Genomic DNA, 54,304 nt, shown 5'->3' on the forward strand with positions numbered 1-54,304 from the left:
TCATCGAAGCGTGCGGCGTAGGCTTCCAGCGGGCCCGGAGCGGGCGGACACGGCACACGGCGGGTCATCACAGCTCCCAGGCGGCAAGGCGACGTTCCTCTGCTACCGGCCTACTACCACCCTGACCCGCCGTCAACAAACCACCGCTAGTCCAGCTCCCGTTCGCAGCGACCGCTGCGGCACAGCAGACCCGGCAACAGGTTGAAAAGGGCTCAGTTACTGGACCTCAAACGATCGCTCGGCGCCTGTCTGCGCCCTGCTCGTTACCGGTAGTCCTCGGGATGGGACTGCATCCATGTGTTGATCTTGTCGCGGGTGCCCGTGAGGAGACTCTGGTGCTTCTTCAGGTTGGTGAACGAGAAGTCACCGCCGAGCGTGGTCTGCATCTGCGTAATCCACGCGATCGGCTTGGCGAAGTGGCTCTTGCCGTCCGGGCGCGCCTTCATGGCATTATCCAGGTCGTCCAGGTTGCGCAGCAGTCGGCCGAGGAAGTAGTCGCAGTTCCCGGGCGTGCCGCAGTTGTCGTTGTAGGTCGCTTGGAGTACCGCGAAGGCGTCCCGCACCTCCATCGGTGCGGCCCCCGGCGACGCGTCCGTCGTCGGGTAGACAATCGACGCGGAGGCACTGGGCTGCGCCGGGACCGTACCGGCTGTCGCCGGGGACGCGGCCACAGTCACCGGTGTACCAGACGCAGGCGTGGAAGCGCCCGAGGCGCTCGAACACGCGGCCAGGACAGGCGCGATCAGCAGAGCCGCAGTCGCGCAGCGTATGGAAGAGCGGTTGGGCATCAGACTGGCCTCGTTCGTAGCGGTCGAATCTGGATCTTCATCTCTACCGGTTGCGACAGCCTCCCGTCCACCCTGCCACCGAGGCGGGCTGGGGCCTGCCAAGACCAGTTGTGCCGATGCAGCAACCGCCATTCCGCCGCGATCGAGCAGGTGACATGGAACTTGCGCGCGATAACCTCCTGGACCCGGGCCAGGGCCCACCGCTGGTCTTCCCAGCCGTGCGCCGCCGACCCCCCTGTTCCACCACGGCCCCCCAACGACCCCAACCAGCAGTACGACAACCGTACGCGTGGCCACTACGGTCACGGGCCGGAAACCGCCCAACCCTCGCTTCGCCACCTGTCCGCGCTCATTTCGTCGGTGGAGCGAACAACCCTGGGGCGCGGGAGCCGACGGCAGCGCCTGGCGTGCGTAGCCCCGGTGGGGAGCGGCTCCGCGGCCGCGAGGAGTTGGAGGGCACGCTCGACGGTTCGACACCTTGCCGCCATCGTCGGCAGCAGCTGCCCGCAGGCGCACGGATGACGGGCCGTTCCGTTCGGTGTCCCGTACGCGGAGAGGGGGCACCGAACGGAACTACGCCGTCCGGGAGGTGGGCGCCGCTCAGGTGGTGAGCAGCGAGAGGTTCACCGTGTTGGCCATGGCCTGCATGCCCGCGCTGTTGGGGTGCAGATGGTCGCCGCTGTCGTAGGTGGGGAGCAGTTGCGCCGGGTTGGCCGGATCGCGGAGCGCCGCGTCGAAGTCGATCACCGCGTCGAAGGCGCCGCTGGTGCGGATCCAGTCGTTTACCTGGGCACGGATGGCGGCCTTGGCGGTGGTCTGCGTGGAGTTCGGCAGGAGGGTCCCACCGATGATCCGGACACCGGCCTGGTGCGCCTGGTTGATCATGGTCTGGTAGTCGGCGATGATCTGGTCGGCGGTGACGCTGGTGGTGTTGATGTCGTTGATGCCCTCCAGCAGGATGACGTCCTTCACGCCCGACTGGGTCAGGACGTCGTGGGAGAACCGGGTGACGGCCGCCAGGCCCTGCTGCGGGGACGGGCTGTCGGTGACCACCCGGTTGCCGCCGATGCCCGCATCGGCCACGCCGAGGCGCTGGCCGCCGGACTCGGCCTGCAGCCGCCGGGCGAGGTAGTCGGGCCAGCGCTGGTTGGCGTTGTCGGTGGCGCTGGAGCCGTCGGTGATGGAGTCGCCGATGGCCACGACGGTTCCCTTGGCCGTGGGTGACACGACGTCGAGTCCGGCGACGTAGAACCAGTGGTTCGTGGTGGCGGTGAAGTTCGTCGCGGCCTCCTCGGCGGCGTGGTTGCTGGTGCCCGCGGCGGACAGGTAGGAGGTTTGGTGGGCGTCGTAGTGGTAGGTGGAGGCGCCGGTGGTACCCGGGAGATAGACGCTCACCAGCAGGTTCTGCTCCGCGACGACCGGCATCGGGATGACGTCGCTGGTCAGTTCCTGCCCGGCGGGGATGGTCGGCGTGGCCAATCGGCCGAAGGTGACGGTGTGGGTGGTGCCTGCGACCGCGGTGGCGCCGCTTGCCTGGACCGCCACCGTGACGGCGCCGACCGAGAGGGCGGTCGTGCTGCGCAGGTTGGACAGCCGGATGCGCAGCCCCGCGCCGGAGGTGTTGTTGTGGACGACCATCCGGATGGTCTGCTCGTTGAAGCTCTGGCCGCCGCTGACCATGGCCGGGCCCCAGGTTGCCGAGCGCAGGCGCTCGGTCAGGCTCCACTGCTGGTTGGTCGAGTTCTTGCAGGTCCACTGGATGATCGATGCGTCATCCGCCGTCGAGCCGCCATAGACGTCCAGGCACAGGCTGCTGCGCGCGGAGACGATTTGCGAACCGCTGACAGTCCAGCTTTGGTTGCTGGCGCCGGTGCAGGGCCACTGGATGATCGCGGCCCCCGCGGTCACGGAGCCGCTCTGGACGTCCAGGCACTTGCCGCTGTTGATGTTGACCAGCGAGAAGGTGCCGTCGCCGTGGTCGACCGCCTCCCACAGCTGGTCGGGGCCGCCGGAGGCGGTCTTCTGCACGACCGTCGCGCCGTTGGCCAGGGAGTGCCCCAGCACTGCGGCGTTCTTGCCGCTGTTGGCCGCCGTCAGGGTGTAGACGTGACCGCCCTGCGGCGCGCCCGCGGCCGAGGCGTCTCCCGCCGGGACGAGGGCGAGTCCGACAGCGGCCATACAGATGGCGGATGCCGTGGCCGTGAGTCTGGCGGACAGTCTTCGGGAGGTGTGCATGTGCGGCCCTTCTTTGCTGGGTGGGAGTGCGGCTCTTCGGCGTGGGGACGTGCGCGTCTTCTTCGTGGAGACGTGCGGGTCGAGCGGGCTGGGGCGCTCAGGAAGTGACGCTCCGCAGCATGAACTGCTGGTTGAGCCGGCCCGCCAGGTGAACTGAACCCCCTGAGTGAGGCGCCCGGCACAAGCGTTACGGCGCTTGGCAGCAGGGGTTCCGTTCGATACCGGGCCCCGGGCGCGACGGCGAAGCCCGCAGTGAGGACCGCCATGCCGACGAGCGCCCCGCCGACGGGTGATCGACTCTGGCAAGGTCTTCTCCTGGCGGATCGCAGGACAGCACACGCTGCCATGACAGGCCTTGAACACCGCGTGTGTTCAGCTGAGCAACATCGGATGTATTAACAGGCACCAGTCCCCGATCTGTCTAGGGCCTCGACGAAAGTCGCCACACCAGCCCGATATCACAGCTGACAGACGCGTTTGAGTGCAGAGCTGAGTGACTCGATTCCTGGGATCTATTTGCCTTGAAGAGGGCGGCTGGGCTCTGCGGATGCCGACCCCGGCCGTGCCACCGAGATCCCGCACCTCGGCAGAAGAGGGCGTTCGGCCGCCGACCGCGCACAAGGCATCGACGACTTGCGCCTGCTCTTCGGGTGGATGCTGGTCGACGACCGTGCCTACGACCGAGCCTGGCAGGGCCAGGACGTCCTCGTGTTAGCGACCTGGCCCGAGGCGGATCGCCGTGGTCACCGGTCGGCTGGCCCCGGGCGGCATCGACTTCCTGCTGGTGAATCTGGTCCTGGAGCCGAGCGTCGGGCCTTCTCACATCGGTCGAAGGACGCCTTCGGGGTCGGCGACTGCCGCCTCGGCATCGTCCTCCAAGTTCAAGTCCAAGTCCAAGTCCGAGTTCGCGAGCGACCGATTCGCGTGCACGCCGTGTACCGCAGCGGGCGTGGTACGGAACTCGGGGGTCCGCGGGGAGTCGATCAGCTCCTGGTAGTACATGGGGTCAAGATCCTCGTCCTCGATGGGGAGGTTGAGGGCGGTGGCCCACTGGCCGCTCTTGTAGGCGGTGCCGGTGCCCTCGTCCTCGTAGAGCGAGATTGCCGCTGTTGCCGGGCGCGATGTTCATCGCCGCGTTGGTCAGCGGGTTCTGGTCGTCATTGGTGACGTTGCCGGCCCGGGTGGCGAGGATGCCGTCGGATTTGATGGGCCAGACCGCGGCCACCGACTCCGTCACGGTCAACGGCACGGCGGCCCTACGGCTTGAGGCGGTGGAAGCTTCAGGTCTCGGCTGAGGGGTCTTGAACAGGCGAGGGCCTTCCGGTTCGGTGTGGATCACGACGTCTACACCCAACGGAAAGGCCCTCATGCCCCAGCCTTCTTCGTCTTCGGTGAAGATCACCCGTGGTCGGCTGGGACGGCTGGGGTCATCTGTTCGGGCTTCGCCGGCAGCGGCTTGCAGTCGGCGATGGGGTCGTGCGGGCCGCCGAGGGGGGTGGTTGCGGTGGGCGCCGCGCTTGGCTACCGGCAGTTCTCCGACCTGTCATGGCCGCGGCGATGCCGCGTCCAGTAGGGCGCGTCCAGCCTTGGTGAGCTCGTGCGTGGCCGTGCGACCGGCCCGGCTGCTGTCGATCAACCCGGCGTCTCGCAGGATTGCCAGGTGTTCGCTGGCCGTCGGGGCGGTGACGCTCACCAGCCTGGCCACCACGGTCGTCTGCAGCGGAGTGGCGAGCGCGGCCAGGATCCTTGACCGAGTCACCCCCAGAAGACGGTCAAGCGATCTCGGAGTGGGAGGTGCCGTCCAGAGGTACCGCCCAGATGCCGGGTAATAGATCGCCGGAATCCAGTGGTCCGAGGTGGTGCACTGGATCCGGTCGGTGATGAACAGTGACGGTACGAGAATGAGTCCTTCAGGGCAGTCGACGTCTATGTCGACGCTCTTCTCCACGGTGATGGTCTCGCCTTCGCACGCAGCGGAAGGGTGCAGGCGCGGAAGGACTGCGCGCAGCCCCTCGCGGTTGACCTGGATGGCCCGATCCAGCATCTCGGCACGCAACGCCTGCCGCATGGACGGCCATTCTGGTTCTACGACTGCCTTCCAGAGACGGCGCAGCGCATCGGCGGCCTCGGACCTGGCTCGGTCGGGGTCTTCGAGCAGTCGGCGGCGCACCTCTGCCCCGCGCCCCGTCGTCGCGTCAACCAGCTCGGCGTACGTCTGGTCCGCCGGCGCGGCGAGGAGGGCGTCCAGGCCTTCCTCGAAGGTTGGCTCACTGGACATCGGCGACGGGTCGAGGAAGTCGGGTCGATACGCGCTATCGGCCATGAAGACGGTGAGCGCCCCCAGGTCGGGGAGCGAGAGACGGTGGTGGCGACGGCGAAGCCACGGGTGGAACATCGGGTGACGCTGCGGTTCGGTCAAGAGCTGGGCAAGGCTGACCACTTCGTGGATCGGCGACATCGCCCACCGCACGCTCGCAGCGCCAACACCCAAGTGATAGCGGATCATCGCACCATTGTTAGGCCACCGCCGAAGTGAGCGCGAGCAAGGCGGCGAAGCCCCGAGACTCGGCTCATGACCGACACGGAGTCGACTGCCCGGTTTTCCAAGGAACCCGAGCGAGTCCCACAGACGCGGACGATCCGGCTGGGCGCCGGCGGATCGACCATCGAAGTCCTCGCCGACCCGGCGAAGACCAGCGGGATCATGAGCATCTACCGGTGGCGCATGTCGCCGTCCAGCCGGGGACCTGCCCCGCACTTTCACACGACGTTCAGCGAGACCTTCATCGTTGAAGAAGGTGAAGTCGACTACTTCGATGGGCGGGCCTGGCGAACGCTGCGGCCCGGCGACACTGCGCATGCCGCGGTGGGAGACGTCCACGCCCTCCGGAAGGAGCGCGTGGAACCTGCCACCCTCCTGATGGCACTCTTGCCGGGTGTACCGCGAGAGGAGTACTTCGCACAGCTCGCCACTGTGAACGAGCGTGACCTGAGCCGGCTGCACGAAGCCCACGACAACCATTTCGTCGACGAGCACGGGCGGTGAGGGCACAGGCAACGGCAGGCGCCCCGCCCCCGGCCCGCCCCCCTCTACCTGGAATGCGCTCGTAGCACTGCTCCCGCGCGTGATCGCCACCGCCGAGCCGGGCCCGGAAACCGACTTAGTCCGCAGGGGCCCTCAAGGTGTCGGTGATCCGTGCCTACGACCCGGAGCAGCCCGGCGAGGCATTCGCCGCGTTCGATTCAGACACCCTCGGTGAGATCGCGCTCACCCTCGCCTGATCCACGCCTTTCCCAACGGCTTCCCAGCAAAGGATCTACTGTGCCCAGCATCGCCATCGTCGGAGCCGGCCCCGGTATGGGCCTCGCCATCGCCCGTACCTTCGGCTCCCACGGCTTCGACGTCGCGCTCATCGCCCGCAACCGCGACAAGCTCAACGACCTGGCTGGCCGGCTCGACGCCGAAGGCATCACCGCCGCCGTGTTCCCCGCAGACGTACTCGACCACCACGCACTCACCCAGGCGCTCAAGGACGCCGCCAGCCGCTTCGGCGCTATCGACGTTTTGGAGTACTCCCCAGGCGGGAGCCTCGGATCCACGGCGCTCACCGCTCCGTCCGAGGCCAACCCGTCCGATGTGCAGTGGGCGATGGACTTCCTGCTCTACGGGGCCATCGCCGCCACACGGGTCGTGCTGCCCGCAATGCGCGAGGCCGGCGCGGGCACCCTGCTCTACACCAACGGCGCCGGCTCGGTCGACCCCACCCCGATGCTCGGCAACCTCAACGCCGCCCAGGCCGCGCTGCGCAACTGGGTACTCGGCCTGCACAAGGAACTGGCCGACACCGGCGTCCAGGCCGCACACGTCGTCATCGGCGTGTCGATCGGCACGGACGGCCCGCCCGGAGTATCGGCGGCCTCGGCCGAGGAGGTCGCCCCCCTCTACTGGGACCTGCACACCCAGCGCGACGAAGTCGAGCGCGTCTTCACCGTGTGACACCGTCCCGGCCCTTTTCGTCCCACCATCGTTGATCCCTGATCCGCCAGTACGGCGGTAGCCGGCCTCGGTGCCGTGGGACAACCGATCGCGAGAACACCGTGGGACCGGCCGGGGCATCCGGAACGGGGTCCGGGCGCCCAGACGGTCCCGACCGCCCCTGCCACTACACCACGTACAGCACCACATCCAGTAGGGCGGCCGAACCGAGCCTGGAAGCGGTGTGGGCCGGCAACCAGAGCCGACACAGGTCCCTCACGCCCAACCCCAACGGGTAGGCAAGCCGACGGAGCCGATGACGCATGGTGATCTGGCCGATGATGAGTGGGAGTTGGTCGAGCCGCTCCATCCGATCGGGGAGCGGGCCGTTGTCCGGGGCGGTCGCGGCACTGCTTCGACGGGATGATGTGGCGTTTCCATGTCTACCTGCCGGACGCCCCATCAAGGCGGTCATCCCCGAGAAAACCGACCAGGCCGCCCACCGCAAACGAACGGGCTCACGCAGTGGCCGACCGATCACCCCCGACGCCACCCTCTACAAGGACCGCAACACGGTCGAGCGGTGCATCAAGAAACTCAAGACGTGGCGAGGCCCGGCCACCCGATCGGACAAGCCCCCCACAGCTGCCTCGCCGGACTCCACCTCAGCGGCGCCATCCTCTGGCTCGGCAGCCTCCGCCCACCACATGATCCGAACACAGAACAGGCGACAAATGACGATCAACATACGCAGGTCCCGTCCGGAGGATCACGCGGCGATCCTGTCCCTGATGGACAAGGCCCGCGGAGCGGGGCTCGGCGACGAGGAACGGGCGCGCAGAGGCTTTGTGCAAGGCAACCTGACGGACGAACTCCTCCACCGCTTCCACAATGGCCCAGGCATCTTCGTCGCCGACGCTGCGGGGGAACTTGCCGGGTTTCGCGATCACGAGCGAGCCGGGCTGGCTTCCGCCACAACACCCGGCTGCGGCGGCCGTCGCGGCCGTCACCAAGGCCGCGGACGGACGCGACCTGGGCAGGATCTCCCTTTACGGCCCCGTCGCGGTCGACGAACGTTTCCAAGGGCGTGGCGTGCTGACTCGGTTGCTCACAGCACTCAGCCGTGCCCTTGCGGAAGACTTCGACCTCGCCGTTGCGTTCGTCGAAACGGCCAACCAACGCTCCCTGGCCGTGCACCGTCACTACGAGATGGCCGAGGCCGCCCACTTCGAGGCGGGCGGACGCACATACGTGGCCTTCACCTTCTCGCCCGCGGCTTTCGCACAAGGACAGTCCTGACGCAGGATCTGTCCATCCCCCGAGGCCGCCGGGCGCGCGGGACGAACGGTGCCCGCCCATCCCGCGCTGCGAGTGAGGAACGCGGCGAGGTCGGCGGCCGCCTCCGGGTCGGCGTTCGCGAGCCGGAGGCGCGAACGCCGGCTGGTCCACGCGGGCGCCGGGCTGCAGGCGAGCGAGCGCGGCGAGCAGCGCGGCGTGGGTGAGCACCGGGCGCGGCAGGAGACCGGCGGCGGCCCACCGGGCCGCCGGGTCCGCGTAGCGCCCGCGGCATGCTGCCAGGGTGTGCGCGAACCACCCGTCGATGTCGGCCTGGATGTAGTGGCCGGCGCGCTGGAGGTGATTGCTCGTCAGAAGACGCGCAGCGGGCACAGACCCGCTGGCAGCCGGTTGGCGTCGGGCTGCACGGCCGCGCCGATCAGCGCGGTGAAGCCCGTGGCCTCCGGCCGGCCGGCGAGATGGGCAGTCCAGCCCGCCAGGTCCCGCCAGGTCCGCGAGTCGGCCACCGCAATGTCATAGACGCCCGCCCGCGCCCGCGGGGCACAGGCGTAGTGCTGCACACGCCACCGTGCCGGGTCCGGCTGGTATACGGCCTCACCCACAGGCACCGCCGCAAGCAGGCCCTCCTCGAACGGGGTGGGCTGGCCGGCGGCGGCTTCCCGGGCCCGGCGGGCCTCGCGGGCCTCACGTCCCGCGCGCACTGTCGCCCGGGCGGCGACGCCGTCAACCTAGCTGGAGCTCGGCGACTTCGGTGTCCAGCAGCAGGACCCGGGCCGGGCAGGAGAGCTGAAAGACCGACACGGTGCCGGCCGGGTGGGGGATGTGTGCGATGCCGCCGTGCGAGGGGCCACCGGAGGGGCGCGCCATCGTGGCGTGGAGCGAAGCCGTTGGAGCTTGCCCTTCAGACCAACTCGATGCCTCGGGCCCGTCCGTTAACCCACGGCGGCCGCGCTGTCGATCCAGGAGACGATTGCGGCGATGGTGGCGTCGTCGAGTTCGCGCGCGAGGGTGTGCACGGCGGAGCGGTCCCTCGGCTGCGGGGGCACCCCGGCCGAGATGAGTGCGCTGTGGAGTTCGACCCAGCGCGCGTCGGCGGAGGTCAGGAGACGGGCCGGCGGGGCGAGGTAGTAGTCGCCGTCGACCGACGGGTGCGGGGCATAGAGGAGGTTCATGGTGGGTCCCTCTCGGATCTCGGACGGTACAGACCGGACTTGTCGTGCAGGACAGTCCCCGGCGACGTGCCGGTTGCGTCCCGTGGCCGGCTTCACCCGTCCGGCCGTCCCGAGAACCGCTGGCCCCTCCACCACCCACGTGTGGCGCGCGGTGGTCGCGACGCCTCCCGCCGGATCCCTGGCAGTGCCGATCGCCAAGGAGCGTTGACCCCTTGGGCGCGAACTCGATGGCAGCACCGCCTGGGAATGTGTGAACGTCTTTCTCCCAGACGCCGATCGAGAAGGCTGTGATGACCCCACACGACCAAGCTCTCAAAAACCTCAGCCACATCGCGCACGCGAGGGCATTCGGTAGGCACGTCGGGTCGGACCAGCTCATCCAGGCTGGACTGGACGCCTTGATCGCCGGGGTTGAGAGTCCCTCCCTCGCCATCCTTGCCGGTCTCCTCCGGAAGGAAGAGCCCGAGGCTCCGGCACTCTTCGACCAGGTGCTTGACGAGTTGGGACTGCACGTCCACCCGCCCGCTGACCCTCGGGCCGCGAAGTGGGCGATGGCCTTTTGGGTCGCCGGTCAGATCGCCGACGGATCCCTGGATCCCGCCGTCGGCACCCACCACATCAGGGCAGACATCGCCTACGACCTCGACTATCCCCAAGAGCTGGAACCGCTCGTCCACTGCGCGCAAAACCTGGACAGCTTGGAGGAGAGCTGGGGAGTCTCCGTCGAGCAACTCCACAGGGAAGCCATCGAGGCAGCGAAGCAGTTCGTGAGCACGGGGCCGGCAGCAGAGGTGGGGGAATGAGCGGACGCCTCGCCTCGCCTTGCCGACACCGTCACGGAGCTGGCCAGGCGTACCGGCACGACGATCGACCACACGAGCGACCAGCACGAGCGGTGGGCGGTGTACCAGTCGGCGTTCGAGCGGAGCGACTGCTCCGACCTGCTCTTTGCCGCCGTGGCTGGAGGCCCCGACGAGCGCCCTGGGACGGCCGCGCTGATCCCCCCGCACCCACGTGCAGGCCGACGCGTCCGGACACGGAGCGTTAGGCGTCAAGCAACCACCTGTCTGTTGATGCGACACCGTCCGAGCTTCCGGAGCCTGCGGGTTTCACAGGTGGTGACGCTGCGCCGCCAGCACCCAGGTGGCCTGGCGCTAGGACGAACCAAGGACGGCCGAAGGACTGGTGAATTTACCTTCGACTCGCCCCCCAGCCGTGGTCGTCTGCGCCTTGCAGCTCAGCCACGGCAGGATCCAAAAACGGCCGGCGTCACCTGACACCCTCGCCGGCCGGTACACCAGCAGCCCACACCAGAGTAGGGAACCACCCTCATGCGCCTTCGCGCCCTCGGCAGCAAAGCCACCTATGCCGCAACCGCCTTCGTCCTCGCCGCCAGTCTGGGGATCCTCGGCGGCGGCACCGCCGACGCGGTACCCGCCCAGGGCTGCGGTGCGACCACCAAGCCGATCCTCGCGAGCACCCCGACGCCGATCCACCACGACAGCATGTGGGACGGCACCGGCACGGTGGGGCAGCTTTACCTCGGCTACTTCGCTGACTGCCGCGGCGTGTACGCCGAGATCCACTGGAACAACGTCAAGGACATCGCCCAGCAGAACTACCTGGAGGTCAAGGGCCGGGTCTACCTGACCGACCAGACCGACAGGTCCTTCGGTTACGTGAGCTTCGACCACCGGGCCACCGGCCAATATGACACCTCCCAGATCGTCACGATCGACAAGGATCCCTCGGGAGCGCCCTACCCGGCCCCGAAGGGCTTCTGGCCGTCCGTGCAGCTCTCCATGGTGATCCACGAGGACGCGGGAGCCAGTTACACCACCTGCGGCCCGCGTGTGGAGAACGGCAACGGACACGACTTCTCCACCGGCAACCCGCACAACGGCTTCGACGTCCCCTGCTGAGCGCGACCCCTCAGCGCCCCTGTCGCTCGCACACCCCGTCCCGCTCTCGCCCCACACCGTGTGGTGGGGGCGAGAGCAGCGCCGTGAAGTACTCCGCCCCGTACCGGGGGCAGGAGTCAGGGACCGCCCTGCTCCCTTCTCCTCCACAGCTTCACGACACCTGAGACCAACCAGCGCCGTCGCGGACGACACCCCCTGCCGCCCGAAGCCGAGGCACCCACGGTGGCCGCCTGCGCACCGTCCGCAGAGTCTGCCGCTGGCTCAGGCAGGCAGGCGGACACACGGGCGACTTCGGTGCCGCAGCCGGGGTGGTGGAGGTCAGGAGGTGGGCTGGAACGTCCACAGCAGGTTGGTGCTGTTCACCCAGGTCCACTGCTTGGTCACGGACCCGGAGGGGACCTGGCCGCCGCCGTCGAGGACCAGTCCCGTGGTGCGGTTGGCGATCGAGTACTGGCCGTTGCCGCGGTCGGTGATCTGCCACTGCTGGTGGGGGCCGCCGTTCCAGGCCGCTTGCTGGGCCGGAGCGCCGTTGGTGGTCGAGCCCCAGCCGTCGGCGACCATGCCGTTGGTTCGGTTGACCAGGCGGTAGTAGCCGTTGCCGAGGTCGACGGCCTGCCACTGGAGGTTGGTGCTGTCGACCGGTGTCCATTGCTTGAGGTTCGAGCCGCTGGCGACGTTGCCGCCGCTGTCCAGGGCCAGACCGTCCGTGACGTTGATCAGCCGGAAGTACGAGGCCGGGTTGAACGTGACCTTCAGGGAGGCGATGGCGTCGTTGTTGCCGGTCGCGCGCAGGTCGGGGTTGTCGGCGGTGAACGTCCAGGCCGTGCCGGTGAAGTTGTCGCCGGAGTAGCCCGTCACCTGGTAGCCCTGGGGCACCATCAGGGAGGAGATGGCCGCGGGCCCGACCCCCGCGGCCGACAGTTGGGAGGAGGTGTAGCCGCCCAGCGGGAGGACCGCGCTGGCTGCGGAGTAACCCGTGTCCTGGAACACCGTCACCCGTGCCCCGCCGGTAGACGTGGGGACGCCGCTGACCTCGACGCAGACCACGGAGTCACTGGTGTCCGGTGCGGTGGCCGGCACGGTGACGTTGATCTGACCGCCGCTGACGGTATAGCCGAGCGAGGCCGAGGGGTTGTTCATCAGGTAGACGCGGCTGATCGTGTTGGTGATCGCCGGTATCTGCAGTACGCCGTTGGCGGGCCAGGTGAAGACGTGGGCGTACAGCTTGCCGTCCTTCTTGGTGGCTCTGCCCCAGGTGGGGTCCGTGGCGAAGGGGCTTGCCGTGGCTCCGTGGACGCTGTCGCCGTACGTCGACATCCAGGAGGCCAGGCCGCGCAGAATGTTCACGGATCCGGCGGTCACCGAGCCGTCGCCCTTGGGGCCGATGTTCAGCAGGAGGTTGCCGTCTCGGGAGACGCACGTGACGAGTTCCTGGACGAAGTCACTGACGGGCCGGTAGGAGTTCTCCGCGCCCGAGTTGTAGCCCCAGGCGCCGTTCATGGTGTCGCACCGCTCCCATTGCCGGTCCAGTGGCGCGCTGGGGACGCCGAACTCCGCGACTGCGTAGTCGCCCAGGCCGAGGTCCCGCTTGACTCGTTCGTTGACCACCAGGCCGGGCTTGCGGGCGATCAACCAGTTGTAGAGGTCGATACCGTCCGACTTGAGCCACCAGTCCTGCAGCGTGGGGCTGGAGGGCTCGCCGAACCAGTCGCCGTCGAACCACAGGAGCGCCGGGTCGTAGCGGTCCAGCAACTCCTGCAGTTGGGCCTTCATGTCGGCGATGTAGCCGGTGCGGGCGGCCTGCGAGGCCATCGTGGTGAGACCTCCGCGGTCGGTCTGGGAGGGGTGGTTCCAGTCCAGGATCGAGTAGTAGAGCCCGAACTTGACGCCCCGCGCCTCGCACTCGGTCTTGAGCGAGCCCAGCAGGTCGCCCTGGACTCCGGCGTAGTCGTGCAGGTTGTACAGCTTGGTGCCGGTGGTGTCGGTGAAGCTGGGGACGTTGGAGTCCCACATGGCGAAGCCCTCATGGTGCTTGGCGGTGATCACCAGGTATTTCATGCCGGCGTCCGCGGCCAGTTGGGCGATGGTGGCGGCGTTGAACGCGGTGGGGTTGAAGTGGGCGGACACCTGGGTCTGGTAGTTGGCCTTGGACCAGTTCTCGGTGGTGAAGGCCCATTCACCGTGGCCGAGGTAGGAGTACGACCCGAAGTGGATGAACATCCCGAACCGCGCCTGGTACCACCAGTCCATCTTGGACGGAACGGGGTACGCCTCAGCGGTGGCGGGCAGCAGGGCCAGCGGCAGCCCGAAGGCCACAGAGCCGCCTGCGAGCGCGACAGCCTTGACCAGGGACCGCCTGCTCAGGGGGGCGGAAGACATGGTGTGGCTCCTCGAGTGGGGGCGAGTCGATACGGGGGGCGTGAAGGTCGTCAACCCGTGGACGTCTCGGACGCGTTGCGTTCCAGGCTCAACGCCACACGGGTACATCGGATGAATTTATAGACGCTGCACGGTGGCGCGTCCAGGGGTTGTGCAGACTTTGGTCTATGACGCTGCTCAAGTCCCCATGAAGCATGACCAAACCAGCTGTGAACTGTGAATGCGAGCTGCCGGTCCCCGGCATAGCTCGGATCTATGAGCCTAGTGCAACGGAGGCGAGCAGCCAGCGGTGGGCGGGCAGACCTTCAGTCGAACGTGTCACCCATGCCCTGAGCACAAACCGTCAAGGGATTCCTGAGACCTCACACCGGCACCCGGCGTGGATTCGGGTCGATCCGGGAGCTGGTCACGCCGGACGGGTTCGGGGATGCCTGATGGAGTTCGTCGTCAGTCTTTCCCCGGCTGCCCTCCTACCCTGTTGGAGGCGGGAGTTCGCGGGCGTAAGTGTGCCAATAGGCGGCGATTGCACTGGTTTGCTTGACCAGTTCGGCTGGGTGCGGCGCGCTGGGCCAAAATTGCAGCAGGTAGCGGTCCAGGGAGGGTTCGCCTGTGCACCGCGTGTCGTGGTCTTGTCCGGCTTGCATTCCGGTGCCGCTATAGCGGACGCGGTAGTCGTCGACGGTCAGGTCCAGGTCCCAGACCCGTTCGCCGGCCCACTGCGACACCACGGTCCGCTCCGTCAGCGGACGGAAGGGGACTTCCACGACCTCCTCCCAGGACAGGTCCACAGGCGGCGGCCCGTCCAGACGGTCGTAGATCTCGGCGGAGAATCCCACGGAGCCGGTGTGGAGTCCGGTGAGCAGGAACAGGAAGCCCGGCTCCGCGCCGCCGCACAGCCCGACTTGCTGGCCCGCGAACGCCTCCTGGAGGTCGCCGTACGCTTCCGCGTCGCTCTCCACATAGAGCTGCCCGTAGTGCACGAACACCTCTCCGCTGACCGGCGTCCTCATCCCTGCCCCCTCGTGTTGCGGCCCGTGTCCTTCGCTGGCCCTCCCCTTCATCCTGCCGGGACCCACTGACACACCACTTCGCAAACGGAGCTCAGACGATCCTCGTAGGGCCGGCCCTGCTGCGGGCAGTGGTCGAGCTGGCCGGGCATCCGGGTGAGACGTGGTCTCACGTGGTGGTGGCCATCGGGATGGGGCTCCATTACGTCGTCACGCTCGTGAGGAAGGTTTGGACCTCGGCGGCGAGGTTTCCCATCTCTCGCCGCCCGGCGTGCACGGTGGTGGTCTCGAAGTGCCCTCCTGGAACGGGGGCCGATCGTGAATGCCGCAGGTCAAATGGACGTGGCCGCCCCACTGGTGTTCCGCCGAGATTGTGAGGTCGTAGTCCAGTGAGGGGCAGGTGCGTGCTCCCTGCCAACCCCGGAAGTGCTCGGCCAGTGTGGAGAGGAACCTGTCCAGGCCGTCGCCTGCCCAAGTCCGTACCGGGGTCTCGACATAGTGGTTCCGGGGAGCTGCGCTGGACGGGTCTGAACGGGTCTGAACGGCTTCGGGGCATGTCGGGCGAGGAGTCACCCTGTACGGGTGACGCACACGGCGGCTTCGGCTGTGAGACTGGGGGAGGTGCCCGGGGACCAGTGCCGGGGTGCCTCGTGAGGAGGTTGCGACATGACCACGCGCCCGGAGAACTCATCGGAGCAGCAGTGGCTGTCCCCCCAGCAGCGGGCGGCCCGTGGAAAGGCGGCTCGAACGCGCACGCCCCGGTCAGGCCACGGTGAGTTCGAGCCGTCCGCGCTCCGGACGAGTCCCGTGGCCACCATCGAGAAGCAGTCGGCGACACGGGTCCCGGAGCTGGTACCGATCCGCTACGGGCGGATGTCGGAGTCGCCGTTCCGCTTCTACCGTGGCGCAGCCGCGATCATGGCCGGGGACCTGGCGACCACCGCCGACTCGGGAATCCGTGTCCAACTGTGCGGGGACGCGCACATGCTCAATTTCCGGCTGTTGGCCTCGCCGGAGCGCAACCTGGTCTTCGACATCAACGACTTCGACGAGACGCTGCCCGGGCCGTGGGAATGGGACGTCAAGCGGCTGGCGACCAGTCTGGTCATCGCGGCCCGGGAGAACGGCTTCACCGATGAGGAGCGCGGCACGATCGTCAGGACCGCCGTTCGCTCCTACCGCGAGCGGATGCGCCACTTCGCCGGCATGCGCACCCTCGATGTGTGGTACGCCAAGGCCGACGCCCAACAGCTGGAAGCGCTGGCGGCCACGCGTCTGAACCGGCGGGAACGCAAGAGGATGGCCCGAACGATGGCCAAGGCCCGCACCAGGGACAGCCTCCAGGCGTTCGAAAAGCTCACCGAGATGGTCGACGGGCAGCGGCGCATCACGTCCACCCCACCCGCCGTCGTGCGGATCGCCGACCTCATGCCCGGTCTCGGCCGGGACCAGGTGGAGGAGTTGATCCGCACCGTGGTGGCGCGGTACGGGCGCACCCTTCAGAGCGACCGCCAGCACCTGTTGCGGCAGTACAACATGGTCGACATGGCGCGCAAGGTGGTGGGCGTCGGCAGCGTGGGGACCCGCTGCTGGATCGTCCTGCTCGTCGGCCGGGATGGCCGGGACCCGCTGTTCCTGCAGGCCAAGGAGGCCGACGAGTCGGTGCTCGCCCCCTACGCCGGTGCCAGCGAATACGCCACGCAGGGAGAGCGTGTCGTCGCCGGCCAGCGGCTGATGCAGGCGGCCAGCGACATCTTCCTCGGCTGGGAGCACGTGCACGCGCCCGAGGGTGCGGAACGCGACTTCTACATCCGGCAACTGCGCGATTGGAAGGGCATCGCGGAACCGGCGCTGATGGCGCCGCACAACATGGCGGCCTTCGGCGAGGTCTGCGGCGCAACGCTCGCGCGGGCTCACGCACGATCGGGTGACAGGATCGCCATCGCCGCCTACCTTGGCCGCGGCGATGTCTTCGACCGGGCCGTGGCCCGTTTCGCCGAGAGCTACGCCGATCTGAACGAACGCGACCACCAGGCGCTGCTGGACTCGGTCAAGGCCGGCCGGGTCAGCGCCGAGGCAGCGTAGCGGCGGGGACGGGAAGCGGCGCGGAGGCGTGCCCGCGGCTCCGTCGGCGCGGATCGGCGCCCGGGAGCGAGGGCGGAGCCTCAGTGCTTCCCGGGCGGGGTCGTGCCCGACGCGATGCGGCTGATGCCGATGTTCACCGCTCCGACGATCAGCTTCGCGACCAGTCCCACCAGGACCAGGTCACCGATCATCTGGAACATGACCAGGACCCTGGAGGTTTCGGTCGTGGGGGCGATGTCCCCGAACCCGACCGTGGCGAACACCGTGACCGTGAAGTAGAGCGCGTCCGTGCGGCCGAGGGACTCGGGGAAGGCATCCGGCTGACCCGCGCTCAGCAGGTAGTACGCTCCCGCGAACATCAGCAGGAACACCGGCACCACCACGGCCAGCGCCTCGATCGCGCGCAGCTGCGGCTGTACGGAGTGGGTGATCGAGTGGACCTGCCAGGAGACTGCCGCGGCGAACACCACGAAACCGAGCACGAACCATACGGCGTGCGATCCGTCGAGAGGCTGGTCGAGGGGGAGCGTGTAGTAGAGCACCAGCAGAATCGCGGGGGTGACCACGGACCGGGCCAGCGTGGCGAGCAGCAGCCGGCGGCGCCTCCGGGGTTCCAGATCCGCGAGCGAGGGCGCTGAGTCGGCGCTCATGGCGGAGGCCCTCCGTTGGTGCGGTGTCGGTCCGGCGACAGTCCTCCCCTCGAACGCCGTCGGCGATCAGGGGCTCCGGAGCCGCCTGGCGGATCAGGCGACTTGCCACCGTTATACGGCCGGCGCCGTACCCCAGCGGGTCCGGCGCGCAGGGCGGAGATCACCTGCCGCCGATCGGCGGCAGGTGACACCTCGTGGTCACACCAGCTTCAGCTGGCGCGCGCGCCGTACCGCGTCCCGCCGGCGGTTCACGCACAGCTTTCTGTTGGCACTCTTGAGATGGGACTTCACGGTGTTCACCGAGACGTGGAGTTCGGTGGCGATCTCCGCGTTGGACTGCATCTGGGCGGCCTGGCGCAGCACGTCACATTCCCTTCCGCTGAGCGGTTCCAGGAGGGCGGGCAGCAGCGGTTGCGGCGTTCGGGCGGAGGACGGCTCGACGCATGCCCGGCGCGGCGACAACTCTCGGGTGACGGCGCGTGCGGGCGGCGGTGGAGAGTCCTCGTCGGCGTCGCACAACGGGGCGATGTCCTGCGGGCGGGTCTGCTGCAGCGCCTGGCAGAGCAGGCGGCGGGCGTCGTCCCCGCCGTGGCGCCGGGCCGCGGCCTGCGCGCGCACCAGACGCGCCTGCGAGCGGGTCATCGCGGGGTTGAGTGGAGCGAGCGGCACCCGGACGAGGATGTCCACGGCGCGGCCGCGTTGCCCGGCGGCGATCAGGGCCCGGGCCAGCGCGACGTCGCGCTCGGCTCCGCCGCCCGGCTGTCCCACCAGGACCGCCACGGCTGCCGACAGGTCCCGGCGTGCCAGGCACACCGCCGATTCGGCGACGGCCAGCCTCGCGGTGATCCCGTCGGCTCGCTGTGCCGGGCGCCCGGATCCGGCGGTGCGCGCCACGGTCGGTGCTGCCTGCTCGGTGTCGGCGCAGGCTGGTTCCAGCCGTGAGCCGAGGACGGCTCGGAACTCCGGGGTGCGGCCCGGCAGCGACGGGACGGGCCCGGGGCGCGGAGGCCCGCCGGCGGTGCCACCGGTCGCAACTGCGCCGAGGACGTCGCCGGTGGGAGCAGTGCAGAGTGTGCCGAGGAAGGCGCGGCAGAACGTCTTCCTGGTGGCGGTCGGTCCCTCCTCCGCCAGGCACACGTCGGCCCGTCGCAGTGCGGTGGCGCAGCCGTCGCCGTCCCCGCCGGCCAGGCACAATGCGGCCGTGACCAGGGCCGGTGCCGTGCCGGGGAGATCCGTCGGCATGGTGGCGAAGGCGCCGCGCAGACGGGGCGCGGCCGGCCCGGTGAGCAGCGAACCGATGGCGAGGTCGTCGATGATGATCTCCGCGGCGTATGCCCAGTCCCCGGCCCTGGCGGCCTGCTCGGCGGCATCCGCGCACTGCCCGTCGGCAGCGAGCCAGTGGGCGGCGCGACGGTGCAGTTCGGGTTCGACCCCGGGCATGCGTTGCCGCAGATGGGCGCGCAGCACCTCGGCGAACAGGGGGTGCAGCCGGTACCAGCGGGTCGTGCCGAGGGGTTCGACGAAGGCGTTGGCCCGCTCCAGGCTCGCCAGGATCCATTCGGCGTCGTCGCGGCCGGTGAGCGTGTTCGCCAGGTCTGGCGTGACGCGGGCAAGGACGCTGACGCGCAGCAGAAGGTCCCGGGAGGCTTCCGGCTGGGCGTCGAGTACCTCGGTCAGGAGGTAGTCGGCGATGGAGGTGCGGTCCGTGGCGAACTGCTGGATGAAGGCCGCGGGGTCGTCGCTGCGCTGCATGGCCAGGGCGCTCAGCCGCAAGCCCGCGGCCCAGCCCGCCGTACGCTCCAGGAGTGCCTGGAGGTCCGCCGGTGCCGGATGCAGACCGTGCCGGTTGAGGAGTACGGATGCCGCCGGGGCGTCGAAGACCAGGTCGCTGTTGCGGATCTCTGAGATCTCTCCCGCGGCTCGGTACCGATGGAGGGGCAGAGGCGGGTCGTATCTGGTGGTCAGGACGACCCTGAGGCGCGGTGCGGCGTGACGGAGCACGAAGTGCATCTGGTCTGCGGCTTCGCGCCGCGCCTTGATGGCATCGAACTGGTCGAGCACGAGCGTGACCGGCGCGGACAGATCGGCCAGCGCCGCGGCGAGGCGGGCCACCATGGCGTGGTCGGCGGTCTCGGACACCGGTGCGACCAGGTCGTCCGGCAGCGGGATGGGGTGTCTGCGGAGCGCTTCCAGGACGTAGGACCAGAAGGTCCCCGAGGTGTCGGTGGGCTCGATGGTGAGCCAGACGACCTTGTCCCGCCGCGCCTGCTCGGTGGCCCACTGCGAGGCCAGCACGGTCTTGCCGGCGCCGGCAGGGCCCACGATGAGGGTGAGTGGGCTACGGCTGCCGGCGGTGATCCGGTCCAGCAGCCGCTCGCGCCGCACAAGGAATCGCGGAAGCCGCGGGGGAAGGAAGCGGGCAGCGAAGAGGGGATCATGCGGCCGGGAGGAGCCGCCGGGGCCGGAGGGCTGATCGACACCCTCGCCGTACTCCTCGGGGACGGCAGGGCTGTCGAGCGCCGCGCTCGCTCGGCTTTTTGCAACCATGGCACTCACCAGTGGTCGGGGGGATGCTCCAGGGCGCCACGTTTCGGAGCCCCGGCTCTCCCTGCTTTCCCCCCTCCCGGCCAGCTTCGTGGGCCGGGCTCGGGTACGGCTACGTCCGTTCGGTCCCGTACGCGGGGCCGAACGGCCTTCAGGCCCTGCGACGCAATGGCGCCCACTGCCCGTGAGGCCTCTTCGTCAGTCACCCGTAGCGGGTGTCGCGCTCCCGCCGCAACCACGTCACTGTGGGCGGTGAGGGAAATTCAAGGGGGCGCATCATGCGCTACGAGTTTCGGATAGCCGGCCGTTTGTCCGACGCGACGGCAGGATCTTTCCCCGAGCTGCACCAGCAGTCCATCGCCTCCCAAACGCTGCTGTTCGGCCCGGTGGCCGACGGCGCACACCTGTACGCGCTACTGCTCCGTTTCGAGGACCTGGGGCTGCGCATCGTCGAGATGCGCCGCTTGCCGGAATGGCCCTGAAACGCTCTCGCGCCCGCGGATCGGAAATACTCGGGTATTTCTCTCCGACGATGATTTCCACCCGATTCGGGTGAGGCGCGGAGCGGTATCACGGCAGACGCTGAGGATGCATGGACCGACAGGAGGAGAATCATGTATTTGGCCTACGACTACCCCGTTCTCGGCATTTTCTGGACAGTGCTGTTCGTCACCGTCGCGGTGATGTGGTTCATCCTGCTGGTCCGGGTCATCGCCGACATCTTCCGCAATCACGCCATGGGAGGGCTGGCCAAGACGGGATGGCTGCTCTGCGTACTGATCCTGCCGTTCCTCGGCGTCTTCATGTACATCCTCGCCCACGGCGACAGGATGAGCGCACGTGATGCCGAACGGGATGCGGAGCTGCGACGGACGACGACGGGTTCCACCACCGCGACGACCTCCGCGGATATCGACGATCTGGCGAAGCTGGCCGACCTCAAGGCGCACGGGGACATCACGGAAGCTGACTACGCACGGGCCAAGGAGAAGATCCTGCACTGAACGCACACGGTACGCACCCAGGGAGCGGCGGGCCCACGAAGGGCCCGCTGCTCCCTGGGTACCCCGTGGTTCACGGCTGCTTGTCCGTGAGCCGGTCGGCGGGCAGTTTGCGGGTGAAGGCGAGGCTGGCGAGGGTGATGCCGCCTGCGGCGAGGATCGCGGCTTTGAGCGCGTCGAGCTGGGCCTGGGTGTAGGAGTCCACGACGGCGTCCACTTCGCCGGGCGGCAGTCCTGCCTTCTGCGCGCCGGTGCGTACCTCGTCGGCGCTGACGAAGCTGACACCGGCTTCCATCCGGGTGCCGGCCTCCTCGCGGGTCGCGGCCGAGATCTTCGGGTTGTCCTCGATCTCGGTGGTGAAGGCGGTCACCAGGGCGCTAATGAGGATGGAGCCGATGAGGGCGGTGCCCAGGGACGAGCCGAGGTTCTGGGCGGTGTACTGCAACCCGCCGACCTCACTGCGTTCGCTGTCGCCGACGCTGGACTGGACGACGTTGCCGAGCTGTGAGGCGAGCAGTCCCATCCCGAGCCCGAGGACCGCCATGGCGAAACCGAAGGACAGATCGTCGATGTGCGGCTCGATCGTGCCGAGCAGCCACACGATCGCGCCGAGCAGCACGAGCAGTGCGATCCGCACGACGGTGCGGGGGCTCATGAAGCGGCCGAGGAACGGGCCGCTCATCGCGGACAGCAGCATCGTGATGGAGACGGGCAGGAGCCGCAGCCCGGTCTCGAAAGCGTCGAGCCCCTGCACGACCTGGAGGTAGAGGGGGATGACGAAGAACAGTCCGAGCAGGATGAGGTTCTGGCTGAGCAGCATCGTCAGGCCGGACCGCAGCGACGGGATGCCGAACAACGAGAACCGGATCAGTGGCGCCGGGTCGCGCTCGCGGGTGCCACGGCGTTCCCAGAGCTTGTTCTCCCAGGCGCGCAGGAAACCCAGCAGCACGCCGCCCAAGGCGATCACGAAGACCGTCGGGGAGAAGCCGAGGATGGTGAAGGGAGGGTTGTTGGGACGCAGCCACCCCCAGGAACTGCTCTGCAGGACACCGAGGACGATCAAGGCCAGACCGGCCACGGACAGCGCGGTGCCCACGATGTCGAGGCGTTCCCGCTTCTCGGCGCGCGGCGGGTCCTCGGCGATCCAGTGCAGCAGGGCCAGCATGGCGACGACGAGGACGACCTCGCCGGCGAACACCAGCCGCCAGGTCGCGTACGTGGTCAGCCAGCCGCCCAGCAACGGGCCGACGGCGATGCCCGCGCCGGCCAGGCCGCCGATGACGCCGTAGGCCACGGCCCGGTCACGGCCCTGGTAGGCGCTGCCGACCAGGGCGGCGAGGGCGGGCAGCACCAGGGCGGCGCCCAGCCCCTCGATGATCGACCAGCCCAAAGTGAGCACCCACAGGACCGGTGCGAGAGCGGTGAGTCCCGAGCCGACGCCGTAGATGGTCAGGCCGATGCCGAACATGCGGCGGCGGCCGAGCATGTCGCCGAGTTTGCCCCCGGTGATCATGAACGCCGCCATCACCAGGGTGTACAGGGTGATGACGCCCTGGATCGCGGTGACCTCGGTGTCGAAGTCCTTCACCAGCTGGCTGATCGACACGTTCATCACCGAGGTGTCGAGCACCATCAGGAACTGTGCCGAGCCCAGTACCATCAGGGGCCGCCACCGTCCCACTGCGCACCTCCACCGCATCTCGTCTCGCCCTGGTTGACCCCTCTGTCCGCGTGTTGGAGCGAAATGTCCGAAGGGGTTCTCATGGTGGCCTGTCCGGCGAGAGTTCGTGGACTCGCCGCGCCGGGCAGCGGAGTCCTCGCGCGTCGTTGAGCGCACGTCTTCATCACCGGCCGCCGCCAGGACGCCCTGGACGAGGCCGTGAAGCAGATCGGCCGCAACGTCACCGGCGTCCAGGGCGACGCCGCCGACCTGGACGACCTGGACCGCCTGTACGACACCGTCAAGCGGGAGAAGGGCAGCCTCGACGTGCTGTGGGCCAGTGCCGGCGGGGGCGAGCCCGCCCCGCTCGGCGAGATCACCGAGGCCCAGTTCGACACCTGGTTCGGGCTCAACGCCCGCGGCACCCTGTTCACCGTCCAGAAGGCCCTCCCGCTCTTCAACGACGGCGGCTCCATCCTCATGACCGGCTCCAATGCCTCCCTCGGCGCCTTCCCCGGCTGGAGCGTCTACGCGGGCAGCAAGGCCGTCCAGCAGGCATGGGCCCGCATCTGGCTCAACGAGCTCAAGGAACGCCGCCTCCGCGTCAACGTCCTGACCCCCGGCCAGGTCGCCACCGCCAAGCAGGAAGAACTCTTCGACGAGGCCACCAGGCGCCAGTTCGAGTCCCTCATCCCCCGCGGCCAGATGGGCCGCCCCGACGAGATCGCCACCGCCGCCCTCTTCCTCGCCTCCGACGACTCCAGCTACGTCAACGGCATGGAACTCGTCGCCGACGGCGGCACCACGGCTATCTGAACCGGACAGCACACAACCAGGGCAGGACATCTCATGAGCAGCATCAGCATCATCGGCACCGGGAACATGGCCCGCACCATCGGCGCGCGGGCAATAGCGGGCGGCAACACCGTCGAGGTCATGGGCCGCGATCAGTCCAAGGCCGCCGACCTGGCCAAAGATCTCGGCGACGGCGCCACGACCGGAGAATGGGGCACCGCCCCGGCCGGGGACATCGTCATCGTGGCCCTGTTGTACAACGGTGTCGTGCCGGCCGTCGCCCACTACGGTGACACTCTCGCGAACGAGGCCATCGTCGACATCAGCAATCCCTTCAACTCCACGTTCGACGGGCTGGCGCACCGCGAGGAGACCTCGATCGCGCAGGAAGTCGCCAAAGCGGCCCCGGCCAGCGCCAGCGTGGTGAAGGCGTTCAACACCGTCTTCCGCTATGTCCTGGAGAAGGGTCGGCCCGACGCCTTCATCGCTGCCGACAATGCGCAGGCCAAGGCAAGTGTGGAGGCGTTCATCGAGAGCCTCGGGCTGCGCCCGCTGGAAGGAGCGGGCGTGCTCACGGTAGGCCTCGCCAACCACGGGGTGGGGAACTTGGACTTCGCCGTCAGCGTCACCGAACTTCCCGTCTGAGCAAACGGTTGACGGGTCACCTAAGGCGGTCAGCGACGGCGACCCGAACATGATGGTGAGGCTCGGTCATCAGGAGGAGGCAGCGCGCCCCCTGCGGCGGGGCAGCCGATGCCGACCGGGTTCCCGGCGCGGGAGACGATCAGCAGACCGAGGAGGACGTGAGGTCGGACGCCAGCGGGTGTGTGGGGGCTCCGATGCGGGATTGCGTGGGCAGCGTGCGTACGACGCCCGTGCGGTCGGTGAGCTGCCGGCGCAGCAGACTATCGCCGTCTGACTACCTGTTGACGCAGGTCATCGCTTATTCAGCTTGCGGCGATCACGGCCTGAATCAGTCCGGGGAATCGGCGGTCCAAGTCCTCCTTACGGAGGCGCATGTACAGACCGTTCCCGGCGTCGCGCTGATACACCAGCCCTGCCTCACGCAGTACTCGCCAGTGACGTGTTCGGCTCGACTTGCCTACTGGCAGGTCGAAGGAAGCGCACAGCCGCTCTTCATCTGGCCGTTCGGCCAGTTCAGCCACGACTCGTCGCCGGTTCGCGTCAGCCAGCGCCAAAAGGATGGGCCCCACCTCCAAATCGTCAGCGCGAGGGTGCACCAACTCGCTGTCCACCATCACTTCACCCCTCGACAAGGTACGCGCCAGTGCGTACCTTGTCGGAGGTACGCAACAAGGCGTACCTTACCGCCCCTGGGGGAGTCGTGTCTGTACCCGCGTCGCCGCGTCGCCGCGTGCTGTTGCGCATCCGCATGTCCTTGCGCAGGCTCCTGCTTATCGAGCACTCGCCCTTCATGACTCTCTGACCCAGTTCAGGGCACCCGCCCCTCGCGCGCGGAGGAGTGAAGAGAGCAACGCCTCCATAAGAAACGTTGTCTTATCCGGCGAGCAGTGGTCGTTGATCGAACCGGTGATCACGGCATGGAAGGACCGGCATCGCTCGATCAGCGGTCGCCAGGGTGCCTATGCGATGCGGGAGATCGTGAACGCCATCCTCTACCAGGGCCGGACGGCTGCCAGTGGGCCTACCTCCCGCACGACCTGCCGCCGAACAGCGCGACGCACTACTCCGACCCAGATCGGGCGAACGTGTATGGAGTCAGTCCGCGACAGCTCGCGGGGAGGATCGCGAACTATGACGTCGCGAGACATGTGAACGGGTAGGCAGGGCCGCCTGGCGCGAGGCGATCACTCTGTCGGGTGTGTCTCGGTGATGGCGAGGCGGGTGGAGGATTCGTCGACGATGTTCTTCTCGTCGGCGAACGCGGCGATGAGGGACTGCAGAGCGATGTTGTTGACCGAGGGGGGCAGGCCGCGGCTGGTGAGGTGGATCAGGTCGACGGCGTCGTCGGAGAACAGCGGGTCCGACCGGCTGGCGATCGTCAGGTGTTGCTTCATGTAGCCGGCCGGCACCTCCTTCGTCATGGTGGGCATCTGGTAGCTGATCGCGATCCGCTGGCCCAGGGCTGCCAGGACGCCGGGGCGAGGCTGGCCGTTGAGGCGTTGAGGGCGTAGATCAGGCGGTTGCTGGCGACGGCTGCGATGCGCTGCAACGCCTCCTCTTTGTGGCGGGCCGCGGTGTGGGCCCCGGCCGCGCGCTCTGCCTCGCATTCGGTGTACCGGGAGAGCGCGATGAGCGTCTGGGCGCGGTTCGAACGCAGGACGAGGGTTTGCGGGTGTTCGGCGCCGAAGACGGTGGTGAAGGTGGGTAGTAGCTCGTCGTACGTGGAGATGGCCTCGTTATGGCGGCCTTGAGCGTTCGTCGCCGCCGCGGTGATCGCCAGAGGCTGGGTCGCGTCCTCACGCCTCCACGAGCGGGTCGAGGCTATGGCGCGAGCTTCCGCCGCCCGCCGCTCCTTCGGCAGTCCGGCCGCGGCGATCGTTCACGCCGCAGTTCACGGCAGATGGCCCCCACCTGCCAAGTCGCGCCGCCATAGCCGTTTCCGGAGTCTCGGGAGTCTTCGGAGTCGCCGACCGCGTGCTTCGGCGTGCGTGCGGCGGCAGTGAGAAGCGGCCGAGGGCGGTTGTCGGTGCCGGGCCCTACGCTGCGGCCACGGAACAGGAACTCGAACGGAGGGCAGTGACGTGGGCGGCGACGGGTGGAGCCAGACAGGTCCCTATCAGCAGGATCTCGCGACGGCGTTCCGGCAGGCGCAGGAGGAGGAACTGGCCCGGCACAGCCACGGCTTTGACGGCCTGACCATGGACGAGCTGTGGCAGGACGAGGAGTGGCGGGAGTACATCATGACCGGGGGTACGGCAACCGTGCTGGATCAGATCAGCGTGGTGGGCGCCACCCACAGCCAGTGGGGCCCGTTTATGCGGCCGTTGACCGATGCGGAGGTCCGGTCCTGATGCCCCGGCGGCCGGCCCACGGAGGCGCAGTGGCGTGATGCCCTGAGGACCGGTCGGCTGGACTACCCGAAGCGTGCCTGTGGGAACTGCACCGTGCTGTACCACGACGGGCAGCCCGCTCATATCGGCTACTGGGGCGTCACCGCGGACTGACGGGCATCGCCGGTTTCCCGGTGATCGCGGTGGCGTTGGCGACGGCTGTCGTGAAGGGGCTGCGGGGGAGCCCCCACAAGGCCCGGGCCCGCCCCCTCGCGGTGCGTCACGTCGTCTACCCACGCATGCCGAGAGCCGTCGAGTTCCCCCCGCCGCTGCGGGCCTGAACTTGCCCGCCCGGGGGGCGTTGTCGCGGCACATCCCCTCAGCGGGCACCGGCCCTGAGCAGCCGGCCCTTCGGCTGGCAACCCGAACTCTCCCGCCGGGCCGACCCCACGCTCAAGGATGTTCACCAAGTGACCGAAAGCCTCGGGTGCGGTGGGGTGAGCGTCGACGTCCTTTCCCCGCGGTTCGACCACGGGGAAGGGACGCCAGGACGCGGTGGGAAGGCGGTCAGCCCGTGCCGGACGGCAACTGGGCGAGCACGTCCGGAGTGTGGCTCAGCTGACGTTGAGCGCGTTGTCGTCCAGGAGGAAGGAGGTGGTGCCGCCGTTGGCGTCGGTCTCGGTGCCGGTGAACTTCACTTTGATCGTCTGGCCGGCGTAAGCGGAGACGTCGAAGGAGTGCTGGGTGTAGCCGGAGTTGTGGTTGAGGTTGGAGTAGGTGGCGAGCGTGGTGAGGAAGCTGCCGCTGCCGGTGAGCAGTTGGACCTTGAGGGTGTCCGGGGTTGCGGTGGTGGTGTTCTCGGTGGTGTCGGTGTGGAGCCAGAAGGACAGGTTCGCCGTGCAGTCGGGGGGGACGGTCACGGCCTGCTCGACGACGTCGGTGTCGGCCTGGCCGTCACCGTTGAGCCATGCGTCCCAACTGCCGGAGTGCGAGGGCTCGTCGGCGGTGTCGTTGTTGACCGGTGCGGAGTCCAGCGTCGAGGACTGCGTCCACGGCGTGGGGCTGCTGCCGTTCTCGAAGCCTGGGTTGCCCAGCAGTTGCGCGGCGGTGCAGCCGCCGCCACCGGAGGAGGAGACGGTCAGGGTGTAGGGGGCGGTGTGGCTGCCGGAGGCGGCGGTGCCGGTGACAGTGATCGGGTAGGTGCCGGCGGCGGCGCTCGTGGAGAGGGTCACCGTCATCGTCGCGGAGCTTCCGGAGGTCACTGAGGACGGGCTGAAGGAGACGCTGACGCCGGCGGGGGCGCCGCTCGCGCTGAGGCCGACCGTCTGCGCGCTGCCGGAGGTGACGGCGGTCGAAACGGTCGCGGACGCCGAGCCACCCGGCGCGACGGTGGCCGAATTCGGGCTGGCGGACAGGGAGAAGTCGTTCGCGGCCGTGGTCGTACCCGGGTTCCAGTAGTCGCCGGCCATGACGACGTAGACCAGCGTCTTGATGGACTCGCCGTAGTAGCCGTCGCCGAAGGGGTTGGTGGCGAGCTGGTTCCAGATGGCGTCGGTCCAGGCCTGGTCGCCCGCAGCCATCGCGGCCGGTCCCACGGAGTCACCGGCCTCCTCGGACACGTCGGAGGTCGTGTACGCGGTGCAGTTGAGCTTCAGGTGCGGATAGACCTTCTTCGGGTCGCCCCCGGAGACGGCCTTGGTGCACGCCGACCACTTCCTGGCGTCGTTGTACGCCGTCGACGCGGTGCTGCTGCCGTAGAGCAGAGCGTCGGTGCCCATGTGCCACGGAACGCGGATGGAGTTGTAGCCGACGATGTTGTCCGGCTGGTTCTCCTGGTAGTTGGCCGGCGCGGGCGACGGGCTGGTGGTGTCGGCTTTGACGACGAAGTCCGACAGCAGGCCGTACGAGGACGAGTACGCACCGGTGAACTCGTTGACGATGGCCTCGGTGCGGCTGACCACCTTGGCCCAGTCGTGGGAGGTGTCGTAGGCCGCGAAGGCCCGCAGGTGGTCCAGCATCATGTCGCTGGGCCGGGTGTCGGTGCCGGGCCCGTCGTCCTCGCATTTGAGGTGGCCGTCGGAGGCCACGTCGTGGGCGTAGATCCGGCCGAGCCAGGTCTTGGCGTCGGTGGTGTAGCCGCCCCACTGCTTGTCGGCCAGGAGCAGGCCGTAGCCGATGTCGAGGTCGCCGTCGGTGGCGGAGTCGGGTGTGCCGCTGTCGGCGTATGCGCAGGTGTTCCCGTCGAGTTGCCACTGCATCAGGCCGTACTGGTCCTCGTGGTCCTTGACGAGCTGCCACAGGCCGTTGAACTCGGTCTGGGCGTTGCTGTCGTAGCCGGCCATGAGGGGCACGATGTTCATGCCGTAGCCCTGGCCCTCGGAGACCGGGCCGTTGTTGGGGGCGTCGCCGTCGCCCTTGGTGGACACGTAGTACTCGTTCGACGCGCATCCGTGGACGAGGTAGTTGCTCTTCCACGAGTTGTACTGCTTCTCGACGGCGGCGTCGCGGGTGGACGCCGAGGCGGTCGGCATGACCCCCGTCTTGTACGTGACGTGCGTCGGGAAGGGATGAGCCGGCGTGGTGGCCGCCGCGGCGCTGCCGCCGCCCACGAGGGCTGTGCCCAGGCCCATACATGCGGTCGCGGCAGTCGCCGCGACCAGCTTTCTGAGAACGTGCGCCATCGGTGCTCCCGTTGAGGGTCCTTGTCACTTCCGTTGAGACGGAGAGTTGAGCATGTACCGACATGCTGTCAAGACTGTTAGTAAACTTTCCTGTTGAGAGGTCCCGCGGTGGGAGCAGACCGCCGGTTTTGTCGCCTCTGTGGCGCGGCCGCGCGTGCCGCCCCGCCTTATCGCGGACGACCCGACCGCACCGGCGAAGACGGCCCACTGGCCGACCGCTCGGTCTGGCGCCCGTTGTGTGCCCAGCGCCGCACGGGCCGACGCAGGAGGTCACACTCGTGCCCATCATGGTGGTGTCGCGGGTGGGCACCAGCGAACGGATGGCGCGCGGCTGCGGCGGGCCTTGAGGCCCGGCGGCACACAGGCGATCGGCCAGGCGGGCGGTGAGGTCACTGTGCGAGATGACGCCGATGACCTTGTCGTCGCTGTCGACCAAGGGAGGGCCCCTGATGCCGTGGGCTGTCAGCAGGTGGGCGACGCGGTCTGTCAGTACACTGCCCGGCTCCAGGCGGCCGACCCAGAGTGCGTACGGGTCAGGGCGGCTGGCAGGGGAGACCGTTGCGGGGCATGCTGTGCCTGGAAGCCGTACCTGGGTGTAAATGACCAGTCCGGCCCTGCGACAGCGGGTGCGGTGGGGTTCCCCGTGAGCTGAGGGCCTTGTTTCCCCCGATCCTGATCCCGCTCCCGTGTCCGTCTCCGTGCCGGACGGCTCAAGAGGGGGACAGGCCGTAGCGTGGACCCCGGATCTCCTCATGGCGAAGGGGCAGCGATGGCCGACAGCAGGAAACCCGCGAGCGACGACAGGCAGCCCAAGCGGCTGTCGCGCCAGGTCTACGAGCGGGAGCTGCTGCGCCTGCAAGGTGGAGCTGGTCAAGCTCCAGGAGTGGGTGCGGGCCGAGGGCGTCCGGCTCGTGGTGGTCTTCGAGGGCCGGGACGCGGCGGGCAAGGGCAGCACCATCAAGCGGGTCACGGAGAAGCTCAACCCCCGCGTCGCCCGCATCGTCGCCTTGCCCACCCCCACCGAGCGTGAGCGTACCGAGTGGTACTTCCAGCGATACGTGGTGCATCTGCCGGCCGCGGGTGAGATCGCCCTGTTCGACCGCAGCTGGTACAACCGGGCGGGCGTCGAGCACGTCATGGGGTTCTGCACGAAGGAGGAGTACGGGCGGTTCCTTCACCAGTGCCCGATCTTCGAGAGGTTGCTGGTTGAGGACGGCGTGCTGCTGCGCAAGTACTGGTTCTCCGTGAGCGACACCGTCCAGGACCAGCGGTTCCGTGCCCGGCTCAAGGACCCGACGCGGCGCTGGAAGCTCTCGCCGATGGACCTGGAGTCGATCACCCGCTGGGAGGACTACTCCCGTGCCAAGGACGAGATGTTCGTGCACACCGACATCCCCGAGGCGCCCTGGTACGTGGTGGAGAGTGACGACAAGCGCAGCGCCCGCATCAACATGATCTCCCACCTGCTGTCCACGGTGCCGTACCGGCAGGTCGGTCGGCCCGTGCTCACCCTGCCGCCGCGCCCGCCGTCCAAGGGGTACGAGCGCCCGCCGCGCGACTTCCAGACCTACGTCCCAGACCATGCCGCCGGCCTGGACGGCCGCTGAGCGCCACCGCAGCTGGAACCCAAACCGTGGGGCAGGTCAAACCTGTCACCTAACCCTGCACCAGACCCTGGGGCCCGCCACATCGGCTGGCTTGACTCACCGGGCTTCCGACAGTTGGGGAGGCTGGCTCCGTTCAGCACGGGCCTTCGTGAGCCGACTACGCTGCAGCAACTGTCCACTTCGCAGGAACGCCGGAAGCGATTCGCACTCCAGGCCGAAGCCGGCGTGCTAGCCAGCTACTCAGACTGTTCCCGCGGAAGAGCACGGCTGTTGATCGCGTCGGCGATGGCGTAGGCGGTGCGGACGAAGGACTCTGCCTGCTGCGCCGACAGGTTCAGCGCGGAGGTCTCCTCCAGGGCCCGCCACATGGCTGCCAGGGGCTCGCGCATGGCACGGCCCTTGTCGGTGAGGTGGACGACCATGACGCGCCGGTCGTGTTCGGCCGGCTCGCGGACGAGCAGGCCAGCGTCCTGCATGCGGCGCAGGGACTTCGAGACAGTGGAGTGGTCCAGGCCGACACTTTCGAGCAGCTCGGACTGGGTCTGGCCGTCCCGATCCAGCAGTTGCATCAGTAGCAGTTCCTGTCCGGGATGCAGGTCCATCTCGCGGAGCATGGCGGCGGCGCGGGCCCGGTGAGCACGGGCGAGCTGGAAGATCGCGTAGCTCATCGGCCCCTCGCCGGCCGTGCTGGGAATGCGGGGTGTGGGGAAGGACATGCGGTTCCTCAGACGGTGTAGGTGGGGTAGTCGGTGTAGCCGGCCACTCCGCCGCCGTAGAAGGTCGCCGGGTCGGGGGTATTCAGCGGCGCGTCCGAGCGTAGCCGCTCGACCAGGTCCGGGTTGGCCAGCGCGAGGGCGCCGACGGAGACGAGGTCGGCCGTGCCGTGGTCGATGTCCTTGGCGCGGGTGGGCAGGTCGGTGCCGGCCCGGTTGAGGATCAGCGTGGTCGGCCACAGCGCACGCAGGGTGCCCAGCAGCTTCTCGTCGCCGGCGTGCATCACGTGGAGGTAGGCCAGACCGAGCGGGCTGAGAGCGCGCAGGAGCGCCGGATACAGCTCGGCGGTGTCGGACTCGGCGATGTCGTTGTAGAGGTTGCCGGGAGAGACACGGATACCGGTGCGGTCGGCGCCGATCTCGTCGGCCACGGCGGTGGCGACCTCGACGGCGAAGCGGATTCGGCCCTCAGGCGAGCCCCCGTATTGGTCGGTGCGCTGGTTGGTGTTGTCGGACAGGAACTGGTGCACCAGGTAGCCGTTGGCGCCGTGGATCTCCACACCGTCGGCGCCTGCCGCGACCGCGGCCGCTGCGGCGCGGCGGAAGTCCTCCACGGTCGCCGCGACCTCCTGCGTCGACAGGGCCCGGGGTGTCGGCATCTCCTGGAGCCCGGACGCGGTGAACATCGTGCCCCGCGGCCGGATCGCCGAAGGGGCGACCGGCTGGCGCCCGTGGGGGGTGTTGTCGGGGTGGGCGATGCGACCGGTGTGCATCAACTGGACGACGATCCGGCCGCCGGCCGCGTGCACGGCGTCGGTGACCTTGCGCCACCCGGCGATCTGCTCGTCACTGTGGATGCCGGGAGTGAGGAGATAGCCCTGGCCGTCGGCGTTCGGCTGGGTGCCCTCGGTGATGATGAGCGCGTGCGGGGCCCGCTGGGCGTAGTACTCGGCGTTCAGCTCGGTGGGGACACCTTCAGGGGTGGAGCGGTCACGGGTCATGGGGGCCATGACCAAGCGGTGCGGCAGGGAGAGGGCATCGACGGTGGTCGGTGTCCACAGCGCGTTCAACATGAATGGTCCTTCGATGCGGTGATGAAGAGGTGATGATTGGGAAAGCGGGGCGTGGCGGAAGGAGCGGCGGGCGTGATCAGTCGACGGTGAGGACGAGCTTGCCCCGGACATGCCCGGCGTCGCTGACCTGCTGGGCCGTGGCGGCCTGGTCGAGGGGGTATGCGGTGACGGTCGTGACGACCTTGCCGGTCGCGGCATCCTGCGCCAGGGCGGACAGGCGGGCGGCCGAGCGCTCCTGGGGACCGTTGGCGAAGGTGATGCCGAGCTGGTGCGCGCCAAAGTCGGCGATGGTGACGATGCGCTCGGTGCCGCCGCGCAGGGCGATGGAGTCCTCCAGGGCTCCCTTCCCGGCCAGGTCGAACACCGCGTCCACGCCGTCGGGGGCGAGGGCACGGACCCGCTCGACCAGGCCCTCGCCGTACACGGTCGCAGTGGCGCCGAGCGAGGCGAGGTAGTCCTGGTTGGCGGGGCCGGCGGTGCCGATGACACGCGCTCCGCGGGCCGTGGCGAGCTGGACCGCCAGGGTTCCGACCGCTCCGGCCGCGCCGTGCATCAGCACGGTCTCCCCGGCGGTGACGCCCAGCAGGTTCAGGACCCGCTCGGCCGTCTCGCCCGCCACCGGCAGCGCGACCGCGTGCTGCCAGTCGAGACCGGCGGGCTTGGGGGCCACGACGGCGGCCAGTGCGTACTCGGCGTACGAGCCGGTGTCCGACCAGCCCAGCACCTCATCGCCCACCTGCACGTCCCGTACGCCCTCACCCAGGGCGTCCACCACGCCGGCGAGCTCGTGACCGGGGACGGAGGGGAGCGACGTGGGGAACACGGCCTCCAGCGCCCCGGAGCGGAGCTTGCCGTCCAGCGCGTTCAGCCCGGCGGCCCTGACGCGGACGCGGACCTGCCCGGGGCCGGGCTGCGGGACCTCGATGTCCGCCTCGTGCAGCACTTCCGTGCCTCCGAAACGGTCGAACAGGATGGCTTTCATGACGACTCCTCTCGTGCCCCCACCGCTTAGGTGGCTGGCCACATAGTTACGGTAACAGCAAAACATGTGGCTAGCCAAGTATTTGCCGCCGCTCGGGCTGCGCAGGATCGGTAGCGGCTCTCCTCGGGGCGGCGGTCGAGGCGGGAGTCGCCCAGCCGGAGTGCGCCTTGCGCGGCCAAGGGCTTACCTCGACCGGAAGCTGGACGACCGGGCCGGCCAAGGTCGCGGGGGCGGTACAGGAAGGTGCGGTCGACGCCGGCCTGCCGGGCGATGCCGCTCACGCTGATCGCCGTGCCGTTCCGGGCGGCCTGCATGATGGCGGTCTTCACGCGCTGGCGGCGGCGCTCACTGTCGGCCCGGCGCGGTTGGCAGATCAGGTGCGGTCGTGGAGCGTGATGTGGTAGCCGTCGGGGTCGGCGAAGGTGAAGGTCCGGCCGAAGGGGCCGTCGATCGGCGCGGAGACGATGACGTGACCGTCGGCGACCAGGGCGTCGTGGATGGCCTGGACGTCGGTGGCGTGGAGCCAGATCGCGGCGCCGATGCCGGGCTGGGCGGCGGATGCGAGATCGGTGCCGGGAATGACGTCGCGCAGGGCGAACGCGATGGGCTTCGTCTCGAAGACGACGGCGTGCGGGGGTCCGGCCTGCGAGCGGACGAGGCCGAGGTACTGCTCGTAGAACGCCTGCGAGGCGGCGAGGTCGCGCGCCTGGAGTGAGATGAAGTCGGGGCCGGTGGCGGGCATGGCGATGCTCCTTCCATCTGTGTCAGATTCCTGACACAGACCAAGTTATGTCAGAATGCTGACATGAGTCAAAGGGGTGCGGGCGTCGACCTGGACAAGTCACTGGGCTACCTGCTGAAAGAGGCTTCGAGCGCTCTGCGCGCGGCCATGGAGGAGGTGCTGCGGCCGCTCGGGATGAGCGTGACGCACTACTCCTGCCTCGAACTGCTCGCCCAGCGGCCGGGCTTGTCGAACTCCGAGCTCGCCCGCAGCGCGTTCGTGACGCGGCAGTCGATGAACGTGCTGCTCCAGACGCTGGAACGAGACGGCTACGTCACGAGGCCCGAGGCCGCGCCCGTCGGGAAGGTTCTTCCCGCTCGGCTCACACCTCGCGGGAAGCGGAGCCTGGAGAAGGCGTCCGCGGCGGTCCGGGCCGTCGAGGTCAGAATGCTGGCCGGCATGACCGAGACCGAACACTCAGCCGCGTTCCGGATCCTGCAGAGCATGATTCATTCCCTGCGCGATAGCAGCGACGGCGCATAGCTCGTTCCTCGGCGCACGTCTTGCCGAGCCGGACAGGAGTGCAGCCGCGCGTGGGAATCCGTCCGGGCGACCTCGAAAACCGACGGCCCCCGACTGCACCCTCTGCTGCGATGGGCCTCTAAAAGACTACTTTCTCCGGGCGAACACAGATTCGCGAACCAGAAGGCATGGCGCGTGCTCACCAAGCTCCGCACCGACCCCGCCTGCGCTACCGCCCTCCTGCGCGCTCTACTCGTCCCGACCGACCTCGACGTCAACCGATGACAGACAGCCGACGGACGATCAAGGCCGCAGGCTCCCGCCCACGACCAGCACGAGCACCCCGGCCGCGCGTCACGCCAGCCCCTACGACCAGCGCGTTCGGAGATCGCGACGCCTCAATATCCTGCAAGCCCTACAAAGGAAGGTCCTCTGGCTTCGAACGAGTCTGTTGGCCCCACGGGAACGAGTCTTCTGGCCCCGATTGGCGATCTTCCGGGGCTGGTGTGAACGAGTCGATTGGCCCCACTCTGAGGCACCCCGAGCTCTCGCGGACTCAGACGTTCTCTCACGCTCAGCTTAGGTTCGCCCCTTGCCGCTGAAGCGGATCACCGGCAGGGTGAGGACGTGGTCATCCCTTTTATCCATGACGGTGCAGCGGGAACCGTAACGGTGGCAGTAGAGCCCGTTGATGACCCCGAAGTGGTCGGCAAGCCGCCAGGGGCGCGCGGGTGGTGCCGGCTGCGGTGGCAAGGGGAAGCCGCCCGCGCCGAAGCCTGGGCAGGCGGCGCTGCTCGGAACGTACGACAACGACACCACGGTCGGCCGGGCCCTGGGCAACATTCATCCGAACGGGGCGGCGACCGACGCCGCCGGCACCACCTATGTGCTCAACTCGCCGGCCTTGACCGGGCTGAGCGCCACCGGCAAGGGGACGGCCTTCCCCACGACCGAGAGCTACTTCGACGCCTCGCAGCCTGATGGCCTTGTGGCGATGCCGGACGGCTCGGTGCTGTTCGGGCACGGCGCCGAGGTGGTCAAGTTCGACCCGAAGAGCGGGGACGCCTCGGTGATGGTCGGCAACGCCGATCGGACACGCGACTACAGCGCGTCCGTGCCCGCCACCGCGAATGCCGGCAACGTCCGCTTCACCAAGGCGGTCGTCCCGATCGGGGTGACCGGTGCGGGCGCCGTCATGATCGCCGACGGCCGGGCGCTGTGGTCACTGGCAGCCGGCCGTCAACGGCAAGGACAGCACATTCCTCAACGAGGGCAACGCCGTGGCCCCCGACGGCACGACCTACCTACGAGGGACGAGGAGCAGTTCGGCAACCCTCGCCGCCGTCCGCGTGGTCTCCCCCCAGGGCAAGGCGAGCGCGCTGACCCTGCCCACCTCGATCCCCGGCGTCAACGGCCGCCCCGCCGACCTCACCACCACTTGGCTCGCCTCCGACGGCGCGGACGGCTTCTACGTCCACGCGGTACAACTCTCCACCGGCAACGGCGATTATGTCCTCCACCTCCACGACGGCACCGCCACGCTGGTGTTGTCCGCGAAGCCCACCGTGAGCGACGCCAAGAGCGAAACGTGCGAGGTCCACGATCCTGTCGACGCCACCAGCTTCCCCTGCGTCCTGCCACGCGCGCTGACCTACCACGCTGGCCAACTGACCCTCGCAGGAGAGAAGTCGTACGTGGTGCGGCTCCCGGCGAAACAGGGGTGAGGCCGCAGCGGTACGTCTCGGGCGTGCCCGCGTGTCAGCGGGGATGAGGTCTCGGAGGTCGGCGAAGATGCGGTCGTGGGCGGCTGCGGCGGTGGCGTCGGTGAGGTCCATGCCCTGGATGAAGCCGTGTTCGAGGCCGGGTTTCGCTGCGGTGGCGGACCGTGACGCCGGCCTGGGACGAGGCGGCGGCGGGCGTAGGCGTCGCCCTCGTCGTGCAGCGGGTCGTGCTCGGCGGTGACCACCAGGGCCGTCGGCAGGCCGGTCAGGTCGTCGGCGTGCAGGGGCGAGGCGGCCGGGCGGTCGGCGGGGTCGGGGACGAACGACTCGACGAACACCGCGAGCGTGTCGGCTTCAAGGTTGTGGCCGGTGCTGTTCTCGGTGATGGACGGCAGGGCGAGCGTCAGGTCGGTGTTGGGGCAGATCAGGGCCCGGACGGCGGGCAGCGGGCCGCCCTCGTCGCGCAGCGCGATGCAGGCCGCGGCGGCGGGAACCCGCCCGCGCTGTCGCCCGCGACGGCCGTGGGCCGTGCCCAGCGCAGGAGGGCGGTCGCGTCCTCGACGGCGGCGGGGTGCGGGTGCTCGGGGGCGAGGCGGTAGTCCCTGGTCGTACTCGCCTGCGCGATCGTGCTGGGCGCCACTAATGTTCTGGAGGCCGAGCAACTCCAGGGCCACTGGCGGCGCCTGTTCCCGCGCCCGGTCTCGGACAGCACCCTGCGCCGCGCCCTGGAGGCGATCGACGCCCCGGTCGCGGCGCGGATCGAGCGCGTGCGAGCCGCGGTCCGCCGTGTGGTGTGGACACTGCTGGCTGGTACGTCCTGAACCTGGACGCGACCATCGTCACCTGCGTGTTGCGCCCGAGCGGGGCGCGGTCCCGGCCTTTCCGGCTGGGACCGAGCCCCCATGGCTACTTTCGGACGCGCGACCGAGCTCCGTGCTGGCGGCCTGGCGCTGTGACGGCGGGGATGAGTGCGACCTCGCCCGTGCTGGGCTCGCCGCCCTCGGGCTCGTCGTGGGCGGGGGGCTCCCGGAACAGACCACCGGCGGGCGGTGCGGTAGCCGGTGTCGGCAGCGGCCGGGTGCGACCGGCGGGATCGGAGAACAGCGATGCGGTCAAAAGGGGCCCCTCGTGTGAGGGTGCCGGACGTCATCCGGCACCCGTATCTACGCTTCGGTATCGGTTCGGTCCTCTGGGTGCAGCGCCTTGAGACCTTGCCGTGCGTCGACCAGGTCCGCACCGGACAGGGAGGACCAGTATCCGTGGGACCCGATGACGCTGGAGGTCTGCCGGATCTGCTCGCGCAGTGCCTCGACCCGCTCGTACGCGCGAGCGGGCCAACCGTCGTGCGCCGGGTGCTCGCGGCCCCGGCGGTCTGTCCACGCCTCCGTCGGATCTACGCCGATTGGCAGAGGGGTGAGGACCGCGGTCAGCTCGCGCTGGATGCTCCTGGTGAAAGATCCTGCTCATGCCGCAGATGTCCAAGGTCGAGCGGTACGCGGCGATCCGGCGTGATCATCGAGACCGGCACCGACTCCTACCGTCTCGCCAGCACCCGAGCCCGAGCCGAGGAACCCGCCAAGGCCGGCTGAGAAGCTGACCAGCTCAAGCCCCGCGGGCGAGCTCCTGAAGTTCCATGAGCCCCATCGCCCCCACGAACTCGATGGGGCTCATGTCCGATCTGAGTGCCTGACTCGGCCGCGGGACGAGTCCCTCGCCCAGCTTGGCGTATTCCGCCGTCGCGGTTTCGGCAAGCCACACCACTTGGTCAGGGTTCCAGTGCCGGCGGAGACCTTCGATCGCGGCCATCAGCGCGGGGATCCCCCACGCGACGAAGGTGAACCGGTGGGTTCCCGTGGAGACCTCGATCTGCCTCTTGATCCCCCAAGAGGTGTCGCGGACCTCAGAGATGCCCGGCAGGAAGATGCTGAACCGGCCGGTGGCGCGATTGGCGAAATGTGAGCAGAAGACGAGCCGGTAGTTCGTCACGTGCAGCTGCCCGCCGATCGCCTCCGATCCTTGCATGCGAACCATCCACATCAGCTGGTCATGGGAGAAGCGTCTCAGCCCAGCCTCGGCGATCTTCACGACGGCGTTCGCCTTCTTGGCGAACCGCACAGCCTCGCCGGGCAGAAGGTCGTTCGAGCTGAGTGCCATACCCATGGTTCCCCCTGGTCCGCGCTGCACGGCGCACTAGCCGCAGATGCGGCCCCTAGGCCTCATCCTGCCCTCTGGGCCCGGGCCCCTCAACAGCTTCTGACACCCTGCAGGCCCCACCTCGGCAGTCCGCCGCCCTCAGGGCGGCGGACTGCCCCACGAAGTGACGTCATTTCTCGTGAACATTCATGGCCCCGCCGACCGCCCACCGCCGCCCAAACCGATGGATAGACGCTGCTGCTTGAAGTGAACGAAGCCACCTGCGGACGGCCACCGTCCTTGCCGCTGACGCAACCATTGTCCCTTCCATGGCCACTACCGGCCCACCAGGCGCCAGTTGATGTGTTTGTGCGCGTCCCGGGATGATTGCCGGGTCTGCCGGGCGTTCGACAACCCCGCTGCCTTCCACCCCCTCTGCTGCCCGGCATGCTCCGGCAGTGCTACCGGGCTTGCGGCGGTGTCGGGTGGGGTCATGGAAGTGCGGGCGCACTTACGCGGTGCTGGTCAGACCCTGTGTTTCTGCGGCAGGCTGCACCGGGTGGTAGGTCGAATGGTCCTGCCGGGCGGGCATGTGTGGCGGGTGCTGCCCTGCCGTGGCGGTTGTTCCTGTTAGTTGGCCCGGGGGTGCACCCGACTGTGTACCCGTTGGTGTACCCGACCCTCTGACGCCCGGTTTTCGTGTTTTCCCTGTTCAGAGCACGTGTGATGGGGTTGTGTGGGTTGCTGACAACCCCTCTGCCCTCCACCTCCCTTGGCCGCACCGATGAAAAGGAGACGGTGCGGCTTGGGCGGGTGGCGGGGTGCGAGGGGTTAGGGCGCGGGTTTGGCCTCTGGCGGCCCGGTGCGGGCCGCTGGCCGCCGCTGTTGCGTCGGCCGGTGGGGGAAGGGGGCGCCGATCGGTTGTCGGTGGCCCGGGCGACCATGGACAGCCTCCACACCGCGACGTCATGGGGAGGCGGCAGATGGCGAATGCCACGCAGGACGGCACGACAGCAGTGTCGGCGGGCACGAAGACGGCGGAGAGGAAGGTGCGGCGGCCGCGGTCGACGGTGCGGGATCAGCGGGACGTGCTGCGGGTGCTGGGTGTGCTGAAGGTCGCCACGGCCACGCAGATCATGGACCTGGTCCGCCCGCACCTGTCGGACAACAAGCCGATCCGCAACGCTCTGCTGGTGCTCCAGGCCGATTCCAAGGTGGTCTCGGAGGGCAGTACCGCCGGACCGCAGGGCAAGTTCGGGGCACCGGACCGGGTGGGGGAGCCGTCGCAGAAGCTGTGGGGCCTGACCCCGGTGGGCCTGGACGCCGCCGCCGGCCATCTGCAGCGCGGGCCCGAGGCGATGGGCGGCCGCGCCCGCGGGGCCGGGACCGGCGGGGCCCCGCACGCCATGGCCGTGAACGCCATGATCGTGGCTTTCACCCGCGGCGGCAGGACGCCGGGTGCGGCGGCCGGGATCGGCGGCATCACGTCCTGGCGCACCGAGGTGCCGCACCCGCTGACTTCCTCGGGGAAGCGCAACGTCCGCGCCGACGCGGTGTTCCAGGCCAAGGACGCGGGGGTGCCGCTGCTGGTGGTGGAGGTCGACCGCTATACCGAGCCCGCCCATGTCCTGGCGGACAAGGTCGGCGCGTACGCCGACTACTACCGCCGCCAGATCCACGACCCGGCACTGCCCGGCAGCACCGTGCCGCGCGGGGCGGTCACCGGCGGCGGGCCGGGCACGGTGCCGCACTGGGCGACGGTCTACCCCCGCACCGGCCTGGCCGGTCTGCCGCCGCTGGCGACCGTGCTCACCGGCGCCGGCCCGACCGCACTGGCCAACCGGATCCGCAAGGTGGCCGTCCTGTCCCGCGAGCACTGGGCACCAGAGCGCAGAACCGGCTACGGCTACCCCTACGGACGCACCGACGCCGACGGCGACTTCTACCTCGACTTCACCGGCCGCATCCCGTTGGTGATGACGACCCTGGACCGCCTGAAGCAGCACGGGCCCTTGGGCCCGGTCTGCTTCCGCATCGACGGGCACCACTGCGAAGAGGGCGCGCCGCTGCTCCAGGCGCTTGAAGACGTCCGCACCGAAGCTGAGTTCGATCAGCGCCTGGAGCAGCGACGTCGCGCCGCCAAAGTGGAGGAGCAGCGCCGCGAGGCAGAAGAGAAGCCGGCGGCGAGATGAGGCGGGGGCGCGGGCGGAATGGTTCACCAAGCGGGAGAAGAAGGTCCGCAAGCTCGCCCGCCTGTGGGACAAAGCCATGGCCGCAGACGACCAGTGAACCCCGGACCCACGGCTGCTCGCGCGTCGGTACCGCGCCGGGGAGGAGACCAGGGCTACGGCACCGGGCCAAGAGCATCATCTCGGCTCTTTCAGGTGATGTCTGCGGGGAGGCCTGCTGTGTCGTTGTCGAGGGCTGGCAGGACGGTGGACTGGCCCGATCCTGGGGGCTGTTCGGCGGAGGCGTTCTTGATGCGTTCGGTCCATACCGAGGTCCAACGGGTGTGTTGGTCCCAGTTCAGCCAGCTCAGGTCAACGTTGCCAAGGTGCCGTAGGTCCGCGCCCTGGAAGTCGTTGGCTGCGCGATTAAGTTCCCTGGCCACGTAGGCAAGGTCTTCGGGGTGGTCGTGAGCGCGCATGGGGCTGCCGGCATGGCCGAGCGAAACGGCGATGGCGACAGCGAGGGTGAGAGCGCTGGCGACGTCGAGGACGAGGGCGCGCTCGAGTTCGAGGGCGCGGGTGAGGCGGAGGGAGCGGTCGCGGTTGTCGAGTTCGGTGGCGAGCTTGGCCGCGAGGGCAAGGTCGAGGTCGAGGTCAAGAGCGACTTGGAGGTCGCGGACCAAATTGCGTGCTGGGTCGAGCTTCTGTACGAGGTCGAGGTCAAGGGCGTGGGCGAAGGCGCGATCGAGGGCCCTATCGAGGCTGCGGTCCAGGCCGCGGGCGGGTTCGGGAAGTCTGATGCTGGCGCGGTCGTAGTCGAGGTCGCGGGCGAGGCCGCTGGCCAGAGTGCGGGCGAGAGCGTGGGCATCAGCGGCATCGAGGTTGGCGTCGGGGGCTGGGCCCGAAAGCGACGTCAAGGCGAGACGATCACGGCAATCTGTCGGCGCTCCGGCCTCCTTGTGTGGTCGGCTTGGTGGTGTGGAAGTTGTCTGGACGAGCGTTGTAGCGGTTGTGGGCACACTGCTGGGTTCTGTGATCACGCACGGCTTCCAGCGTGTTAGGGACAGGCGCGGTGAGTTGTTCGCGCGGTCGGAGGCCCTCCGGCAGGAGCGCATGGCCGCTTACAGTGCGTTCGCCTCAGCGGTGGAGGACTACCGGCGAGGTCAGGCGGACCGCTGGTACCGCAAGCTTGAAGACCCGGACGGGGGGACCTTTTTCGCGGCGCGGGATGAGACACACCGTCTGCGGACCGTGGCCCGCCAGTCTCTCTACCGGGTGAAGCTTCTCACTGACGATGCAGAAGTGGTCCTTGCGGCTGAGCGTGCCTACTGGTGCACGTGGGATGTGTCGAATGCGCGGGACCAGTCGGACCGGGATGCGCGGGATGCCCAGGCGAGGGGGGCTATTGAGTCGTTCGTGTCCGGTGCTTCGCCGCTGGTTCGTTGAGCCGAGCAGCCCCGTTTGCGCGAACCGGGGCCCGTGCAGCTCTTCCCCTGAGGCCGCCCGGCGCTGGCGGCGCTGGTTGCCGGAGCCGCTGGCGGGTGTAGCACGACGACCTGCCGTACGCGTTGACGAGCGGGGCTTCCGGGGCACGCTCACGGTCCCTTGACACGCGCCCCTAGGGTGGCGTGATGACGCTTCTGCTTACCGATTCCGGTGTCAGGAACGCGAGCATTCTGGCGGCGTTGGTCGATCTCCTGGGCAAACCGGTCGCTGAGGCCAGCGCCTGGTGCATCCCGACCGCGGGGTACGGGGGCCCGTAGGGGGATCCGGGCGGGCCGTGGCGTTTCATCACCGGGCGGTCCCCTAGTCCCATGACCGGGTTGCGGTGGAAGTCGGTGGGTCCTGCCCGGCTTCTGAGTTTCGCGCTGCGCTCGACGCCAGGGCCGCCGCGGGCGTGCCGGACCCTGCCGATGCGGTTCGACTCAGATTTACAGCTTGGCGATGAAGGGGTTTACGGGCATGGGACGCACAAAGCCAAAGACGATCATTGCAGGCTTGACTGCAGTGGTGGCAGTGGCAGTGATTCTTGGGGCAGGTGCTATGCGCGACGGTGGACACCGGCATGGTCAGTCACAGTCAGTGCTGCTTGCCTCGTTGCGTGGTCCGGGCAACTGGGGCCAGGCCGGAGTGCGTACCGATCGGGACGGCGACTCTGTGCGCCGTGTGTGGACGCGGGCCCGGGACGACTTCGGTGAGAATGTCTTCGGGTACGACTCGGCCAGTGCGGCCGAGCGGGACTTCCGCGCCTCGGCGCCGGAGAAGGTCACACCTGATGTGTATGCCGACGCTCGGCCATACGACATAGGTGTCCACTCGAGCGCCATGGACGATGTGCAGTACATGTGCGGCGAATGGAAGCAAGGGAAGTGTGACACATGGTGGGCTTGGCTGCGGTTCTCTAAAGTCAACGTGCAGCTCACGTACCGGCGTGACATCGGCGATCCTCAAGCCCTCACCGATAGCCAACTCGCTGTGATCATTACTCACGCGATCGAGGACCTAGCAACCCTGACGCGATCGACATCTAGTTGATGTGATGAGTGATGCCGCCAAGATCCGCGGAGCCCGCGAGCGGCGCGTGACCACTGTGGTGTGGCTGGGCTAGCACCCCCGATCCGTCCCCTGCGCCGTGGCACTTCTGGCGGGAGGTAGGCGCGTTGCGGACGATCACGCCGCAACTCCCCGTCGGGCCGGTCAGAACCCTTCGCCCGGGTCCTCGCGCAGGAGCTGCACCGCGAGGGCGATGGCTTCGGTGGGTGTGGCGACTTGGGCCAGGGGAGGGCTCTGCCAGGACTCCCGGAGGTGAACTGCCATGCGTTGAGATCGGAGGATGCTTCCAGGCAGAAGTTCTTCGGCGCGAGAAACACGTCTTGCGAGGATTCCGCGAAGAATAAGATCCCGTACTCCATGGTCGGGTAGAGCCGTCGAAGCAGCGGTTCTGCGTAGGCCGCCTCGACGAGGGCCCGGTATGCGGGCCAGTCCGCGTTCCGGGCATGCTGGAGCATGTACGGCCACTCCGACTCGTTGACGTCAGCGGCATGGCCGTCGGTCACCTTGTAACGCCCGGTCAGAACGTCAAAGGCGGAGGCGTGGTGGATCTCGTCGAGCTCGGCCCCCGAGACCGAGCCCTCAAAACGGCGTTCCCGCCCTTGGCAAGTTTTGTAGTCATGTGTGGCCCTCTCGAAGTGTGCGTTCATCGTGGCGCCCCTGGCCGGGTCATGTACGACACACACCGATGTCGGACGGTTGAGGGCACCGACGGCCGGAGGGACGTCGCCGGACGGCTGTCCGGTTACAGACGTGGTAGCGTCGCGATCTTCTCCGGCAGGTCCGACGGAGTAACCGTCAGGCACGTCATGACCGACCCGCACCAGCAGCTCCAGGGCGCACTCGACAACCTGGACGCCGTCTTCGCGCCACTTGCCGGGCTGCCGGTCGCGGTTGGCGGCTGCACGCACTGCTACGCCGAATCCGATCTTGAAGCACTGGCCGGTCCCGTACACGAGGTGCCGGATGCACTGATCTCCTCCGTCGCGCACAAAGTAGTCGACCACTGGGACGACTTCCCGGGGTTGTACCGCCGGTTGACGCCCCGGATCGTCCGTCTTCTCGTTGCCGATGAGCTCGACCACGGCTTGGTCGCCTCCCGGCTGCTTGCCGCCGGCTGGCGCGACTGGCCCGCGGCGGAGCGGATGGCGCTGGAGGAGGTCTGGCATGCGTGGTGGCGGTCTGCCCTGCACTCTCCTGCGGGCGGCGCTCACATCACCGAGGTACTGGAGGCGCTCTCGGTCACGGCGGGCACCCTCGTCCCCTGGCTGGCCGTCTGGGCCGAGACCCGCACCGAGGCGGCGGATCGCCACCTCGCCGATGCGCTCGGCTACTGGCTCTTCGAGGACGGGCTTGCCGACCTCCGCCTCGGCTTCTGCGACGAGCTCCACGCCCCGCCGCAACTGCTGCCCTGGCTGCTGTCCCTGGAGGACGGCCGCATCCGTGCCGATCAGATGAGGGAGATCGAGCGCATCGGGTACAGCTGAACCTTGCAGGCGGGATAGCGCCCTCACCGTATTCGCGGTTCGGGCCGGGTGGCTTTGTGCACGAGTCGTGAAGTCAGTTGTTCACGGCTTTGGGAGGCGCCCGGATCCATGGCCGGGTGATGTTCACGAGTTTTGGCGTCGCTGAGGTACTTGCCAGGGCAGTTTGGTGCAAGGCCCTGGTCATGCCACAGGGGTCGAAGGTCGAGCTGTACGCCGCGATCCGGTGCGACCACCACCACGGCATCATCATCGAGACCGGTACCGACTCCTACCAGCTCGCCAGCACCGGGGTCCGGGACGGGGGATCCGCCAAGGCCGGCTGACCCCACGAACCCCGGCGGCGGCCCGCCGTCCTCATAGGCGGCGGGCGGTGCAGCCCTCATGACCGGCTCAACCGAACTCAGCGGTCGAGGTCACGCAGTTCGTCATCGCACAGGCCAGTCCGGCAACACACGGGCAACCAGTCGGCTGCGATCTCCCGAACCCGTTGCAGGCGCGCTCTGTCGGGCTCCACCACCGTGAGGATCTCGAAGGCGATACCACCAGCCCCGAGGGACCGATTCGACATCACCTCCCCATAGAGCAGCCAGAGACCTTGACCAGCAACGTCGCGGCACAGCTCCGGAAGATCGAGTCCTCGTCGAGCGGACTCCCAATCCGTGCCCTCGCCTGCCACCATGTGCGCCAGGAGATCGAGGAACCACGCGCGCGCTGTTGGCGCAACGTCATCCGCGAGGGCCGCCAGAGCAACGGACGTCACTGCAGGAGCCGGCTCCCACAGGACAGGCGGGGACCAGACATGCTCTTCGAGGCTGACATGGCTCGGTTCCTGCCGGGGCCCCCTACCCGCAAGCTGCAGCAGATCCCGGCCCACGTGCTCTGCCGAGCCGCCGCACCCGCACAGCATGCCCTTCCAGTCCTGCCGGGCTATCTCCATCTCGACCAGTCGCATAGCTCCCACACCCTAGACGGCGCCACAGCGCCCAACGACACACCCGGTGCTGCCAAAACTCGCGAACATTTCAGAACTGGTAGATCGGCAACTGCCGTTCAAACTCGCTGACAAACGCTGTCCCTAGAAGTGAACGAAGCCAGGCCGGGTCACCGGCCCAGGGCGGAACCCGGCCCACTGGTCACCAGGGACCAGGTCGGCGGACCTGGTCGCGGAGTCTGACGAGACCCGCCGCCAGAGGCTGACTGAACCGGCAAGGTCGGCTTCTCAAACGATCGGGAATCCGTGTGCTCAGCGCCAGCCACCGAGCTGCGGCTCCGAAAACTCGCCGAACGGCGGGTCGTAGACGTCCCCGTCGTCGGTGACCACCACGTAGTGAGGCTCAGTCCTTGAGGCGGCCTCCTGCAGACGGATGACGAGGTCAGGGACAGGAAGGACCCGCAGCGACAAGGCCGCAGCCACCCGAGCGCGCGCTTCGGCGATCTCCGGGCTGTCCCTGGCCAGATACCTCTCAAGGTGCTGGGCGGAAGCCAGCATGACCTCCACATCACCGCCGCCGGAAAAGCCCAGGCAGTCCCGCCACTGCAACCCGACGATGATCTCCAGCGCGCCCGCCAGGTCATCGGCTATCAGCCCGCCCTCCCCTTCGGAGCTCGCGAACACCACCGGCCGGCGGCCACCTTGCTCGGTGCACAGGAAGTACGCCCCGCCGGTGAAATCCCCTGCGATGGGCTCCAGCGGCGCGCCCGAGGCAAGACCCAGGCCGGCACCGTACTCCTTCCGCTCGATGTCGAACCCGAAGGACGCCCGCAGCAGCCCGTAGATGTCCGGCCTGCTCTGGATGAGGTCGAGCAGATGATCGCTTGAGGCCATGGCATCGACGATAGCCAGGGCCGCTGACATGCAGCGCCCCGGGATCACCATGACGGACACTCGCTTGACAACCGCCGCAGCAGGTCATTCTGAAACGATCAGTTAGCCGAGGTGCTGGACGGTGAGGGCGATGATGTCGGCGGCGGTGGCGGCTTGGGCCAGGGGAGGGCTTTGCCAGGACGCCCGGAGGGTGTACTGCCCGCGGTTGAGGTCGGAGGGTGCCTCCAGGCAGACGTTCTTGCGAGCGAGGAACAAGCCCTGCGAGGAATCCGCGAAGAACAGCATCCAGTACTGCATGTCCGGGTAGAGCCGACGCAGTTGCGGTTCGGCGTAGGCCGCCTCGACGAGGGCTTGGTACTCGGACAAGCCCGCGTTCCGGGCGTGCGCGAGCAAGTATTGCCACTGCGACTCGTTGGCGTCGGCAGCGTTGCCGTCGGACACCTCAGATCGCCCGGTCATTGCGTCGAAGGGGGCGGCTTGGTCGATTCATTGATCCTCCATCAGGTATCGGACAGCCGATGTTTGTTGCTGCTGGATCACGCCCACGAGATGCCCAATTCGCGCAGTGCGTCCAGTTGCTCCGCCGTGAGCTTGTCGCGCCTCGTCTTGGTGTTGGAGATCCAGATGCCGAGCTTCACGACCACTGGCCGTTCCTCGCCGTCGACCGCGATCTTCTCACCGTGGCCGCGGGGTACCGCCCGGTCCGCGCCCTCTCGCTCGACCCATTGGGTCAGGGCGGTCAGGCCGCGTTGGAACGCCTGCTGCGCTTTGCCCGCCCCCTTCGTCGCACACCTGGCCGCAGGGGCGGGAGACGGCTTTTTGGCGGGTTTGATGCCCAGTCTGGCGAGTCGTTCCTGTTGCTCGGTGGACAGCAGGCCCCAGTCCCTGCGTTGTCGTTGGATCCAGGTGCCGAGGTCGTCGCCGTCCCAGTAGACGCCGGGTTCGATGGTGGGGAGGGTGCCGTCGGGTTCGTCGGTGGCGAGGTCGGCCAGGACTCGGTGGTGGCGTTGCCAGTCAAGTGGCCAGGGGCAGTTCCAGTCGGGGTCGATCGCGGTGAGCTGTGCGGCTCGGTGCTCGGCTCGTGCGGGGTTTTTGCCGAGGCCGGTTTTGCGGCGGAGGTTGGCCATGAGCTGGCCGATCGGCAGGAGTCCGGCTGAGCTGCCCCGAGTTTCGTAGAGTCCGGTGATCTTGTTTCAGGCGGACTGTGGGACTGGTTCCTGGCTTCGCCAGTAGTCCTGTTCGTACTCGGCGGGCGGCACGTAGTCGAGTGCGGAGTGGAGCCGTTCTTCGTTGTACCAGGTGATCCACTGGAAGATCGCCCGTTCGACCTGCTCGACGTCCTTCCAGGGGCCCTGCATCTCGATCAGCTCGGCCTTGAACGTGCCGTTCAGGGCCTCGGCCATGGCGTTGTCGTACGAGTCGGCGACGGAGCCGACGGAGGCGGAGGCGCCGATGTCGGCGAGCCGGTCAGTGTACCGAATTGATACGTATTGCGAACCCCTGTCGCTGTGATGGACGAGGCCGGAGTCCTTCTTGATCCTCCGCCGCCACAGGGCCATCTCCAGTGCTTCCAGCGGAAGTTCGGTCCGCATGTGGTTCGCGACCTGCCAGCCGACGATCATCCGGGAGTACACGTCCAGGACGAACGCCACGTACGCCCAGCCCGACCAGGTGCGGACATACGTCATGTCCGCGACCCAGAGCTGGTCCGGCCGGCTCGCGGTGAAGTCGCGGTCGACCAGGTCCGGCGGCCGGGGCGCCGAAGGCTCCGGGACTGTCGTGCGCCGCCGCCGGCCACGGATCACGCCCTCCAGGCCAAGCTCGGCCATCAGCCGCTCGACGGTGCAGCGGGCCACCTCGTGGCCCTTGCGCCGAAGGGCGCGGGTGATCCGTCGGGCCCCATACGTGCCGCCCGACTCCGCGTGGACCTGCTCAATCAGCGGCATGAGCTGCTCATCACGGAGCCGGCGAGCCGACTTCGGCCGCTTCTTGCGGGCGAAATACGTCGACGGCGACAGCTCAAGAACCCGGCAGACGGGATCGACCCCGAGACCTGTGTCACGCAGGTGGTCGATCACCTGCTCGGCCTCGTCCGGGGACGGTCGATCTCCTGGGCAAAAAACACCGAGGCTGCCTTGAGGATCTCATTCGCCCGCCTCAACTCGGCATTCTCCCGGCGGAGTTGCCTGAGCTCGTCGTGTTCGGCGCTGGTCAGCCGGTCATCGCGCTCACCACGATCGGCCTCGGCCTGGCGGACCCAGCCGCGCAGGGCCTCCTTATGGATGCCCAGATCCCTCGCGACGTGCGCGATCGGGCGGCCGGTCGCGCGGACCTCACGGATCGCACGCTCACGGAGTTCATCGGGATATTTACGGGGTGCTGGCATGGTGCTGGTAGTTCTCCTTCGCCAGGATCGTAACCCTGGCATCAGGGACTCCACCAAACTCAGAGCAGCTCACAGCGCCGATGAGGTAGCTGCCGAGCTTGACCTGGTTCTCGGCGAATTGCGCCAGCCTGACGGAACCTCACCTATGCCGGGGTCACCAGCACGGCAGCCTCGCGCGAAGCGTTCTCGATCGCATCGTCTGCAGACGAACATGATCGAGTCGGTCAACGCCCGCCTGCCGAGGATCGGGTCGGCGTGCACGCACGGCTCCGGGAAGCAGTCGGCTCGCCTGGTCGAACGCGGCCGAGCAGCGGTGAAGTCGGCGACCGTCGCTCGCGGGGGCACCGCTGGTACGCCTCTGTGCTCTGCGAGGTCCAGTAGTTCGCGGCCTTCCGGACGTGTCGTCAGACCCTCCAGTCAGATCCACGCGACACCGTGAGCATGAGACCGACGCTGTGTTCACCAAGACCCCAGCTGCCTGACGGCCACTGGGGTCTCTTCACGCAGCCTCATCGACGGCGACCACGTCGCCCGTCACGAACGCTCTATCCGCCGTAGGGACGCGAGGTCTGGTTGGTGTAGATGTTCCAGATCTGCCAGCTGTTGCTGCTGTTGCAGTGGCCAGGGAAGCCATAGGCCTTGTCGAAGCCGCCGTCCAGGCACACGCCATACGCATCGTTGTAGAAGCTGATGAAGTGCTTCAGCCCCTCCGGGTTTCCAACGTTCTGCGCCGGAGCGACGGTGTGCATCCTCCAGAGCATCAGAGGTGCCTCAGGCGCACCCCCATAGCCGCATTGAGCCCAGTACGTACTCGACGAGGTCGGGCCGTTGGGTCCGGTGCCGGGGTAGTCCGCATGCAAGCACAGCAACTCGCCCGTGTCGGAATCCGTCTCTATTTGTACTTGTGCGTCGCCATCGTTATCCGGTGCCGCGCTCGACAGCCAGATCCAACTGGTGCCGTCGTGCATGCACCCCGGTATGGTCGTGCCAGCGTTTCCGTCGGACACGCCTCCTGGATAGCCCTCGGCTCTCAGGCACTGCTGGCTTGCCTGGTTGACCATCTGAATGCCGCTCCAGTAGATCGCCGCGTGCGCTGTGCCGGTGCCGCCCAGCAGCATCGCAAGCGCCGATACGGCCGCCGCACTCAACTTGGCGAGGCGGTTGGACAGCAGTTTTACGGCTCCATCAACCCGTGGCTCAGCTCGGCCGCGGGCGAGGCAGCCAACTCCGCCGGTCCACAGAACCAGGGAGGCCAATGAGCAGGTGTCCCTGCCCTGTACGGCACGTTTAAGGACCCGAAGAAGAAGCTGCCCGACCTGTGGGGGCACCACCAGACAGAAGAGCTGTACTGGCTGATCGAGGCCAAAGGCGGCGAGGTGGGGCTCAGCACGCTCGGCAAGGGGTGGGCGCAACTGGCGGCCGGCAGCAAGGCCCTCGGCTCGTACGCCCACCGCACCGTCCTGGTCGGAGCGTCCGTACGGCCCGACGACGACCTGTTCCTCATCATCGACCACGACCTGCACCCCGGCCAGCCACCGCTCTCCCCTGCCGGGTCCGAGGCCGACGGCGATGCGGCGGGCCCGGGCAACCTGGAGGACCACCTCGGCGATAGCGACGACGCGCTCATCGGCGCCGCCCGCGCCCAGATGCTGGCCTACCTGGCAGTGCGCTCGGCCCCCGCTTCGCAGCTGCGCACGGTACCCGTTGCCGCCGACCGAGCCTCCCGCCGCCGGCGCTCCGGGTCCCCTGGAGGACGACACCCGCACTCTCGCCATGCGGGCCGACGCCCGCGGAGTAGCGACCGGCACGGACCAGCACGCCCTGCGCGCCGCAATCCGTTCCATGGGCTTCGACGACTTCCTGAGCTGCCGCATTCCCGGCACGGAAGTCCACCTCGGCATGTCCCGGAAACTGTTCGCCGCCTGCGAGCGCCTCCACAGGGAAGACCTCGCCTTGGCGGCCTTGCGGACGATCTCGAGCTCGGTTTCCAGTTCGCGGATTCGTCGCCGCGCTGTGCGGACTCCTCCGAGACCCTGCCAGGGCGCCGACCGTTGTCGATGTCGTCCTGGCGCAACCACTTCGACAACGTGACCGGATGGATGCCGAGGTCAAGGGCGGTCTGCTTCTGTTCTTTTCCTGCCCGCACCAGCGCAACGGCGCGGGCGCGGAACTCAGCGGGGTAGGCGCGGGGCATGTCCGGCAGCCTTTCGTGAAGGCCGTCAGTTAGCCACCAAAACTGGAACCTGAGAGGTGGGGCGGGTCAACCTGTCACCCCAACCTGCATCAGACCCTCGTGGCCAGTAGTGGCTAGCCAGGTGCCGTCCGGCTAGACCGCCACCCGTTCAGGCTGCTGCCCCTGACGACTTCAGGGGCAGGGCCGGGAAGGTGACGGACGTCCCAGATCCGCACCGTCCCGCTGGAGTCGCCGGTGACGAACCATGTACCGTCCGGGGAGACCGCCACTGCAGTCGACCTTCCCGTATCGCCGATCACGGTGGGGGTGGCCGTGCCGGTGGCTGGGTCCCAGACGTGAACCGTCCCGTCGTAGCCGGCAGTGGCGAGCCAGGTTCCGTTGGGGGAGAAGCCCACCGTCACGACGGGGTCGGTGGGTGCGGTTGAGTGTTCCTGTGGCCGGGTCCCAGATCTGCACGGTCCGGTCGTGGATGGCGGCGGCGAACCAGTTGCCGTCCGGTGAGACCGCCATCGCGGTCACTGAGGCACGTGGGACCCTGACTGACCAGGGCCATGACCGAGCACGGCACCGCCGTCGTCGAGGAACTGGTGGCCGACGTGCTTCTGGGCGATCTTGCCGGTCAGGCCGGCAGGGCATCGCTCCGACCGGTAGTGGGACCTACGGCATGCACTGCGTGTGAGGGCGGGCTTGCGGTCGGTTGTCCAGGCCCGTCACGTCGATCACCACGCCGTCCCACTCGGGCAGGATGCGGAGGCCGCCGGTGCGCTGCCGGTGCTCCACCACGCGTCCTTCGTCCGCCGGGTCGGGAGTCGTGACCCTGGTCAGCGAGTCGGGCTTCACCACGGCCCGCAGCTGGCCGAGCGTTCCGGAGATCTTGACCCTGCGTGAGACCGGATCCGTTTGCGTCACCGTCAGCCCGTGCTGCTCCGCTGACCGCTTCAGCATGTCGATGTCCGCCGGGTCGGCGCCGTAACGGGTAGCCAGTTCCTCACGCGTGATCGTCTCACGTTCTTCCCCCAGATCATCCGGGATTTCCGCGCGACGGCGCAGGACCAGCGTGACCTCGATACGTTCTGCATCGCTCACCACACCGGTCGAGCGCGCGTGCGCTTGGGCACTACGCTCACTGCCTCGCAGCGGGACCAGTCGCGTCCTGTTCACGGTTTCCAGCGTTCCACCGATGCGGACGGTTCGCATGCTGTGCCGTTTTCAGGCGCGGATATGACCACTACCGCGGTGCCGCCTGCGGCGCACCGTACGGCTGCGTCCACAGGCCGGTCTTCTGCCTTCTCTCGGGACGGCATCTCCGCTGCGCGGTGCCGACTTCTGAGCCTGCTGAGGAGACGACGTCCCGGGCCTTGGCCGGTCACACCCCAAGGGCTTCGGCGGGGCAGGATCTCCTCGTCGCGGGGCTGTTCATGTTCTCGCCTCGTGGTTCGGACGCCCGGCGGGCAGCCCGACCGGGGGTAGGCGGGGCTGGTGACGAGTGGCCATCGGGTCCTCCAGAAGCTGACGAGTCGGGAGCCTGGGGCGGTGGGTCGGCACCCTCACCGACCGACTGAACGGGTCACGGTGCCCGCGGTCAGTGTGGTGCCGTCAGAGGGATCGATGAGGATGAAGGAGCCTGTCAGCCGGGAGTCGGCGTAGGCATCCAGGGGTAGCGGTTCGGCGGTCCGCAGTACTGCGGCGGCGATGTCGTTGACGGTGAGATGCGCCGGGGCGGTGTCGTCGGCACGGCCGGTGGACAGGTCGATGCGGTGGGGCAGTGCCTTGACGAGCGCCTTGACGGTGCGGGTGCCGTGCTTGAGTAGCACCCGGGCGCCGACGCTCAGCGGGCGCTCGTGGAGATGGCAGACGGTGGCCTGGACATCCCTGGTCGTAGCGGGGGCGTCGGCTGTTGGGGCGATCAGGTCGCCGCGGGAGATGTCGAGCTCGTCGGCGAGCTGCAGGGTCACCGATTGCGGGGCCCATGCCGTGTTCAATCGTTCACCGAGTGCGTCGATGGCGGTGATTGTGGACGTGGCGCCCTGGGGCAGCACGGTCACGGCGTCGCCGACGCGTAGCACGCCCGAGGTGATCCGACCCGCGTAGCCTCGGTAGTCGGGATGTTTCGGAGTCTGCGGCCGGATCACGTACTGCACCGGGAAGCGGGCCGGGGACCGGTGTGGAGCGGATTCGAGGGGGACGGATTCCAGGTGCTCGAGGATCGTCGGGCCCTCGTACCAGTCCATCTGCGCCGAAGGGCTCACCACGTTGTCTCCGCTCAGGGCGGAGACGGGGATCGCGGTCACTGCGTTCACGCCGAGCCGACGGGCGTACGCGGCGAACTCGTCAGCGATCGCGGCGAAGACGGTCTTGTCATAACCGGTCAGGTCCATCTTGTTGACGGCCAGAACGACATGTGGCACACGCAGCAGGCCCGCGATCGCGGTGTGGCGCCGGGTCTGCTCGACCACGCCGTTGCGGGCGTCGACGAGGATCAGGGCCGCCTGGGCGGTGGAGGCGCCGGTGACCATGTTCCGCGTGTACTGCACGTGTCCGGGCGTGTCGGCCAGGATGAACCGGCGGCGGGGCGTGGCGAAGTAGCGGTAGGCCACGTCGATGGTGATGCCCTGCTCGCGCTCGGCGCGCAAGCCGTCGGTGAGGAGGGCGAGGTCCGGGCCGTCCAAGCCGCAGCTCATCGAGGCACGCTCCACGTCCTCCAACTGGTCGGCGAGGACGGACTTGGAATCGTGCAGCAGCCGCCCGACGAGCGTGGACTTGCCGTCGTCGACGGAGCCGGCCGTGGCGAAGCGCAGCAGCGAGATCGACGGAATGCCGAGTGCGGTGCCGGTCATCAGAAGTATCCCTCACGCTTGCGGTCCTCCATCGCTGTCTCCGACAGCCGGTCGTCGGCCCGGGTGGCTCCCCGCTCGGTGAGCCGGCTGACGACGATCTCGGCAATCACTTTCACGACGGTGTCGGCATCAGAGTCGATCGCACCGGTACAGGACATGTCTCCGACGGTGCGGTAGCGCACCAGCCGCCGTTCCACCGGCTCACCGTCCTTCGGAAGA

At 68.5% G+C, this 54,304-nt stretch carries 55 protein-coding genes and 10 pseudogenes (1 of these 65 cut by a window edge); 25 read left to right on the forward strand and 40 right to left on the reverse strand.

Features of this window, described 5'->3' with window-relative positions:
* Window positions 1–263 precede the first annotated feature (263 nt).
* The 3 genes from AB0M29_RS34550 to AB0M29_RS34560 all read right to left on the reverse strand — a co-directional run bounded on the left by AB0M29_RS34550 (window position 264) and on the right by AB0M29_RS34560 (window position 2,966).
* Window positions 264–671 (reverse strand): hypothetical protein, encoded by a 408-nt coding sequence (locus AB0M29_RS34550; protein WP_365390153.1) that lies wholly within the window; start codon window positions 669–671, stop codon window positions 264–266.
* A 116-nt stretch (window positions 672–787) separates the two neighbouring features.
* Window positions 788–1,069 (reverse strand): winged helix-turn-helix domain-containing protein, encoded by a 282-nt coding sequence (locus AB0M29_RS34555; protein ID WP_365390155.1) that lies wholly within the window; start codon window positions 1,067–1,069, stop codon window positions 788–790.
* Between the two features lie 319 nt (window positions 1,070–1,388).
* Window positions 1,389–2,966: an RICIN domain-containing protein gene (locus AB0M29_RS34560; protein WP_365390157.1), complete on the reverse strand. Its 1,578-nt coding sequence runs from the start codon at window positions 2,964–2,966 to the stop codon at window positions 1,389–1,391.
* 654 nt (window positions 2,967–3,620) lie between these two features.
* Here AB0M29_RS34560 and AB0M29_RS34565 point away from each other — a divergent pair.
* A pseudogene (locus AB0M29_RS34565) lies at window positions 3,621–3,731 on the forward strand (VapC toxin family PIN domain ribonuclease); the annotation flags it as partial.
* 111 nt (window positions 3,732–3,842) lie between these two features.
* On the opposite strand, the gene AB0M29_RS34570 reads toward AB0M29_RS34565, so the two are convergent.
* The 3 genes from AB0M29_RS34570 to AB0M29_RS34580 all read right to left on the reverse strand — a co-directional run bounded on the left by AB0M29_RS34570 (window position 3,843) and on the right by AB0M29_RS34580 (window position 5,529).
* Window positions 3,843–4,025, reverse strand: coding sequence for a hypothetical protein (locus AB0M29_RS34570; protein ID WP_365390160.1), 183 nt, complete (start codon window positions 4,023–4,025; stop codon window positions 3,843–3,845).
* Between the two features lie 4 nt (window positions 4,026–4,029).
* Window positions 4,030–4,425, reverse strand: a complete 396-nt coding sequence (locus tag AB0M29_RS34575; protein WP_365390162.1) for a hypothetical protein — start codon at window positions 4,423–4,425, stop codon at window positions 4,030–4,032.
* Between the two features lie 141 nt (window positions 4,426–4,566).
* Window positions 4,567–5,529 (reverse strand): DUF5937 family protein, encoded by a 963-nt coding sequence (locus AB0M29_RS34580; protein ID WP_365390164.1) that lies wholly within the window; start codon window positions 5,527–5,529, stop codon window positions 4,567–4,569.
* A 66-nt stretch (window positions 5,530–5,595) separates the two neighbouring features.
* On the opposite strand from AB0M29_RS34580, the gene AB0M29_RS34585 reads away from it, so the two are divergent.
* From AB0M29_RS34585 to AB0M29_RS34600, 4 genes and pseudogenes are all read left to right on the forward strand, one after another.
* On the forward strand, window positions 5,596–6,069 hold the full coding sequence (locus AB0M29_RS34585) for a cupin domain-containing protein (RefSeq protein ID WP_365390166.1): 474 nt from the start codon (window positions 5,596–5,598) through the stop codon (window positions 6,067–6,069).
* Window positions 6,070–6,345: 276 nt separating this feature from the next.
* The gene (locus AB0M29_RS34590; RefSeq protein WP_365390169.1) at window positions 6,346–7,020 is read left to right on the forward strand and encodes an SDR family NAD(P)-dependent oxidoreductase; all 675 of its coding nucleotides are present in this window, start codon (window positions 6,346–6,348) and stop codon (window positions 7,018–7,020) included.
* A gap of 434 nt (window positions 7,021–7,454) precedes the next feature.
* Window positions 7,455–7,687, forward strand: a pseudogene (locus AB0M29_RS34595) (IS5/IS1182 family transposase); the annotation flags it as partial.
* A gap of 203 nt (window positions 7,688–7,890) precedes the next feature.
* Entirely contained in the window at window positions 7,891–8,298 is a 408-nt protein-coding gene (locus tag AB0M29_RS34600) for a GNAT family N-acetyltransferase (RefSeq protein WP_365390172.1), read from the forward strand.
* Between the two features lie 347 nt (window positions 8,299–8,645).
* Here AB0M29_RS34600 and AB0M29_RS34605 read toward each other — a convergent pair whose 3' ends face one another.
* Window positions 8,646–8,801 carry a hypothetical protein gene (locus AB0M29_RS34605; protein WP_365390174.1) on the reverse strand — a complete coding sequence of 52 codons (156 nt, stop codon included), beginning with the start codon at window positions 8,799–8,801 and terminating at the stop codon, window positions 8,646–8,648.
* Between the two features lie 426 nt (window positions 8,802–9,227).
* The gene (locus tag AB0M29_RS34610; RefSeq protein ID WP_365390176.1) at window positions 9,228–9,467 is read right to left on the reverse strand and encodes a hypothetical protein; all 240 of its coding nucleotides are present in this window, start codon (window positions 9,465–9,467) and stop codon (window positions 9,228–9,230) included.
* Window positions 9,468–9,757: 290 nt separating this feature from the next.
* Here AB0M29_RS34610 and AB0M29_RS34615 point away from each other — a divergent pair, with 290 nt between their 5' ends.
* On the forward strand, window positions 9,758–10,270 hold the full coding sequence (locus AB0M29_RS34615; RefSeq protein ID WP_365390177.1) for a hypothetical protein: 513 nt from the start codon (window positions 9,758–9,760) through the stop codon (window positions 10,268–10,270).
* Window positions 10,271–10,798: 528 nt separating this feature from the next.
* Window positions 10,799–11,389 (forward strand): hypothetical protein, encoded by a 591-nt coding sequence (locus AB0M29_RS34620; protein ID WP_365390180.1) that lies wholly within the window; start codon window positions 10,799–10,801, stop codon window positions 11,387–11,389.
* A gap of 318 nt (window positions 11,390–11,707) precedes the next feature.
* On the opposite strand, the gene AB0M29_RS34625 is transcribed toward AB0M29_RS34620, so the two are convergent.
* The 3 genes from AB0M29_RS34625 to AB0M29_RS34635 all read right to left on the reverse strand — a co-directional run bounded on the left by AB0M29_RS34625 (window position 11,708) and on the right by AB0M29_RS34635 (window position 15,366).
* Window positions 11,708–13,768 carry an alpha-L-fucosidase gene (locus AB0M29_RS34625; protein WP_365390182.1) on the reverse strand — a complete coding sequence of 687 codons (2,061 nt, stop codon included), beginning with the start codon at window positions 13,766–13,768 and terminating at the stop codon, window positions 11,708–11,710.
* Window positions 13,769–14,238: 470 nt separating this feature from the next.
* Entirely contained in the window at window positions 14,239–14,778 is a 540-nt protein-coding gene (locus AB0M29_RS34630; protein ID WP_365390185.1) for a hypothetical protein, read from the reverse strand.
* A gap of 207 nt (window positions 14,779–14,985) precedes the next feature.
* Window positions 14,986–15,366 carry a DUF6228 family protein gene (locus AB0M29_RS34635; RefSeq protein ID WP_365390187.1) on the reverse strand — a complete coding sequence of 127 codons (381 nt, stop codon included), beginning with the start codon at window positions 15,364–15,366 and terminating at the stop codon, window positions 14,986–14,988.
* 75 nt (window positions 15,367–15,441) lie between these two features.
* Between AB0M29_RS34635 and AB0M29_RS34640 the strand changes: the two genes are divergently transcribed.
* Window positions 15,442–16,860 carry a DUF2252 domain-containing protein gene (locus tag AB0M29_RS34640; protein WP_365390190.1) on the forward strand — a complete coding sequence of 473 codons (1,419 nt, stop codon included), beginning with the start codon at window positions 15,442–15,444 and terminating at the stop codon, window positions 16,858–16,860.
* An 80-nt stretch (window positions 16,861–16,940) separates the two neighbouring features.
* On the opposite strand, the gene AB0M29_RS34645 is transcribed toward AB0M29_RS34640, so the two are convergent.
* Window positions 16,941–17,510, reverse strand: a complete 570-nt coding sequence (locus AB0M29_RS34645; protein ID WP_365390192.1) for a potassium channel family protein — start codon at window positions 17,508–17,510, stop codon at window positions 16,941–16,943.
* A 198-nt stretch (window positions 17,511–17,708) separates the two neighbouring features.
* Entirely contained in the window at window positions 17,709–20,057 is a 2,349-nt protein-coding gene (locus AB0M29_RS34650; RefSeq protein ID WP_365390193.1) for a LuxR C-terminal-related transcriptional regulator, read from the reverse strand.
* Between the two features lie 275 nt (window positions 20,058–20,332).
* Here AB0M29_RS34650 and AB0M29_RS34655 point away from each other — a divergent pair, with 275 nt between their 5' ends.
* Window positions 20,333–20,536 carry a hypothetical protein gene (locus tag AB0M29_RS34655; RefSeq protein WP_365390195.1) on the forward strand — a complete coding sequence of 68 codons (204 nt, stop codon included), beginning with the start codon at window positions 20,333–20,335 and terminating at the stop codon, window positions 20,534–20,536.
* 132 nt (window positions 20,537–20,668) lie between these two features.
* Window positions 20,669–21,058, forward strand: coding sequence for an SHOCT domain-containing protein (locus tag AB0M29_RS34660; protein ID WP_365390198.1), 390 nt, complete (start codon window positions 20,669–20,671; stop codon window positions 21,056–21,058).
* Window positions 21,059–21,128: 70 nt separating this feature from the next.
* Here AB0M29_RS34660 and AB0M29_RS34665 read toward each other — a convergent pair whose 3' ends face one another.
* Entirely contained in the window at window positions 21,129–22,736 is a 1,608-nt protein-coding gene (locus AB0M29_RS34665; protein ID WP_365390201.1) for an MFS transporter, read from the reverse strand.
* 162 nt (window positions 22,737–22,898) lie between these two features.
* On the opposite strand from AB0M29_RS34665, the gene AB0M29_RS34670 reads away from it, so the two are divergent.
* Window positions 22,899–23,531, forward strand: coding sequence for an SDR family oxidoreductase (locus tag AB0M29_RS34670; protein ID WP_365390275.1), 633 nt, complete (start codon window positions 22,899–22,901; stop codon window positions 23,529–23,531).
* A gap of 33 nt (window positions 23,532–23,564) precedes the next feature.
* Window positions 23,565–24,155, forward strand: coding sequence for an NAD(P)-binding domain-containing protein (locus tag AB0M29_RS34675; RefSeq protein WP_365390203.1), 591 nt, complete (start codon window positions 23,565–23,567; stop codon window positions 24,153–24,155).
* A 302-nt stretch (window positions 24,156–24,457) separates the two neighbouring features.
* Here the strand turns inward: AB0M29_RS34675 and AB0M29_RS34680 are convergent, their stop codons facing one another.
* Window positions 24,458–24,769 carry a helix-turn-helix transcriptional regulator gene (locus tag AB0M29_RS34680; protein WP_365390205.1) on the reverse strand — a complete coding sequence of 104 codons (312 nt, stop codon included), beginning with the start codon at window positions 24,767–24,769 and terminating at the stop codon, window positions 24,458–24,460.
* Between the two features lie 244 nt (window positions 24,770–25,013).
* Between AB0M29_RS34680 and AB0M29_RS34685 the strand changes: the two are divergent.
* Window positions 25,014–25,219 (forward strand): annotated as a pseudogene (locus AB0M29_RS34685) (transposase); the annotation flags it as partial.
* A 120-nt stretch (window positions 25,220–25,339) separates the two neighbouring features.
* On the opposite strand, the gene AB0M29_RS34690 reads toward AB0M29_RS34685, so the two are convergent.
* Both AB0M29_RS34690 and AB0M29_RS34695 read right to left on the reverse strand, forming a co-directional pair.
* A complete protein-coding gene (locus AB0M29_RS34690) occupies window positions 25,340–25,576 on the reverse strand; it encodes a hypothetical protein (RefSeq protein ID WP_365390207.1) in 237 nt (78 codons plus the stop codon).
* A complete protein-coding gene (locus AB0M29_RS34695) occupies window positions 25,573–26,031 on the reverse strand; it encodes a tetratricopeptide repeat protein (RefSeq protein WP_365390277.1) in 459 nt (152 codons plus the stop codon). The genes AB0M29_RS34690 and AB0M29_RS34695 overlap by 4 nt, the downstream gene beginning before the upstream one ends.
* 205 nt (window positions 26,032–26,236) lie before the next feature.
* On the opposite strand from AB0M29_RS34695, the gene AB0M29_RS34700 reads away from it, so the two are divergent.
* Entirely contained in the window at window positions 26,237–26,506 is a 270-nt protein-coding gene (locus tag AB0M29_RS34700) for a hypothetical protein (protein ID WP_365390209.1), read from the forward strand.
* Between the two features lie 593 nt (window positions 26,507–27,099).
* On the opposite strand, the gene AB0M29_RS34705 is transcribed toward AB0M29_RS34700, so the two are convergent.
* Window positions 27,100–29,115, reverse strand: a complete 2,016-nt coding sequence (locus AB0M29_RS34705; protein ID WP_365390211.1) for a glycosyl hydrolase family 8 — start codon at window positions 29,113–29,115, stop codon at window positions 27,100–27,102.
* A gap of 820 nt (window positions 29,116–29,935) precedes the next feature.
* Here AB0M29_RS34705 and ppk2 point away from each other — a divergent pair.
* A pseudogene (gene ppk2, locus AB0M29_RS34710) lies at window positions 29,936–30,773 on the forward strand (polyphosphate kinase 2).
* Window positions 30,774–31,009: 236 nt separating this feature from the next.
* Here ppk2 and AB0M29_RS34715 read toward each other — a convergent pair.
* The 4 genes from AB0M29_RS34715 to AB0M29_RS34730 all read right to left on the reverse strand — a co-directional run bounded on the left by AB0M29_RS34715 (window position 31,010) and on the right by AB0M29_RS34730 (window position 34,283).
* A complete protein-coding gene (locus AB0M29_RS34715) occupies window positions 31,010–31,489 on the reverse strand; it encodes a MarR family winged helix-turn-helix transcriptional regulator (protein WP_365390213.1) in 480 nt (159 codons plus the stop codon).
* A gap of 8 nt (window positions 31,490–31,497) precedes the next feature.
* Complete coding sequence (locus tag AB0M29_RS34720; RefSeq protein WP_365390214.1) at window positions 31,498–32,559, reverse strand: alkene reductase; 1,062 nt, start codon at window positions 32,557–32,559, stop codon at window positions 31,498–31,500.
* Between the two features lie 76 nt (window positions 32,560–32,635).
* Window positions 32,636–33,541, reverse strand: coding sequence for an NADP-dependent oxidoreductase (locus AB0M29_RS34725; protein ID WP_365390216.1), 906 nt, complete (start codon window positions 33,539–33,541; stop codon window positions 32,636–32,638).
* A gap of 373 nt (window positions 33,542–33,914) precedes the next feature.
* The gene (locus tag AB0M29_RS34730) at window positions 33,915–34,283 is read right to left on the reverse strand and encodes a VOC family protein (protein ID WP_365390219.1); all 369 of its coding nucleotides are present in this window, start codon (window positions 34,281–34,283) and stop codon (window positions 33,915–33,917) included.
* A gap of 63 nt (window positions 34,284–34,346) precedes the next feature.
* Here AB0M29_RS34730 and AB0M29_RS34735 point away from each other — a divergent pair, with 63 nt between their 5' ends.
* A complete protein-coding gene (locus tag AB0M29_RS34735; protein ID WP_365390220.1) occupies window positions 34,347–34,805 on the forward strand; it encodes a MarR family transcriptional regulator in 459 nt (152 codons plus the stop codon).
* Between the two features lie 1,259 nt (window positions 34,806–36,064).
* Window positions 36,065–36,508: a hypothetical protein gene (locus AB0M29_RS34740; protein WP_365390223.1), complete on the forward strand. Its 444-nt coding sequence runs from the start codon at window positions 36,065–36,067 to the stop codon at window positions 36,506–36,508.
* Here AB0M29_RS34740 and AB0M29_RS34745 read toward each other — a convergent pair.
* Together AB0M29_RS34745 and AB0M29_RS34750 are read right to left on the reverse strand one after the other, a co-directional pair.
* Complete coding sequence (locus AB0M29_RS34745; protein WP_365390280.1) at window positions 36,436–37,041, reverse strand: alpha/beta hydrolase fold domain-containing protein; 606 nt, start codon at window positions 37,039–37,041, stop codon at window positions 36,436–36,438. The two genes, AB0M29_RS34740 and AB0M29_RS34745, sit on opposite strands and share 73 nt — an antisense overlap.
* Window positions 36,930–37,217 carry an alpha/beta hydrolase fold domain-containing protein gene (locus AB0M29_RS34750; RefSeq protein WP_365390282.1) on the reverse strand — a complete coding sequence of 96 codons (288 nt, stop codon included), beginning with the start codon at window positions 37,215–37,217 and terminating at the stop codon, window positions 36,930–36,932. The genes AB0M29_RS34745 and AB0M29_RS34750 overlap by 112 nt, the downstream gene beginning before the upstream one ends.
* On the opposite strand from AB0M29_RS34750, the gene AB0M29_RS34755 reads away from it, so the two are divergent.
* Entirely contained in the window at window positions 37,132–37,326 is a 195-nt protein-coding gene (locus tag AB0M29_RS34755) for a hypothetical protein (RefSeq protein WP_365390290.1), read from the forward strand. The two genes, AB0M29_RS34750 and AB0M29_RS34755, sit on opposite strands and share 86 nt — an antisense overlap.
* Before the next feature lie 681 nt (window positions 37,327–38,007).
* Window positions 38,008–38,094, forward strand: a pseudogene (locus AB0M29_RS34760) (ATPase); the annotation flags it as partial.
* Between the two features lie 13 nt (window positions 38,095–38,107).
* Here AB0M29_RS34760 and AB0M29_RS34765 read toward each other — a convergent pair.
* Entirely contained in the window at window positions 38,108–38,659 is a 552-nt protein-coding gene (locus AB0M29_RS34765; RefSeq protein WP_365390224.1) for a hypothetical protein, read from the reverse strand.
* Between the two features lie 962 nt (window positions 38,660–39,621).
* Between AB0M29_RS34765 and AB0M29_RS34770 the strand changes: the two genes are divergently transcribed.
* The gene (locus AB0M29_RS34770) at window positions 39,622–40,830 is read left to right on the forward strand and encodes a replication-relaxation family protein (RefSeq protein ID WP_365390227.1); all 1,209 of its coding nucleotides are present in this window, start codon (window positions 39,622–39,624) and stop codon (window positions 40,828–40,830) included.
* 188 nt (window positions 40,831–41,018) lie between these two features.
* On the opposite strand, the gene AB0M29_RS34775 is transcribed toward AB0M29_RS34770, so the two are convergent.
* Window positions 41,019–41,723: a hypothetical protein gene (locus tag AB0M29_RS34775; RefSeq protein WP_365390229.1), complete on the reverse strand. Its 705-nt coding sequence runs from the start codon at window positions 41,721–41,723 to the stop codon at window positions 41,019–41,021.
* Window positions 41,724–41,784: 61 nt separating this feature from the next.
* Between AB0M29_RS34775 and AB0M29_RS34780 the strand changes: the two genes are divergently transcribed.
* Complete coding sequence (locus tag AB0M29_RS34780) at window positions 41,785–42,252, forward strand: hypothetical protein (protein ID WP_365390231.1); 468 nt, start codon at window positions 41,785–41,787, stop codon at window positions 42,250–42,252.
* Between the two features lie 516 nt (window positions 42,253–42,768).
* The gene (locus AB0M29_RS34785) at window positions 42,769–43,341 is read left to right on the forward strand and encodes a hypothetical protein (RefSeq protein ID WP_365390233.1); all 573 of its coding nucleotides are present in this window, start codon (window positions 42,769–42,771) and stop codon (window positions 43,339–43,341) included.
* 353 nt (window positions 43,342–43,694) lie between these two features.
* Here the strand turns inward: AB0M29_RS34785 and AB0M29_RS34790 are convergent.
* A pseudogene (locus AB0M29_RS34790) lies at window positions 43,695–44,006 on the reverse strand (DUF6193 family natural product biosynthesis protein); the annotation flags it as partial.
* 159 nt (window positions 44,007–44,165) lie between these two features.
* On the opposite strand from AB0M29_RS34790, the gene AB0M29_RS34795 reads away from it, so the two are divergent.
* Together AB0M29_RS34795 and AB0M29_RS34800 are read left to right on the forward strand one after the other, a co-directional pair.
* Window positions 44,166–44,843 carry a hypothetical protein gene (locus AB0M29_RS34795; protein WP_365390236.1) on the forward strand — a complete coding sequence of 226 codons (678 nt, stop codon included), beginning with the start codon at window positions 44,166–44,168 and terminating at the stop codon, window positions 44,841–44,843.
* A gap of 182 nt (window positions 44,844–45,025) precedes the next feature.
* Window positions 45,026–45,166 (forward strand): hypothetical protein, encoded by a 141-nt coding sequence (locus tag AB0M29_RS34800; RefSeq protein WP_365390239.1) that lies wholly within the window; start codon window positions 45,026–45,028, stop codon window positions 45,164–45,166.
* A 77-nt stretch (window positions 45,167–45,243) separates the two neighbouring features.
* Here the strand turns inward: AB0M29_RS34800 and AB0M29_RS34805 are convergent, their stop codons facing one another.
* The 7 genes and pseudogenes from AB0M29_RS34805 to AB0M29_RS34835 all read right to left on the reverse strand — a co-directional run.
* Entirely contained in the window at window positions 45,244–45,795 is a 552-nt protein-coding gene (locus AB0M29_RS34805) for a hypothetical protein (protein ID WP_365390242.1), read from the reverse strand.
* A gap of 291 nt (window positions 45,796–46,086) precedes the next feature.
* Window positions 46,087–46,668, reverse strand: a complete 582-nt coding sequence (locus AB0M29_RS34810; RefSeq protein ID WP_365390244.1) for a hypothetical protein — start codon at window positions 46,666–46,668, stop codon at window positions 46,087–46,089.
* A gap of 102 nt (window positions 46,669–46,770) precedes the next feature.
* Window positions 46,771–47,127 carry a DUF6193 family natural product biosynthesis protein gene (locus AB0M29_RS34815; protein WP_365390247.1) on the reverse strand — a complete coding sequence of 119 codons (357 nt, stop codon included), beginning with the start codon at window positions 47,125–47,127 and terminating at the stop codon, window positions 46,771–46,773.
* A gap of 77 nt (window positions 47,128–47,204) precedes the next feature.
* Window positions 47,205–47,816: pseudogene (locus tag AB0M29_RS34820) on the reverse strand (helicase associated domain-containing protein); the annotation flags it as partial.
* 45 nt (window positions 47,817–47,861) lie between these two features.
* Window positions 47,862–49,054, reverse strand: a protein-coding gene (locus AB0M29_RS34825; protein WP_365390249.1) for an IS3 family transposase whose coding sequence is annotated in 2 segments (ribosomal slippage) — window positions 47,862–48,790 and window positions 48,790–49,054 — 1,194 coding nt in all. Because the reading frame shifts where the segments join, the coding sequence is not laid out codon by codon here.
* A 545-nt stretch (window positions 49,055–49,599) separates the two neighbouring features.
* Window positions 49,600–50,568, reverse strand: coding sequence for a hypothetical protein (locus tag AB0M29_RS34830; RefSeq protein ID WP_365390292.1), 969 nt, complete (start codon window positions 50,566–50,568; stop codon window positions 49,600–49,602).
* A gap of 441 nt (window positions 50,569–51,009) precedes the next feature.
* Window positions 51,010–51,200, reverse strand: a pseudogene (locus AB0M29_RS34835) (IS3 family transposase); the annotation flags it as partial.
* Here AB0M29_RS34835 and AB0M29_RS34840 point away from each other — a divergent pair.
* On the forward strand, window positions 51,150–51,281 hold the full coding sequence (locus tag AB0M29_RS34840; protein ID WP_365390295.1) for a hypothetical protein: 132 nt from the start codon (window positions 51,150–51,152) through the stop codon (window positions 51,279–51,281). The pseudogene AB0M29_RS34835 and the gene AB0M29_RS34840 overlap by 51 nt on opposite strands.
* Window positions 51,282–51,361: 80 nt before the next feature.
* Here AB0M29_RS34840 and AB0M29_RS34845 read toward each other — a convergent pair whose 3' ends face one another.
* The 6 genes and pseudogenes from AB0M29_RS34845 to cysD form a co-directional block, all read right to left on the reverse strand.
* Window positions 51,362–51,547 carry a WD40 repeat domain-containing protein gene (locus tag AB0M29_RS34845; protein WP_365390285.1) on the reverse strand — a complete coding sequence of 62 codons (186 nt, stop codon included), beginning with the start codon at window positions 51,545–51,547 and terminating at the stop codon, window positions 51,362–51,364.
* A gap of 39 nt (window positions 51,548–51,586) precedes the next feature.
* Window positions 51,587–51,655 (reverse strand): annotated as a pseudogene (locus tag AB0M29_RS34850) (WD40 repeat domain-containing protein); the annotation flags it as partial.
* A gap of 46 nt (window positions 51,656–51,701) precedes the next feature.
* A pseudogene (locus tag AB0M29_RS34855) lies at window positions 51,702–51,884 on the reverse strand (hypothetical protein); the annotation flags it as partial.
* Between the two features lie 21 nt (window positions 51,885–51,905).
* Window positions 51,906–52,334 (reverse strand): hypothetical protein, encoded by a 429-nt coding sequence (locus AB0M29_RS34860; protein ID WP_365390253.1) that lies wholly within the window; start codon window positions 52,332–52,334, stop codon window positions 51,906–51,908.
* Between the two features lie 461 nt (window positions 52,335–52,795).
* Window positions 52,796–54,085 (reverse strand): GTP-binding protein, encoded by a 1,290-nt coding sequence (locus AB0M29_RS34865; RefSeq protein WP_365390255.1) that lies wholly within the window; start codon window positions 54,083–54,085, stop codon window positions 52,796–52,798.
* Window positions 54,085–54,304: the end of a sulfate adenylyltransferase subunit CysD gene (cysD, locus tag AB0M29_RS34870; RefSeq protein WP_365390288.1), read on the reverse strand. The gene runs 689 nt beyond the window's last position; the window shows 220 of its 909 coding nt (coding positions 690–909); its start codon lies beyond the right edge, outside the window — the gene reads right to left on this strand; the stop codon is at window positions 54,085–54,087. The genes AB0M29_RS34865 and cysD overlap by 1 nt, the downstream gene beginning before the upstream one ends.

The sequence above is a fragment of the Streptomyces sp. NPDC051976 genome (assembly GCF_040680795.1).
GTDB lineage: Bacteria > Actinomycetota > Actinomycetes > Streptomycetales > Streptomycetaceae > Actinacidiphila.

What these genes read in the sequence shown, in the direction of transcription:
- AB0M29_RS34560 (WP_365390157.1), bottom strand. Translation starts at nt 2,966, where the DNA reads ATGGCCGCTGTCGGACTCGCCCTCGTCCCGGCGGGAGACGCCTCGGCC.
- AB0M29_RS34570 (WP_365390160.1), bottom strand. Translation starts at nt 4,025, where the DNA reads ATGTACTACCAGGAGCTGATCGACTCCCCGCGGACCCCCGAGTTCCGT.
- AB0M29_RS34580 (WP_365390164.1), bottom strand. Translation starts at nt 5,529, where the DNA reads ATGATCCGCTATCACTTGGGTGTTGGCGCTGCGAGCGTGCGGTGGGCG.
- AB0M29_RS34585 (WP_365390166.1), top strand. Translation starts at nt 5,596, where the DNA reads ATGACCGACACGGAGTCGACTGCCCGGTTTTCCAAGGAACCCGAGCGA.
- AB0M29_RS34600 (WP_365390172.1), top strand. Translation starts at nt 7,891, where the DNA reads ATGGCCCAGGCATCTTCGTCGCCGACGCTGCGGGGGAACTTGCCGGGT.
- AB0M29_RS34610 (WP_365390176.1), bottom strand. Translation starts at nt 9,467, where the DNA reads ATGAACCTCCTCTATGCCCCGCACCCGTCGGTCGACGGCGACTACTAC.
- AB0M29_RS34615 (WP_365390177.1), top strand. Translation starts at nt 9,758, where the DNA reads ATGACCCCACACGACCAAGCTCTCAAAAACCTCAGCCACATCGCGCAC.
- AB0M29_RS34620 (WP_365390180.1), top strand. Translation starts at nt 10,799, where the DNA reads ATGCGCCTTCGCGCCCTCGGCAGCAAAGCCACCTATGCCGCAACCGCC.
- AB0M29_RS34625 (WP_365390182.1), bottom strand. Translation starts at nt 13,768, where the DNA reads ATGTCTTCCGCCCCCCTGAGCAGGCGGTCCCTGGTCAAGGCTGTCGCG.
- AB0M29_RS34630 (WP_365390185.1), bottom strand. Translation starts at nt 14,778, where the DNA reads ATGAGGACGCCGGTCAGCGGAGAGGTGTTCGTGCACTACGGGCAGCTC.
- AB0M29_RS34640 (WP_365390190.1), top strand. Translation starts at nt 15,442, where the DNA reads ATGACCACGCGCCCGGAGAACTCATCGGAGCAGCAGTGGCTGTCCCCC.
- AB0M29_RS34645 (WP_365390192.1), bottom strand. Translation starts at nt 17,510, where the DNA reads ATGAGCGCCGACTCAGCGCCCTCGCTCGCGGATCTGGAACCCCGGAGG.
- AB0M29_RS34650 (WP_365390193.1), bottom strand. Translation starts at nt 20,057, where the DNA reads ATGGTTGCAAAAAGCCGAGCGAGCGCGGCGCTCGACAGCCCTGCCGTC.
- AB0M29_RS34655 (WP_365390195.1), top strand. Translation starts at nt 20,333, where the DNA reads ATGCGCTACGAGTTTCGGATAGCCGGCCGTTTGTCCGACGCGACGGCA.
- AB0M29_RS34660 (WP_365390198.1), top strand. Translation starts at nt 20,669, where the DNA reads ATGTATTTGGCCTACGACTACCCCGTTCTCGGCATTTTCTGGACAGTG.
- AB0M29_RS34675 (WP_365390203.1), top strand. Translation starts at nt 23,565, where the DNA reads ATGAGCAGCATCAGCATCATCGGCACCGGGAACATGGCCCGCACCATC.
- AB0M29_RS34680 (WP_365390205.1), bottom strand. Translation starts at nt 24,769, where the DNA reads ATGGTGGACAGCGAGTTGGTGCACCCTCGCGCTGACGATTTGGAGGTG.
- AB0M29_RS34690 (WP_365390207.1), bottom strand. Translation starts at nt 25,576, where the DNA reads ATGACGAAGGAGGTGCCGGCCGGCTACATGAAGCAACACCTGACGATC.
- AB0M29_RS34705 (WP_365390211.1), bottom strand. Translation starts at nt 29,115, where the DNA reads ATGGGCCTGGGCACAGCCCTCGTGGGCGGCGGCAGCGCCGCGGCGGCC.
- AB0M29_RS34715 (WP_365390213.1), bottom strand. Translation starts at nt 31,489, where the DNA reads ATGTCCTTCCCCACACCCCGCATTCCCAGCACGGCCGGCGAGGGGCCG.
- AB0M29_RS34720 (WP_365390214.1), bottom strand. Translation starts at nt 32,559, where the DNA reads ATGTTGAACGCGCTGTGGACACCGACCACCGTCGATGCCCTCTCCCTG.
- AB0M29_RS34725 (WP_365390216.1), bottom strand. Translation starts at nt 33,541, where the DNA reads ATGAAAGCCATCCTGTTCGACCGTTTCGGAGGCACGGAAGTGCTGCAC.
- AB0M29_RS34730 (WP_365390219.1), bottom strand. Translation starts at nt 34,283, where the DNA reads ATGCCCGCCACCGGCCCCGACTTCATCTCACTCCAGGCGCGCGACCTC.
- AB0M29_RS34735 (WP_365390220.1), top strand. Translation starts at nt 34,347, where the DNA reads ATGAGTCAAAGGGGTGCGGGCGTCGACCTGGACAAGTCACTGGGCTAC.
- AB0M29_RS34765 (WP_365390224.1), bottom strand. Translation starts at nt 38,659, where the DNA reads ATGGCACTCAGCTCGAACGACCTTCTGCCCGGCGAGGCTGTGCGGTTC.
- AB0M29_RS34770 (WP_365390227.1), top strand. Translation starts at nt 39,622, where the DNA reads ATGGCGAATGCCACGCAGGACGGCACGACAGCAGTGTCGGCGGGCACG.
- AB0M29_RS34785 (WP_365390233.1), top strand. Translation starts at nt 42,769, where the DNA reads ATGGGACGCACAAAGCCAAAGACGATCATTGCAGGCTTGACTGCAGTG.
- AB0M29_RS34795 (WP_365390236.1), top strand. Translation starts at nt 44,166, where the DNA reads ATGACCGACCCGCACCAGCAGCTCCAGGGCGCACTCGACAACCTGGAC.
- AB0M29_RS34800 (WP_365390239.1), top strand. Translation starts at nt 45,026, where the DNA reads ATGCCACAGGGGTCGAAGGTCGAGCTGTACGCCGCGATCCGGTGCGAC.
- AB0M29_RS34805 (WP_365390242.1), bottom strand. Translation starts at nt 45,795, where the DNA reads ATGCGACTGGTCGAGATGGAGATAGCCCGGCAGGACTGGAAGGGCATG.
- AB0M29_RS34810 (WP_365390244.1), bottom strand. Translation starts at nt 46,668, where the DNA reads ATGGCCTCAAGCGATCATCTGCTCGACCTCATCCAGAGCAGGCCGGAC.
- AB0M29_RS34815 (WP_365390247.1), bottom strand. Translation starts at nt 47,127, where the DNA reads ATGACCGGGCGATCTGAGGTGTCCGACGGCAACGCTGCCGACGCCAAC.
- AB0M29_RS34840 (WP_365390295.1), top strand. Translation starts at nt 51,150, where the DNA reads ATGGATGCCGAGGTCAAGGGCGGTCTGCTTCTGTTCTTTTCCTGCCCG.
- AB0M29_RS34865 (WP_365390255.1), bottom strand. Translation starts at nt 54,085, where the DNA reads ATGACCGGCACCGCACTCGGCATTCCGTCGATCTCGCTGCTGCGCTTC.